General features: G+C 69.2%; 51 protein-coding genes, 1 tRNA gene and 1 pseudogene. 32 read left to right on the forward strand and 21 right to left on the reverse strand.

Going from position 1 to position 47,375, the window contains the following annotated elements; genetic code table 11:
• Nucleotides 1–58 precede the first annotated feature (58 nt).
• Together ACWFRB_RS18140 and ACWFRB_RS18145 are read right to left on the reverse strand one after the other, a co-directional pair.
• Nucleotides 59–1,084, reverse strand: a complete 1,026-nt coding sequence (locus tag ACWFRB_RS18140; RefSeq protein WP_452642499.1) for an alpha/beta fold hydrolase — start codon at nt 1,082–1,084, stop codon at nt 59–61.
• Nucleotides 1,085–1,264: 180 nt separating this feature from the next.
• Complete coding sequence (locus ACWFRB_RS18145) at nt 1,265–2,467, reverse strand: lipase family protein (protein ID WP_452642500.1); 1,203 nt, start codon at nt 2,465–2,467, stop codon at nt 1,265–1,267.
• A 201-nt stretch (nt 2,468–2,668) separates the two neighbouring features.
• On the opposite strand from ACWFRB_RS18145, the gene ACWFRB_RS18150 reads away from it, so the two are divergent.
• The 7 genes and pseudogenes from ACWFRB_RS18150 to ACWFRB_RS18180 all read left to right on the forward strand — a co-directional run.
• Nucleotides 2,669–3,304, forward strand: a complete 636-nt coding sequence (locus tag ACWFRB_RS18150; RefSeq protein WP_452642502.1) for an LON peptidase substrate-binding domain-containing protein — start codon at nt 2,669–2,671, stop codon at nt 3,302–3,304.
• 9 nt (nt 3,305–3,313) lie between these two features.
• The gene (crcB, locus tag ACWFRB_RS18155) at nt 3,314–3,718 is read left to right on the forward strand and encodes a fluoride efflux transporter CrcB (protein ID WP_452642504.1); all 405 of its coding nucleotides are present in this window, start codon (nt 3,314–3,316) and stop codon (nt 3,716–3,718) included.
• A gap of 1 nt (nt 3,719) precedes the next feature.
• Nucleotides 3,720–4,058 carry a DUF190 domain-containing protein gene (locus ACWFRB_RS18160; protein ID WP_452642505.1) on the forward strand — a complete coding sequence of 113 codons (339 nt, stop codon included), beginning with the start codon at nt 3,720–3,722 and terminating at the stop codon, nt 4,056–4,058.
• Complete coding sequence (gene crcB / locus ACWFRB_RS18165; RefSeq protein ID WP_452642506.1) at nt 4,055–4,429, forward strand: fluoride efflux transporter CrcB; 375 nt, start codon at nt 4,055–4,057, stop codon at nt 4,427–4,429. Before ACWFRB_RS18160 ends, crcB (ACWFRB_RS18165) begins: the two co-directional genes overlap by 4 nt.
• A gap of 12 nt (nt 4,430–4,441) precedes the next feature.
• Nucleotides 4,442–4,729: a hypothetical protein gene (locus ACWFRB_RS18170; RefSeq protein ID WP_452642508.1), complete on the forward strand. Its 288-nt coding sequence runs from the start codon at nt 4,442–4,444 to the stop codon at nt 4,727–4,729.
• A 43-nt stretch (nt 4,730–4,772) separates the two neighbouring features.
• Nucleotides 4,773–6,416, forward strand: coding sequence for a phosphoglucomutase (alpha-D-glucose-1,6-bisphosphate-dependent) (gene pgm, locus ACWFRB_RS18175; RefSeq protein ID WP_452642510.1), 1,644 nt, complete (start codon nt 4,773–4,775; stop codon nt 6,414–6,416).
• A 33-nt stretch (nt 6,417–6,449) separates the two neighbouring features.
• A pseudogene (locus ACWFRB_RS18180) lies at nt 6,450–7,634 on the forward strand (MFS transporter); the annotation flags it as partial.
• Here the strand turns inward: ACWFRB_RS18180 and ACWFRB_RS18185 are convergent.
• The gene (locus ACWFRB_RS18185; RefSeq protein WP_452642512.1) at nt 7,632–8,375 is read right to left on the reverse strand and encodes a VIT1/CCC1 transporter family protein; all 744 of its coding nucleotides are present in this window, start codon (nt 8,373–8,375) and stop codon (nt 7,632–7,634) included. The pseudogene ACWFRB_RS18180 and the gene ACWFRB_RS18185 sit on opposite strands and share 3 nt — an antisense overlap.
• A gap of 36 nt (nt 8,376–8,411) precedes the next feature.
• On the opposite strand from ACWFRB_RS18185, the gene ACWFRB_RS18190 reads away from it, so the two are divergent.
• The 3 genes from ACWFRB_RS18190 to ACWFRB_RS18200 all read left to right on the forward strand — a co-directional run bounded on the left by ACWFRB_RS18190 (nt 8,412) and on the right by ACWFRB_RS18200 (nt 9,908).
• The gene (locus ACWFRB_RS18190) at nt 8,412–8,900 is read left to right on the forward strand and encodes a MauE/DoxX family redox-associated membrane protein (protein WP_452642513.1); all 489 of its coding nucleotides are present in this window, start codon (nt 8,412–8,414) and stop codon (nt 8,898–8,900) included.
• Nucleotides 8,901–8,936: 36 nt separating this feature from the next.
• A complete protein-coding gene (locus ACWFRB_RS18195; protein ID WP_452642514.1) occupies nt 8,937–9,677 on the forward strand; it encodes a DsbA family protein in 741 nt (246 codons plus the stop codon).
• A 158-nt stretch (nt 9,678–9,835) separates the two neighbouring features.
• A tRNA-Ala gene (locus ACWFRB_RS18200) sits at nt 9,836–9,908 on the forward strand.
• A gap of 54 nt (nt 9,909–9,962) precedes the next feature.
• Here the strand turns inward: ACWFRB_RS18200 and murJ are convergent.
• Nucleotides 9,963–11,549 (reverse strand): murein biosynthesis integral membrane protein MurJ, encoded by a 1,587-nt coding sequence (murJ, locus tag ACWFRB_RS18205; protein WP_452642516.1) that lies wholly within the window; start codon nt 11,547–11,549, stop codon nt 9,963–9,965.
• A gap of 203 nt (nt 11,550–11,752) precedes the next feature.
• On the opposite strand from murJ, the gene ACWFRB_RS18210 reads away from it, so the two are divergent.
• Nucleotides 11,753–12,880 carry an N-acetylmuramoyl-L-alanine amidase gene (locus ACWFRB_RS18210; RefSeq protein ID WP_452642562.1) on the forward strand — a complete coding sequence of 376 codons (1,128 nt, stop codon included), beginning with the start codon at nt 11,753–11,755 and terminating at the stop codon, nt 12,878–12,880.
• Between the two features lie 73 nt (nt 12,881–12,953).
• Nucleotides 12,954–13,985, forward strand: a complete 1,032-nt coding sequence (locus ACWFRB_RS18215) for a CobW family GTP-binding protein (protein WP_452642517.1) — start codon at nt 12,954–12,956, stop codon at nt 13,983–13,985.
• Between the two features lie 3 nt (nt 13,986–13,988).
• Here the strand turns inward: ACWFRB_RS18215 and ACWFRB_RS18220 are convergent, their stop codons facing one another.
• The 4 genes from ACWFRB_RS18220 to ACWFRB_RS18235 form a co-directional block, all read right to left on the reverse strand.
• On the reverse strand, nt 13,989–15,530 hold the full coding sequence (locus ACWFRB_RS18220; protein ID WP_452642519.1) for a DEAD/DEAH box helicase: 1,542 nt from the start codon (nt 15,528–15,530) through the stop codon (nt 13,989–13,991).
• A gap of 302 nt (nt 15,531–15,832) precedes the next feature.
• Nucleotides 15,833–16,246 (reverse strand): molybdenum cofactor biosynthesis protein MoaE, encoded by a 414-nt coding sequence (locus ACWFRB_RS18225; RefSeq protein ID WP_452642521.1) that lies wholly within the window; start codon nt 16,244–16,246, stop codon nt 15,833–15,835.
• Nucleotides 16,239–17,246: a bifunctional molybdenum cofactor biosynthesis protein MoaC/MoaB gene (gene moaCB, locus ACWFRB_RS18230; protein WP_452642563.1), complete on the reverse strand. Its 1,008-nt coding sequence runs from the start codon at nt 17,244–17,246 to the stop codon at nt 16,239–16,241. Before moaCB ends, ACWFRB_RS18225 begins: the two co-directional genes overlap by 8 nt.
• Entirely contained in the window at nt 17,243–18,427 is a 1,185-nt protein-coding gene (locus ACWFRB_RS18235) for a molybdopterin molybdotransferase MoeA (RefSeq protein ID WP_452642522.1), read from the reverse strand. The genes moaCB and ACWFRB_RS18235 overlap by 4 nt, the downstream gene beginning before the upstream one ends.
• Before the next feature lie 100 nt (nt 18,428–18,527).
• On the opposite strand from ACWFRB_RS18235, the gene moaA reads away from it, so the two are divergent.
• Together moaA and ACWFRB_RS18245 are read left to right on the forward strand one after the other, a co-directional pair.
• Complete coding sequence (gene moaA, locus ACWFRB_RS18240) at nt 18,528–19,601, forward strand: GTP 3',8-cyclase MoaA (RefSeq protein ID WP_452642523.1); 1,074 nt, start codon at nt 18,528–18,530, stop codon at nt 19,599–19,601.
• Nucleotides 19,594–19,848 carry a MoaD/ThiS family protein gene (locus tag ACWFRB_RS18245; RefSeq protein ID WP_452642525.1) on the forward strand — a complete coding sequence of 85 codons (255 nt, stop codon included), beginning with the start codon at nt 19,594–19,596 and terminating at the stop codon, nt 19,846–19,848. The genes moaA and ACWFRB_RS18245 overlap by 8 nt, the downstream gene beginning before the upstream one ends.
• A gap of 14 nt (nt 19,849–19,862) precedes the next feature.
• On the opposite strand, the gene ACWFRB_RS18250 is transcribed toward ACWFRB_RS18245, so the two are convergent.
• Nucleotides 19,863–20,645 carry an SDR family oxidoreductase gene (locus tag ACWFRB_RS18250; RefSeq protein ID WP_452642526.1) on the reverse strand — a complete coding sequence of 261 codons (783 nt, stop codon included), beginning with the start codon at nt 20,643–20,645 and terminating at the stop codon, nt 19,863–19,865.
• 4 nt (nt 20,646–20,649) lie between these two features.
• The gene (gene nadE, locus ACWFRB_RS18255) at nt 20,650–21,489 is read right to left on the reverse strand and encodes an ammonia-dependent NAD(+) synthetase (protein WP_452642527.1); all 840 of its coding nucleotides are present in this window, start codon (nt 21,487–21,489) and stop codon (nt 20,650–20,652) included.
• Between the two features lie 100 nt (nt 21,490–21,589).
• On the opposite strand from nadE, the gene ACWFRB_RS18260 reads away from it, so the two are divergent.
• A complete protein-coding gene (locus ACWFRB_RS18260; RefSeq protein WP_452642564.1) occupies nt 21,590–22,144 on the forward strand; it encodes a nucleosidase in 555 nt (184 codons plus the stop codon).
• Nucleotides 22,145–22,154: 10 nt separating this feature from the next.
• Here the strand turns inward: ACWFRB_RS18260 and ACWFRB_RS18265 are convergent, their stop codons facing one another.
• Nucleotides 22,155–22,934, reverse strand: coding sequence for an META domain-containing protein (locus ACWFRB_RS18265; protein ID WP_452642528.1), 780 nt, complete (start codon nt 22,932–22,934; stop codon nt 22,155–22,157).
• 9 nt (nt 22,935–22,943) lie between these two features.
• Nucleotides 22,944–23,534 carry a TetR/AcrR family transcriptional regulator gene (locus ACWFRB_RS18270; protein ID WP_452642565.1) on the reverse strand — a complete coding sequence of 197 codons (591 nt, stop codon included), beginning with the start codon at nt 23,532–23,534 and terminating at the stop codon, nt 22,944–22,946.
• 121 nt (nt 23,535–23,655) lie between these two features.
• On the opposite strand from ACWFRB_RS18270, the gene ACWFRB_RS18275 reads away from it, so the two are divergent.
• Nucleotides 23,656–24,219 carry an NAD(P)H-dependent oxidoreductase gene (locus tag ACWFRB_RS18275; RefSeq protein WP_452642530.1) on the forward strand — a complete coding sequence of 188 codons (564 nt, stop codon included), beginning with the start codon at nt 23,656–23,658 and terminating at the stop codon, nt 24,217–24,219.
• A gap of 81 nt (nt 24,220–24,300) precedes the next feature.
• On the opposite strand, the gene ACWFRB_RS18280 is transcribed toward ACWFRB_RS18275, so the two are convergent.
• The gene (locus ACWFRB_RS18280) at nt 24,301–24,588 is read right to left on the reverse strand and encodes a hypothetical protein (protein ID WP_452642531.1); all 288 of its coding nucleotides are present in this window, start codon (nt 24,586–24,588) and stop codon (nt 24,301–24,303) included.
• Between the two features lie 19 nt (nt 24,589–24,607).
• On the reverse strand, nt 24,608–25,429 hold the full coding sequence (locus tag ACWFRB_RS18285) for a siderophore-interacting protein (protein WP_452642532.1): 822 nt from the start codon (nt 25,427–25,429) through the stop codon (nt 24,608–24,610).
• Between the two features lie 329 nt (nt 25,430–25,758).
• Here ACWFRB_RS18285 and nrdH point away from each other — a divergent pair, with 329 nt between their 5' ends.
• The 5 genes from nrdH to ACWFRB_RS18310 all read left to right on the forward strand — a co-directional run bounded on the left by nrdH (nt 25,759) and on the right by ACWFRB_RS18310 (nt 30,134).
• The gene (gene nrdH, locus ACWFRB_RS18290; protein ID WP_077041114.1) at nt 25,759–25,992 is read left to right on the forward strand and encodes a glutaredoxin-like protein NrdH; all 234 of its coding nucleotides are present in this window, start codon (nt 25,759–25,761) and stop codon (nt 25,990–25,992) included.
• Nucleotides 25,993–26,015: 23 nt separating this feature from the next.
• Nucleotides 26,016–26,474: a class Ib ribonucleoside-diphosphate reductase assembly flavoprotein NrdI gene (gene nrdI, locus ACWFRB_RS18295; protein WP_452642533.1), complete on the forward strand. Its 459-nt coding sequence runs from the start codon at nt 26,016–26,018 to the stop codon at nt 26,472–26,474.
• Nucleotides 26,432–28,618 carry a class 1b ribonucleoside-diphosphate reductase subunit alpha gene (nrdE, locus tag ACWFRB_RS18300; RefSeq protein ID WP_452642535.1) on the forward strand — a complete coding sequence of 729 codons (2,187 nt, stop codon included), beginning with the start codon at nt 26,432–26,434 and terminating at the stop codon, nt 28,616–28,618. The genes nrdI and nrdE overlap by 43 nt, the downstream gene beginning before the upstream one ends.
• A 34-nt stretch (nt 28,619–28,652) precedes the next feature.
• Nucleotides 28,653–29,627: a class 1b ribonucleoside-diphosphate reductase subunit beta gene (nrdF, locus tag ACWFRB_RS18305; RefSeq protein WP_452642536.1), complete on the forward strand. Its 975-nt coding sequence runs from the start codon at nt 28,653–28,655 to the stop codon at nt 29,625–29,627.
• A gap of 123 nt (nt 29,628–29,750) precedes the next feature.
• Nucleotides 29,751–30,134 (forward strand): VOC family protein, encoded by a 384-nt coding sequence (locus tag ACWFRB_RS18310; protein ID WP_452642538.1) that lies wholly within the window; start codon nt 29,751–29,753, stop codon nt 30,132–30,134.
• Here ACWFRB_RS18310 and ACWFRB_RS18315 read toward each other — a convergent pair.
• Genes ACWFRB_RS18315 through ACWFRB_RS18330 form a run of 4 tightly spaced genes read right to left on the reverse strand, consistent with a single transcriptional unit; the run spans nt 30,106 to nt 33,793 of the window.
• Nucleotides 30,106–30,597, reverse strand: a complete 492-nt coding sequence (locus ACWFRB_RS18315; protein ID WP_452642540.1) for an NUDIX hydrolase — start codon at nt 30,595–30,597, stop codon at nt 30,106–30,108. The genes ACWFRB_RS18310 and ACWFRB_RS18315 overlap by 29 nt on opposite strands.
• Nucleotides 30,598–30,600: 3 nt before the next feature.
• Nucleotides 30,601–31,695: an HtaA domain-containing protein gene (locus ACWFRB_RS18320; protein ID WP_452642541.1), complete on the reverse strand. Its 1,095-nt coding sequence runs from the start codon at nt 31,693–31,695 to the stop codon at nt 30,601–30,603.
• The gene (locus ACWFRB_RS18325) at nt 31,679–32,755 is read right to left on the reverse strand and encodes an ABC transporter substrate-binding protein (protein ID WP_452642542.1); all 1,077 of its coding nucleotides are present in this window, start codon (nt 32,753–32,755) and stop codon (nt 31,679–31,681) included. Before ACWFRB_RS18325 ends, ACWFRB_RS18320 begins: the two co-directional genes overlap by 17 nt.
• 36 nt (nt 32,756–32,791) lie before the next feature.
• Nucleotides 32,792–33,793, reverse strand: coding sequence for an ABC transporter substrate-binding protein (locus tag ACWFRB_RS18330; protein ID WP_452642543.1), 1,002 nt, complete (start codon nt 33,791–33,793; stop codon nt 32,792–32,794).
• 104 nt (nt 33,794–33,897) lie between these two features.
• Here ACWFRB_RS18330 and ACWFRB_RS18335 point away from each other — a divergent pair, with 104 nt between their 5' ends.
• From ACWFRB_RS18335 to ACWFRB_RS18350, 4 genes are all read left to right on the forward strand, one after another.
• Nucleotides 33,898–34,734: a DUF427 domain-containing protein gene (locus ACWFRB_RS18335; protein ID WP_452642545.1), complete on the forward strand. Its 837-nt coding sequence runs from the start codon at nt 33,898–33,900 to the stop codon at nt 34,732–34,734.
• Between the two features lie 171 nt (nt 34,735–34,905).
• The gene (gene ctaD, locus ACWFRB_RS18340; RefSeq protein WP_077041122.1) at nt 34,906–36,639 is read left to right on the forward strand and encodes an aa3-type cytochrome oxidase subunit I; all 1,734 of its coding nucleotides are present in this window, start codon (nt 34,906–34,908) and stop codon (nt 36,637–36,639) included.
• A 108-nt stretch (nt 36,640–36,747) separates the two neighbouring features.
• On the forward strand, nt 36,748–37,968 hold the full coding sequence (serB, locus tag ACWFRB_RS18345; protein ID WP_452642547.1) for a phosphoserine phosphatase SerB: 1,221 nt from the start codon (nt 36,748–36,750) through the stop codon (nt 37,966–37,968).
• Nucleotides 37,968–38,717 carry an aminoacyl-tRNA hydrolase gene (locus ACWFRB_RS18350; RefSeq protein WP_452642549.1) on the forward strand — a complete coding sequence of 250 codons (750 nt, stop codon included), beginning with the start codon at nt 37,968–37,970 and terminating at the stop codon, nt 38,715–38,717. Before serB ends, ACWFRB_RS18350 begins: the two co-directional genes overlap by 1 nt.
• A 15-nt stretch (nt 38,718–38,732) precedes the next feature.
• On the opposite strand, the gene ACWFRB_RS18355 is transcribed toward ACWFRB_RS18350, so the two are convergent.
• From ACWFRB_RS18355 to ACWFRB_RS18365, 3 genes are read right to left on the reverse strand one after another with little or no spacing between them, the layout of a single operon-like run.
• Nucleotides 38,733–39,728, reverse strand: a complete 996-nt coding sequence (locus ACWFRB_RS18355; protein ID WP_452642551.1) for an ABC transporter substrate-binding protein — start codon at nt 39,726–39,728, stop codon at nt 38,733–38,735.
• Nucleotides 39,729–39,785: 57 nt separating this feature from the next.
• Nucleotides 39,786–40,514, reverse strand: a complete 729-nt coding sequence (locus tag ACWFRB_RS18360; protein ID WP_452642553.1) for an ABC transporter ATP-binding protein — start codon at nt 40,512–40,514, stop codon at nt 39,786–39,788.
• Between the two features lie 26 nt (nt 40,515–40,540).
• Nucleotides 40,541–41,362, reverse strand: coding sequence for an ABC transporter permease (locus ACWFRB_RS18365; protein WP_452642554.1), 822 nt, complete (start codon nt 41,360–41,362; stop codon nt 40,541–40,543).
• A 175-nt stretch (nt 41,363–41,537) separates the two neighbouring features.
• Here ACWFRB_RS18365 and ACWFRB_RS18370 point away from each other — a divergent pair, with 175 nt between their 5' ends.
• From ACWFRB_RS18370 to ACWFRB_RS18400, 7 genes are all read left to right on the forward strand, one after another.
• On the forward strand, nt 41,538–42,353 hold the full coding sequence (locus ACWFRB_RS18370) for a MerR family transcriptional regulator (protein ID WP_452642555.1): 816 nt from the start codon (nt 41,538–41,540) through the stop codon (nt 42,351–42,353).
• Nucleotides 42,354–42,385: 32 nt separating this feature from the next.
• Nucleotides 42,386–42,892 carry a hypothetical protein gene (locus ACWFRB_RS18375; protein WP_452642556.1) on the forward strand — a complete coding sequence of 169 codons (507 nt, stop codon included), beginning with the start codon at nt 42,386–42,388 and terminating at the stop codon, nt 42,890–42,892.
• Between the two features lie 92 nt (nt 42,893–42,984).
• The gene (gene yczE / locus ACWFRB_RS18380) at nt 42,985–43,647 is read left to right on the forward strand and encodes a membrane protein YczE (protein ID WP_452642557.1); all 663 of its coding nucleotides are present in this window, start codon (nt 42,985–42,987) and stop codon (nt 43,645–43,647) included.
• Nucleotides 43,648–43,718: 71 nt separating this feature from the next.
• Nucleotides 43,719–44,549, forward strand: coding sequence for an ABC transporter ATP-binding protein (locus ACWFRB_RS18385; RefSeq protein ID WP_027499165.1), 831 nt, complete (start codon nt 43,719–43,721; stop codon nt 44,547–44,549).
• Nucleotides 44,550–44,621: 72 nt separating this feature from the next.
• Nucleotides 44,622–45,434, forward strand: coding sequence for an NUDIX hydrolase (locus ACWFRB_RS18390; protein WP_452642559.1), 813 nt, complete (start codon nt 44,622–44,624; stop codon nt 45,432–45,434).
• Nucleotides 45,435–45,444: 10 nt separating this feature from the next.
• Entirely contained in the window at nt 45,445–46,224 is a 780-nt protein-coding gene (locus ACWFRB_RS18395; RefSeq protein WP_077041129.1) for an enoyl-CoA hydratase/isomerase family protein, read from the forward strand.
• 66 nt (nt 46,225–46,290) lie between these two features.
• On the forward strand, nt 46,291–47,271 hold the full coding sequence (locus tag ACWFRB_RS18400; protein WP_452642561.1) for a class I SAM-dependent methyltransferase: 981 nt from the start codon (nt 46,291–46,293) through the stop codon (nt 47,269–47,271).
• The last annotated feature ends 104 nt before the right edge of the window (nt 47,272–47,375 follow it).

Here is a 47,375-nt window from a genome sequence, read left to right on the forward strand (position 1 = left end):
GTCGAAATCGACTGCGGGGCCTTGCCCTGTTCGGTGCCCTCGTCGATCCCGGCCGGGGTCAGCGCGGTGGCGGGAGCAGGGCCGTGAGAAAGCCGGTCGCGTCCCGGTCCGCGGCGGGGACGACGCTCCGGTGGTCCGTGCCGGGATAGACCTTGAACTGGAAGTCGGCCCCGCCCGCTGCGAGTTGCAGTTGCAGGGCGACGCTCACCGGGATGGGGACCGTCAGGTCGTCGGTTCCGTGCACGATCATGATCGGCCGCTCCCAGCCGGTGGTGGGCACGGCCATGTAGTCCTGAAGTGCGTTGACGACGGCCGGATCGAGCAACGGCCTGGCGAACAGCGCGCCCACCGATCTTCCCCTCAGCATGCCGAGGTCGTCGCCGCATCCGAGCTCAGCCGATGCCATCGCGCGCGCCCCGAACTCGCTGAGGTAGCCGGGTATCCCGAGGTCCGGACGGGCGGAGTTCAGGCCCGCGAGGATGTACACGAGGTAGGTGCTCGCGCCCTGCAGGACGTCGAGGGCCGGAACGTAGGGTCCGGCCACGGCCAGCAGGTTCTCCACGTTCGATTCGGGTGCGTAGGACAGGGTTCCGCGGAGATCGAGCTCCGGGGCGTACTCGCCTGCCATGTGTCCCGCGAAGAGCGCGGCCTGCCCTCCCTGGGAGTGCCCGACGGACACCCAGGACGTCGAGAGGTCGGGCCGAAGGTTGCGCCCGGCGCGAACGACGTCGATCGCGGCCTGCCCCTCGGCGCGACCGGCCAGGTACTGGTGGAGGCCGGGTGAGCCGAGGCCGATGTAGTCGGTGGCGACCACGGCGTATCCCCGGCGAAGGTAGTCGAGCAGCAGCTGCGTCGTGGTGAGGCTCCCGGTCACGCTCGGCGCGCACTGGTCGCCGATCCCGGTGGTGCCGTGCGACCAGGACACGACGGGCCAGCCGCCCTCGGGCGCGGTGCCCTGGGGGACGAAGACCTGCCCGGTGCTGACGGTGGGCCTGCCGTCCTGCCCGGTCGTGTTGTAGGTCACCAGGTATCCCTCGGCCGCGCCGTCGATCAGGTCGCCGCTCGGAAGGGCGGACGAGCTCACGATCGTTCCTGGAGCGGACGGGGGAGCCGTGGCGCGAGCCGTGGGGACGCAGGCGCCGACCGCGATGAGTCCGGATGCGATGACCGATATCGACCGACCGAAGTGCATTGGCCGGACGCTATCAGCGCCGAGTCGTCAACGGGGGAGCCACGAATCGCACCTGATCGCTGGTCGCCGACCTCAGCAGTTGCTCGGCGCGGGCTGACCGGCGAACCTGCCGTCGAGCCAACCGAGGACGCCGGGTAGCCCCTCGAGGCTGGCCGGGCCGTGGTCTGCTGGGAACACGGTGAACTGGACCGGCACCCCGGCCGCGCAGTACCGGCCGACGGTCGCCGCGATCGAATCCAGCGGGGCCAGCTGATCGCCGTTGCCGTGCCAGACGAACACCGGGGCACGGGGGACTCCTGGGTACATCATCAGACTGTTCTGGTCGAAGATCGCCCGCACCATCGGTGCGTTGATTCGGGCCGGATCGGCGGACACCTCCGCCGCGCTGTGGTTTGCCCCGGCGTCGATGATCTCCTGAGAGCAGGCGTTGGCGATCCGGTCGCGCAGCGCCAGGCCCGCGCCGGTGAGGCCGCTCGCCAACGGGATCGAGGACGGGTACTCGCGTTCGAGGCCGAGCGTGGCGGCGAAGCCGAGGCCGAACAGTGGGTGCGGCGCGGTCCCGAGCCCGTTCGCGAGCTCGCTGAGGTTCGCAGGGACGCCGCCTGCCGCGACGCCGACGATGGGGAGCTCGGGGGCGTAGGTCGGTGCGAGCGCGCCGGCCCAGCCGCTGGTCATCCCGCCGCCCGAGTAGCCGGCGAGTCCGACGGGGCTGTGCCCGAGCCTCGCCTCGGGCAGGTGCTGCACCGCCCGGATCCCGTCGAGGACGATCTGGCCTCCCAGCCTGGCGGCGCCGTACGCACTGGTCGGGCCGAGGTGATCGGGCAGCGCGATCGCCCATCCCCGCATCAGCGCGAGGTTCACCACCGGGGCCTCCTGGAGCTGCCCGTTGAACAGAGTGTGCGACGGTCCGCACCGGGTCCCGAGCGCATTGATGATCGCCTGGTAGGACAGCAGCGGCCGATCCACCCCGCCGCGCGGGACGAGGACGGTCGTGACGGCCGCAACCGGGTGGCCGGACGAGTTCGTGGAGCGGTAGGTGATCTGCCATCCGTCCGCGTTCCCGAACCGGGAGACGTCGACCGGTCTACTGCGGAGGATGTCGCCGTTCACCCTGGCGGCGAGGTCCGGTGGCGCCCAGTAGAACGGGTCGGGGTCGGGCGCGGGCATCATCGGCGGGGCCTGTGCGGCCGCATGCGGAGCGGTGATCGCAGGCGACAGGGCCAGCGCGAGCGCCGCCAGGAAGGCAGTAGCGGAATCTCTGAGTGTGACTCTCATCGAAACCTCCGACGAAGGGTGGGAGAAACCGAAGTCGCGGCCCAGGGCGCGGCCCCGTGCCAGAGTGATGCACTCCGCAGCATGTGGCTCACCGCCGTTCGTCAAGTACCCCCGCACTATGACGTAGCTCACACTAGCGAAGATCGGCGCGGTCTTTCGCGGTTATCGGCGCGACACCCGGATCGAGGGCATGCTGTGACGGTGGATGCTCTGCCGATGTTCCCGCTCGGGTCCGTGTTGCTACCCGGTGAACTGCTGCCGTTGCAGGTGTTCGAGCCGCGCTACCTCGAGATGGTCGAAGACCTGACCTCGTCCCCGGACCTGCGGCGATTCGGCGTGGTCCTCATCAGTCGCGGCCACGAGGTGGGTGGCGGCGACGAGCGCACCGACATCGGGACCGTGGCGCGGATCGTCGACTACGAGCGGGTGCAGGGCGGTCGACTGTTGCTCGGGTGCGTCGGCGAAAGCCGGATCCGGGTGCGCCGCTGGCTGCCGGACAACCCCTACCCGCGGGCGGACGTGGAACCGTGGCCCGACGAGGGCACGGACTACGGGTCGGACTCGATCGACGAGGTCGGCGCACTGGTGGACGAGCTCGGTGGGCTGCTGAGCCGGTCCCCGGCGGTGCGCGGCATCCCCGTGCCGGGGTTTCCCCGTTTGGACGAGTTGCCGGGTGAGATGGGCGACCGCGTCTACGCCCTCGCGGCCAGTCTCCCGCTCGTCGCGGTGGATCGGCTGAGGTTGCTGTCGGCGCCAGGGCCGAGCGAACGCCTGGCGGTCCTGGCCGAGGCCCTCGGCGACGTGATCGCCGCGGTGCGGTTCAGGCTGTCGGAGTAGATGATTCACATGCGAGGTGAAGGATCGCTTCTCGCGGTGGTCGCGCTCGGCGGCGGGATCGGTGCGCTCGCGAGATATGGCATCGCGCACGCGATGCCGACCAAGGAGATCCCGTGGGCGACGCTGATCACCAACGTGATCGGCTGCCTGCTGATCGGCATCCTGATGGTGCTCATCACCGAGGTCTGGACCGCGCACCGGCTGCTTCGGCCATTTCTCGGGGTCGGGGTGCTCGGCGGCTTCACCACCTTCTCGACCTATGCGGTCGAGGTGCGGGGCCTGCTCGCGTCCGGCAACTATCCGATCGCGTTCGGCTACCTCTTCGGGACGGTGATCGCGGCGCTCGCCGCCGTCCTGGTTGGGGTGTGGGGCGCACGGCTCGTCACCGGTGCCTTCGCCGGGAAAGGAAGCTGACATGTCTTACTCGCGCACGGAGATGCGGCTGTCGATCATCCTCGGGCAGGACGACCTCTGGCACCACAAGCCGAAGTATCAGGAGATCGTCAAGCGGGCCCGTGCCGCCGGGCTGGGCGGTGCCAGCGTGTGGCGGGGTGTCGAGGGATATGGCGCATCCGCGCACATCCACACCACGCGGCTGCTCGACCTGGCCGACGGGCTGCCGTTGCTGGTGGTCGCGGTCGACACCGAGGAGCGGATCCGCGGGTTCCTGGACGGCATCGGCGAACTGCTCACCGAGGCCACAGTGACCCTGGAAGGCGTCGAGCGGGTGCACTTCACCGAGGAACGACCGTGACGGTGGTGCTGGTCATCCTCGGCGGCATGGTCGGGGCGCCCGCCCGCTTCCTGCTCGACCGCGCCGTCGGTTCCCGCACCGACAGCGAGTTCCCGTGGGGCACCCTCACAGTGAACGTGATCGGGTCGCTGATCCTCGGCGCGCTGGTCGGCGCCGGCGCCGCGGCCGGTCATGGCAGTCCCGTGATGGCCCTGGTCGGCACCGGATTCTGTGGTGCCCTGACGACGTACAGCACCTTCGGCTACGAGACGGTCCGGCTCGTCGAAGACGGGGTGCGGCTGTACGCGCTCGCCAACGTCGTGGTCAGCGTCGTGGCGGGAATCGCGGCGGCGGCGCTCGGATTCGCGGGGGCACACGCGCTGTTCACGTGATCGAATGGCGCAGTGCCGTACTCGGAGACCGACATCAGGATGCCGATGACCCGCAGGCTCGTCGCGGGCGTGGGCTCCGCCGTCGCCACCACCGGCGGGCGGCGATCGTGGTGGCTGCTCGCGGCAGGCGCGGCCTTCCTGTGCTTTCCCGCGATCGGGGTCGCGAGTGAGGAAGTCGGGTACCTGGGTGATCTGAGCACGGTCCGATTGCTTGCGGTCAGCGTGTTCGGGGCTGCGGTGTTCGCGACGCTCGCGCTTCTTCCCGTACTGACACTGCGATTGGTCAAGCGTTCGACGTGATCCAATGGCGCTGACCGACAATCACCGACCGAGGAGGCGCGTCGTGGCGCACGATCGAGCAGGCACGCCCGCCCAGCCGCAGGATCTCGAGGACCTCGCGCAGCTGGTGACGGCCTATTACAGCCGCATTCCTGACCCGGAGAACCCTGACGAACGGGTCGCGTTCGGCACCTCGGGGCACCGCGGATCCAGCCTGGACGGCGCCTTCAACGAGGCACACATCCTCGCCACCACGCAGGCCATCGCCGAGTACCGGGCAAGTCAGTCGATCACCGGACCGCTGTTCCTCGGCCGCGACACCCACGCGCTCTCCGAGCCCGCCTGGACCAGCGCGCTCGAGGTCCTCGCGGCCAATGACGTTGTGGTGCTGATCGATTCCGGCGGACGCTACACGCCGACCCCCGCGGTCAGTCACGCGATCCTGCGGCACAACGCCTCCGGTCCGGCCGCACGGGCCGACGGCATCGTGGTGACGCCCTCGCACAACCCGCCACGCGACGGCGGCTTCAAGTACAACCCGCCGCACGGCGGGCCCGCAGACACCGCGGCCACCTCGGCGATCGAGGCGCGCGCGAACGAGCTGATCGCGGCAGGCCTCGCGGGGGTCAAGCGGGTCCCGCTGGCCGCGGCGCTCGCTGGCACGGCCCGCCCCTACGACTTCCTCGCCACGTACCTCGACGACCTGCCGAACGTGGTCGACCTCGACGCGGTCCGCGACGCAGGCATCCGGATCGGCGCCGATCCGCTCGGCGGTGCCAGCGTCGACTACTGGGGTGCGATCGCCGAGCGGCACCGCCTCGATCTGACTGTGGTGAACCCACTGGTGGACGCGACGTGGCGGTTCATGACCCTCGACACCGACGGCAAGATCCGGATGGACTGTTCGTCCCCGGACGCGATGGCCTCGCTGATCGGCGCGCGGAACCGGTTCGACATCGCCACCGGAAACGACGCGGACGCCGACCGGCACGGGATCGTCACCCCGGACGGCGGGTTGATGAACCCGAACCACTATCTCGCGGTGGCCATCGACTACCTGTACGCGAACCGGCCCGGCTGGGCGCCGGGCACCAAGGTCGGCAAGACCTTGGTGAGCTCGTCGATGATCGATCGGGTGGTGGCGGGTCTCGGCCGGGAGTTGGTGGAGGTGCCCGTCGGGTTCAAGTGGTTCGTGCCTGGCCTGCTGACGGGGGAGCTGGGCTTCGGCGGCGAGGAGAGCGCGGGGGCGTCGTTCCTGCGCACCGATGGCCGGGTGTGGACGACGGACAAGGACGGCATCATCATGGCGCTGCTGGCGTCCGAGATCACCGCCGTCACCGGGCGCTCGCCCGCGGCCAGGTACGCCGAGCTCGCGCAGCGGTACGGCAGCCCCGAGTACGCGCGGGTCGACGCGCCCGCCACCCGCGAGCAGAAGGCGGCGCTGGCGGCGTTGTCCTCGGAGCAGGTCACCGCGACCGAGCTGGCGGGCGAGTCGATCACCGCGACGCTCACCGCGGCGCCCGGCAACGGTGCGGCGCTCGGCGGGCTGAAGGTCTGCACGGAGAACGCCTGGTTCGCCGCGCGGCCGTCGGGCACCGAGGACAAGTACAAGATCTATGCCGAATCGTTCAGGGGCAGGGAGCATCTCGCGCAGGTGCAGGACGAGGCGCGGGAGCTGGTGTCCCGGGCGCTGGGCGCAGACGCCTGAGCTTTTCGCCGCTGGCTAGGATCGGTGGCAATCATGCACACCACCGCAAATAAGCTGCCACGCGAGATCTGGGTCCTGGTCTCGGCCAGCTTCGTCATCGCCCTCGGGTTCGGCATCGTCGCTCCTGCGCTGCCACAGTTTGCCCGCAGCTTCGACGTCGGGGTCACCGCGGCGACCGCCGTCATCAGCGTGTTCGCCCTCATGCGACTGCTGTTCGCGCCGCTCAGCGGGGCGCTGGTGCAGCGGCTGGGGGAGCGCCCGACGTACCTCACCGGGCTGTTGATCGTCGCCGTCTCGTCCGGTGCGGTGGCCTTCGCGCAGGGTTACTGGCAGCTGCTGCTGTTCCGGGCGATCGGCGGCATCGGGTCGACCATGTTCACCGTGTCCGCGCTGGGTCTGCTGATCCGGATCACGCCGCCGGGCATCCGCGGGCGGGTGTCGGGCCTCTATGCGACGTCCTTCCTGTTCGGCACCATCGGCGGGCCGCTGGTCGGCGGCGCACTCGCCGGCTTCGGGCTGCGCGCTCCGTTCCTGATCTACGCCGTCGCGCTGCTGATCGCGGCGGCGGTGGTGTACCTGAGTCTGCGCGAGTCCGCGCTGGCTGCACCGGATTCGGGCGGCCACGTCGTCACGATGACGCTGCGCGAGGCGCTGGCCTCGGCGACCTACCGCGCATCCCTTGTGTCGAACTTCGCCAACGGCTGGGTGTCATTCGGGGTACGGGTCGCGATGGTGCCCCTGTTCGTGGTCGAGGCGCTGGGGGAGGGCACCGCGCTGGCGGGCGTGGCGCTGACCGTGTATGCGATCGGCAACGCGCTGGTGCAGATCCCGGCGGGACGCCTGTCGGATCTGCGCGGCCGACGGCCGTTCGTGCTGGCCGGACTGGCGGTTGCCGGCGGGGCGACGATGTTCCTCGGGTACAGCGAGAATCTGCTGGTGTTCCTCGCGCTGTCGCTCGTCGCGGGCGTGGGGTCCGGGCTGATGAACCCGGCCCAGCAGGCCGCGGTCGCGGACGTGATCGGCTCGAAGGCCAGGGGCGGTCCGGTGTTGGCGACCTTCCAGATGGCCTCCGACGTCGGGGTGGTGGCCGGTCCGCTGGTCGCCGGGGTGTTGGCCCAGTACCTGTCCTACGGGGTGGCCTTCGCGGTCACCGGCGCGTTGATGCTGCTCCCGATCGCGTTCTGGCTGGTCGCGCCGCAAACCATCCCGCAGGCGTCAACCGGGGATGCCGACCCCGATCAGCGTGCCGACCAGGTAGGTGGCGGCGACGGCGATCACGCCGAAGGCGAGCTGTCGGAGCGCACCGCGGACCTTCGACTTCGCGGTGAAGCTCGCCGCGATCGCGCCGACGATCAGTAGGCCGATCCCGCCGACGGCCAGCCCGGCGACGAGTGACTCGAATCCGAGCAGGTACGGGATCAGCGGGATGATCGCGCCGACACAGAACATCAGGAACGAGGAACCGGCGGCCACCAGCGGTGAGGGCTTCTCGCTCGGGTTGACGCCGAGCTCGTGGGTGAGGTGGATGTTCACCGCGCGTGCGGAGTCGTTGTGTACCTCGGCGGCCGCGGTCTCAGCGGTCGCCTCGCTCATGCCCATCGCGGTGAAGGTCTCGACCAGTTCGGCCTGTTCGGCCTCGGGGTAGCGGGCCTGCGCGCGGGTCTCGACCTTCACCTCCGCCTCGATCTGTTCGTTCGCGGTGGAGACCGAGGCGAACTCGCCGAGGGCCATGGAGAAGGCGCCTGCCACCAGGCCTGCGACGCCGCTGAGGATAACGGTGTGCGCGTCGACCCCAGCGCCGCCGACGCCCGCGATCAGCGACGTGTTGGTGACCAGGCCGTCCATCGCGCCGAACGTCGCCGCCCGGAGCCAGCCGCCGGACACGTTCGAATGGGTGTGATCGAACTCATGGGGCAGCGCGTTCTCGATGGCGTCGGGGCCGGGCTGCGGCTCGCTCATATCGGTGAATCTACGCCGATCGGTACCGTGGGCCGGGTGTGGATTCGTATCGTCAGCTTGTTTGCCAGGATCGGGCTCGCCGCCGTCTGGTTGATCTCGGGAGTGCTCAAGGCCTCGGACCCGGCGGGGACGGTGATCGCCGTGCGCGCCTACCAGTTGCTGCCGGAGTCGCTGGTGCGGCCGATGGCGAACACGCTGCCGTTCCTGGAGATCGCGCTCGGACTGCTGCTGTTGATCGGCCTTGGGGTCCGGCTCGCGGCGATCGCGTCGGCGCTGCTGCTGGTGGTGCTGATCGGGGTGATCATCTCGGTGTGGGCCCGCGGGCTGTCCATCGACTGCGGTTGCTTCGGCGGCGGCGGGGCCGCGGATGTGGACGGCTGGGACTACGCCCTCGAGATCGCCCGCGACGTCGGGTTCCTTGCGCTGGCCGGTTGGCTTACCGTGTTCCCCCGCAGCCCGTTCGCGCTCGGGCCCGGATCGAGGCCCGCACTCTCAGTACGCGCTCAGCATGAGATGGCAGAGTAAAGCCACATTTGAATCTCGGAGCGAAGGACTGCATCTGTGAATGCGAAGAACAAGCCCGTCACCTCTCTGCAGCCGACGTCGAGTCGGTCGACGTACATCCTCGGTGGGTTGGCGGTCCTGGTGATCGCCGCGGTCGTGATCGGCGGGGTGATCTGGCAGAGCAACCGCAGCAAGCCGCGCAACGAGGGCTACGGGGCCGTGTCGAACTCGGCCGTCCAGGTGGCGGTGGTGGAGAACGGCGCCGTGCGGATCGGTCAGCCGGAGGCGACCACCACGATCGACGTCTTCGAGGATCCGATGTGCCCGTACTGCGCCGAGTTGGAGAACACGAACGGCCAGGAGCTCGCGCAGAAGGTCGACGAGGGCAAGGTCGCGGTGCGGTACCACATCCTCGACTTCCTCAACCGGCTCTCGGCCAGCGGTGACTACTCGACCCGCGCAGTGGCCGCGTCGATGTGCGTGGCGGAGAGCGGCGACGCGGTCGCGTACTCCAAGTTCCACGCGGCGCTGTTCTCGCCCGAGAACCAGCCCGCGGAGAACGGCTCCTCGGACCACTCCAACGCAGACCTGGCCAAGATCGCCAAGGACTCCGGCGCCAACGACGCCGCGGTGGCGTGCATCTCGGACGGCGCCAAGGTGAACGAGGCCGCCGCGGCGGCGCAGAAGGGCCGTGAGGCGCTCGCGGCCAGCGGTGCGGCAGGCACGCCGACGGTGATCGCGAACGGCACCATGATCGATGCCCTCGGCAATCCGAACTGGGTCGCCGAGCTGAACTGACACGGGTCGCGATCGGGTGGGCGGCGAGAGTGAGTCGCCCACCCCTCGCTTCTCCGAGTAGGCTTTGACCAGGCAATTTGTTGGCCGGAGTGGCAATGGTGTAACTTTCTTCGAGCACGGAGGAGCACGCACTCCGGTGCGGAGAAACAACCGAATACGGGGCTATGGCGCAGCTGGTAGCGCACCACACTGGCAGTGTGGGGGTCAGGGGTTCGAGTCCCCTTAGCTCCACCCATGACAAAACCCTCACCTCGCAACTTTGCGAGGTGAGGGTTTTGTCGTTGTTCAGCCGATCAGGAGCGACCTGGCGTGGCGCACCTCCGGTACTCCGATCGCTCTGGCGGCGAGCAGGAAGGCAGGCACGGCGAGGGCCGTGGCGGCCAGCAGTGTGATCGCCGCGGCCCCGCGGGGGTTGTCGATGAACCGATGGGACAGCCCGACGGACGCGACGCAGAACAGGCCGGCGACGACCGATGCCCACAGCACCCGGGTGAACGTCTCGAGCACGGCGTGGAAGCCGAGCAGGCCGTAGCGGCGTCGCAGTGCCCAGTGTCCGCACACGGCGCCGACGAGGTATGACAGGGAACTCGCGACAGGCAGCGTCACCACGACCACCTGACTCGGGAGGCTGGCCGCGCTCAACGCGACGACGGCGATCTTTGTCGCCACTATCGCGAGGTTGATCAGCGCCGGTGTCCGCATGTCGTTGCCCGCGTAGAAGACACGGAGCTGAAGCATGACAAGTGCGAACGGCGCGAGTCCGAACGCCGACAGCGCCAGCGAGATGCCGATGAGCCGCGCGGCGTCGACGTCGACCCGACCGATGAACATCACCGAGGTCAGCATCGGTCCCAGCAGGGTCATCGCGACGGCGGCCGGGACCAGTGCGACCACCGAGTACCTGGCGGCGCGCCCCATGTCGGTGATCAGTGCGCTGCGGTCGTCGTGGGCGACCGCCCTGGCGATGCGCGGGGTGAGCACGGTCAGCAGGGACACCCCGAGGATTCCGTACGGGACCTGGAACAACAGGTCTGCGCAGGTATAGGTCGAGAAGCCGCCGCGGCCGATGGCCACCCACAGCACGAACGTCACACCGACCTGGCTGATCGCGACGTAGGCCACGATCCAGCCGAGCAGGCCGGCCCCCACCCGCACCGGACGCCACGTGTAGGGCAGGGGCCGCACCCGCCAACTCCAACGGAATCCGGTCCGGTGCAGTGCCACCACCATCCACGCGGCCTGCCCGACGATCCCGGCTGTGGTGCCGATGCCCAGGACGAGCACCTGGGCGGTGGTCATCGAGGACGGCGTCAACGTCACCGGGCCGGGCACCATCACGAAGACGCCGACCGTGACGAGGACCATCACGTTGTTGACGACCGGCGCCCAGGCCGCGGGCGCGTAGCTGTCGCGGACGTTCAGGACCGCGGTCACCGTTGCCGCGAGGGCGTAGAAGAAGATCTCCGGGAGCAGCAGATACGCCAGCACGGTCGTCAACCGGGATTGGTCCGAATCCGACACCAGCGGCGCGACCAGCAGCGGGGCGCACAGCACCGCGACCACCGTCGCCGCGGCGGCGCCGATGAGGGTGGCCAGCAGCAGGCGCTGGGTGAACACGCGCGAATGGGCGCGCCCGCGCAACCGGGCCCGCGCGAGTACCGGCACGAACACGCTGCTCATCACCCCGCCGAGCAGAAGCTCGTAGACCATGTTCGGCAGGCTGTTCGCCCCGTTGTACGCATCGCCGACCATCGCGGTGCCCAGCACGGCTGCCAGCGCCAGGGTGCGGATGAAGCCCGTCGTGCGGCTTGCCACGGTCGCGGTGGCGACGGCACCGGTCGAGCGCGCCAGTGTGCTCTGAATATCCCCCATGCGACCATGGTGCCCCACCGCACGGCCCGTGCCCGGGGATCCCGGGCGCCAGGTCACGGAAACCCAACGGTTGTCCCGGATCCTCGCCCTCAGGCGCGACATCTGTTTCACTTGGTGCCGAATGTGACCTGAGTGACTGGTGTTACCTGTGTGGAAGGAGAGCGGTGCCGGCGGATCACCCGCAGCCGGCGCCCATCCCGAAGATGAAGATGACCACGATGATGGCCGGGCTGGCCGCCGCGACCCTGACCGCGATGGTGCTGCCCGCGGCGGCGCTGGCCGAACCAGCGGCCGACACCGCAGCCGAGACCCCGCTGACCGGCAGGACGGTCTTCCTCGATCCCGGCCACCAGGGCACGGCCCACACCGAGAACCTCTCCAGGCAGGTCGACGACGGCCGCGGGGGCAAGAAGGACTGCCAGACCACCGGCATGACCAGCCAGGGTGGTCTCGCCGAGCACACGATCAACTGGGACGTCTCGCAGCTGGTGAAGACCAGCCTGGAGACCCTTGGCGCCAAGGTCGTGCTCAGCCGTCAGGACGACTCCGGCTGGGGCGGGTGCGTGGACGATCGCGCCAGGGCGGCGAACGACTCGGGCGCGGACCTGGCGATCAGCATTCACGCGGACTCCACCACCGCGGAGGCGGACGCGAGCAGGCACGGGTTCCACATGATCATCCCGGAGCTGCCGGTGCCGGACCCGGCCGTCGACAAGGCGCAGTCCGGCAAGGGCCTCGAGGCCTCCCGCGCGATGCGCGACGTCTACGTCAAGAACGGCTTCACGCCCGCGAACTACGCCGGGGTCGTCGAGGGGTTGCAGACCCGCGGCGATGTGGCCGGTCCCGCGCTCACCACCGTCCCGCTGGTCTTCGTCGAGATGGGCAACGGATCCAACCCCGAGGACTCGGCCGTCCTCGACAGCCTCGACGGCCGACTCAAGCACGCGATCGCGATCACCACGGGCGCGGTCAACTTCCTGATGGAAGGCGGGACGGTCGCCTCGACGCCCGCCACGGGAACCGACGCAACCACGACCACCACCACGACCACGACGGCTGCGCCCACGACGACCGCGACGGCCGTCGCGCCGGCCGCGCCGTCCACGAAGACCACCACGAAGCCCGCACCCCCGAGCGCGACGACGACAACCGAGAAGGCGGCCCCGGCGGACGCAGGGATCAGCCAGGTGCTCGTGTTGCTGCAGCCACTGCTCGAACAGCTGGGCCTCGGCGGCTTCACCGGGCTGGCCACCGGTGAGAACCTGGGGCTGGTCTCGAATCTGCTGAGCGGGCTGCTCGAGGCGTTGACGGCGCAGGGCGCTCAGGGCTGAGCCCCCGAGAGGGGCGCACTCGACCCCGTTTCGACCGACCTAAGATGGGTGGCCGGTCGAGACGGGAGGTCGTGTGGCGAAGCGATTGATACCGGTGGTCCTGGTTGCGGGATTCCTCGGTGCAGGCAAGACCACCATGCTCAACCACCTGTTGCGCAACAACCGCGGCGTGCGGATCGGCGTCATCGTCAACGATTTCGGCGCCGTCAACATCGACTCGATGATGGTGGCCGGACAGGTCGATTCGATGGTCTCGCTGAGCAACGGCTGCCTGTGCTGCGCGGTGGACGTGAGCGAGATGGACTCGATGCTCGACCGGCTGGCCCATCCCCGCTCGGACATCGACGTGATCGTCGTCGAGGCCAGCGGGCTGGCGGAGCCGCGGAACATGGTCCGCCTCGTGCTCGGCAGTGAGAATCCACGCATCGTCTACGGCGGCCTGGTGGTGCTCGTCGACGCCGTGGAGTTCGAGGACACCAGGGTGGCCAACCCCGAACTGGATCTGCATCTGCGGATGGCGGACCTGTTGGTGCTCAACAAGACCGACCGGATCTCCGCACCCGACCTGGAATCGGTGCTCGCCCGCGTCGAGGACCTGGGTGGCCGGTCGCCGGTGCTGCCAACCGCGCACGGCCGCATCGATCCGAGGTTGCTGTTCGACGAGGTGGCCCGGGTCGACGACGGCCCGCGTCAGCTCGGTCTCGACGAACTGCTCGCCGATCCGCACGACCACGACTGTGACGGTCACGATCATCTGCACGACCGCTACGAGGCCGTGACGTTCACCAGCGACCGGCCGATGGATCCACGGGCCCTGACCCGGCTGCTCGAGGATCCGCCACCCGGCCTGTATCGCGTCAAAGGCTTTGTGTATTTCGGCATTCCGGGACACACCCAGCGGTACACGCTGCAGACCGTCGGCAGGCACATCCGGTTCGAGACGGGCCCATGGGGCAGGGGAGCGGCGCGCGTCACCGAGCTGGTGCTGATCGGTTCCGGCATCGACGCGGACGTGCTGCGCCGGCGCATCGACGATTGTGTCCGGGTACACGAAAGCGGTGCAGAGGCCATGACCGGCGTGCACCGCTACGTGGTGGAGAACTAGGACCTAGGGGCGCGTGGCGCGCCTGCGCCGCTGATTGCTGCCGCCGCCCTGCGAGCCACCGGATCCCGGCGTCTCGCTGCTGTACATCACGGTGGGCGTCCCGGAACCCTGGCCGCGCCCGCGGCCACCCGAGCCCCGACCGCCGCCGGTGGCAGCACCCTCGCCGCCGCGGCCCGTCCCGGAACCGGACTGCCCGCGGCCACGGCCGCCGCCCTGCGCTCCGCCGCCACGGGTGCCGCCCTGGCCGCCGCCGCTGCGAGCGCCGCCCTGAGCGCCGCCACGACGCTGACCGGCACCGGCTGCGCCGCCACGGCGACCGCCGCCGCCCTGGCCCTGCGGCTGGGTGGCGGGCTTGGGTGCCGGGATGACGTGCGGCGCGATCTCGCCGACCAGCGCGTTGACCGGATCGGAGTCCGCCGTCACCTGCTGCGGGGTCACCTTGATGGCGGCCTTGCGCATGAGGATGGCGAGGTCCTTGCGCTGCTCGGGCAGCACGACCGTCACGACGTCGCCTGCGCTGCCCGCGCGCGCGGTGCGGCCGGAGCGGTGCAGGTACGCCTTGTGCTCGGCGGGCGGGTCCACGTGCACGACCAGCTCCACGTCGTCGACGTGCACGCCGCGCGCCGCGACGTCGGTCGCGACCAGGACGCGGGCCTCGCCTGCGGAGAAGGCGGCCAGGTTGCGGTCGCGCGCGGCCTGCGACAGGTTGCCGTGCAGGTCCACCGAGGGGATACCGGCCTCGGTGAGCTGGCGGGCCAGCTTGCGGGCCTGGTGCTTGGTGCGCATGAACAGGATCCGGCGGCCGGTGCCCGACGCCAGCTTGTGCACGAGGTCCTTCTTGGCGTCGACGCCGTGCACGTCGAACACGTGATGCGTCATCGCCGCGACGGGCGAGTTGGCCTCGTCCACCGAGTGCAGCACCTCGTTGTGCAGGAAGCGCTTGACCAGCTTGTCCACGCCGTTGTCGAGGGTCGCGGAGAACAGCAGCCGCTGTCCCTGTGTCGGGGTGGCCGCGAGGATCCGCGTCACCACGGGCAGGAAGCCGAGGTCGGCCATGTGATCGGCCTCGTCGAGGACGGTGATCTCCACGGCGTCGAGGGAGACGAACTTCTGCTTCATCAGGTCCTCGAGGCGGCCGGGGCAGGCCACGACGATGTCGACGCCCGCCTTGAGGGCCTGCACCTGACGGTGCTGCGAGACGCCGCCGAAGATGGTGGTGACGCGCAGGTCGTAGGCGTTGGCGAGGGGCTCGAGCGTCGCGGTGATCTGGGTGGCGAGCTCGCGGGTCGGGGCCAGGACGAGGCCGAGCGGGCGGCCAGGGCGACGCTTGCCGCCCGCCAGGTCACCGGCCAGGCGGGCCACCATCGGGATGGAGAACGCGAGCGTCTTACCGCTGCCGGTCTTGCCTCGTCCGAGCACGTCGCGGCCGGCAAGGGTGTCCGGGAGGGTATCGACCTGGATCGGGAAGGGAGAGGTGATGCCGCCGTCGGCGAGCGCCCTCACGAGGGGTTCGCGCACGCCGAGGTCAGCAAAGGATTTCGTCATGTGGGTCGAGTGCCTTTCAGGCATCGGGTTGCACTGTTCGACGCACGGGGAATCGAAAGGATCCACACGCCTGTCAGCACAAGATGGCGAGATTGCCGGTGGGCAAAATCGATCGCCGTAAGAAGAGCTCGTGCTGGTTGCACCGATCAACGAGTTCGTTGAGGAAGCGTTCCACGACGTTTGGCGCGCGTACAGCCGCGCCAGGTGACACCAAGGATAGCCGACGATCGGACCGTTCCGACCGTCGGCTGCGTCACACCCGTCCCGCTAGAGCCCCACCCGCTGTGTGGTTTCCCACCCAGCTAAAGCCCCACCCATTCTGTGACGCCGTCCGCGAAGTGCTGCCGCTTCCAGATCGGCACCTCGGCCTTGATGCGTTCGACCAGCACCGAGCACGCCGCGAAGGCCTCCGCGCGGTGCGGCGCCGCGACCGCGGCGACCAGCGCCAGGTCCCCGACGACCAGGGGGCCGACCCGGTGCACGGCCGCGACCGGGAGCCCGGTCTCGGCGGACACCTGCTCGCAGCACTCGCGCAGGAAGCGCTGGGCGTCCGGGTGCGCCTGATACTCCAGCGCCGAGACCGACTGTCCGCCATCGTGGTTGCGCACCACGCCGCTGAACAGCACCACCGCGCCGTGCTCGGGTCCCGCGACCGCCGCGTCCACCGCGGCCTGATCGATGGGGTCGGTCGAGATCAAAGCGAGAAGCTCACGCATCGTGCATACCTCCACCCGCAACCTGCGCCAGCAGGTGTTCCAGGATCGGTTCGAGTACCGACATGCCGTCGCGGACACCGCCAGGTGAGCCCGGCAGGTTGACCACCACGGTGCGGCCGGACAACCCGGCCAGCCCGCGGCTGAGCGAGGCATAGGGGGTCTTCTCGGACCCCTTGCGGCGCATGGCCTCCGCGAGTCCTGGCAGCTCCCGGTCCAGCACGGCGCGAGTGGCCTCCGGGGTCTGGTCGGTGGGGGACGTGCCCGTTCCGCCGGTGGTCACCACGAGCGCTGGTGCACCGGTGAGCGCGTCGGCCAGCCCGGCGGCGATGTCGGCGTCGGCGTAAACCAGCGGGCCGCGCACCGAGAGGTCCTGCGCGGTCAGCCATTCCGCGAGCACCGGTCCGGTGGTGTCCTCCCGGGTTCCGCGGGCGCCCCCGGTGGAGGCGACCAGGACCACGGCGGATCGAGGTCCGGCCGTGGGGGTTTCGGTCTGGGGCTCGTCATCGGCTTCGGCGGCACCGGGGCGAACCCAGTGCCCGTGCTTGCCGCCCTCCTTGGTCAGCAAGCGCACACCGTTCATGGTGGCGGCGGGATCGACGGCCTTGACCATGTCGTGCAGCGTCAGCCCGGCCACGGCGACGGCGGTCAGTGCCTCCATCTCGACGCCGGTCTGTCCGGTGGTCTTGGCGGTGGCCTCGACCGTGATGGTGGTCTCGGTGAACCCGAACTCGATCTTCACCGAGGACAGCGAGAGTTGATGGCACAGCGGGATCAGCTCGGAGGTGCGTTTGGCACCCGCGATGCCCGCGATCCGGGCGGTCGAGAGCACGTCCGCCTTGGGCATGCCGTCGGCGCGGACAAGCGCGATCACCTCGGCGGTCGTCTGGAGTTCGCCGCCCGCTACCGCGATCCGGGTGGTGGTTGCCTTCGCGCTGACGTCGACCATGCGCGCGCGGCCCTCGCCGTCGAGGTGAGTCAGCTCGTTCGGTTCGTCATTCACAGTGGCCACACCCGCACGTTGTCTCCCGCCTTCATTGTCGTCACATTCTCGGGGATGTCGATCAGGACATCCGCGCGGGCCAGCGCCCCGACCAGGTGTGAGCCCGGCCCGGACTCGAGGGCGACGCCCCCGGCGACCCGTCGGCCGCGCAGGAACTGGCGTCGGCCGGGGATCGAGGTGATCGGCTCGGTCAGCACGAGTTCCTCCAGGGCGACGGCGGGTAGGCCCGCGGCCTTGCGCAGCAGCGGCTTCACGAACACCTCGAAGGAGACCATCGTGCTCACCGGGTTTCCCGGGAAGTTCAGCACCGGGACGCCGTCGATCTCGGCCAGGCCCTGCGGCCCGCCCGGCTGCATGGTGGTGTGCCCGAACCAGCCGCCCAGCGGCGTGAGCACCTCGCGCACCACCTCGAAGTCGCCCATCGACACCCCTCCCGAGGTGATCACCAGATCCGCGGAAGCGGTTGCGCGGCGCAGGATCTCACCGAACACGGCGAGATCGTCATCGCTGCGGTCCACGAACACCACGTCCGCGCCATTCGCCGTCAGGCTCGCGGCAAGGGCCACCGAGTTGGATTCGTAGATCTGGCCGGGCCGCAGCGGCTCGCCTGCGCGGACCAATTCGGCGCCGGTCGCGATGACCGCCGCCCGAGGGCGGCGGAGGACAGGGACGGTGGCGAGGCCGACCGCCGCGAACAGCGACAGGTGCCGTGCGCCGAGCGCGGTGCCCGCCGCGAGCAGCAGGTCGCCGGTCCCGACATCGGTGCCCGCCTCCCGGACGTACTCGCCTGCCCGGCGCGGCACCCGGATCGTCACCGTGTCTGCGGTGGCGTCGGTGTCCTCGACCGGGACGACGGCGTCCGCGCCCGCCGGGATCACGGCCCCGGTCATGATCCGGACCGCGCTGCCAGGGGCGAGCGGGGCAGGCTCGGCGGGACCCGCCGCGATGGTCCCGGTGACAGGCAGGGTCACCGGCACCCCGGTCAGCGAGGCGGCGGCGACCGCGAACCCGTCCATCTGGGAGTTGCGGAAGAGGGGGAGATCCAGCGGCGAGCGCACGTCGGCGCCCAGCACCCGTCCGAGTGCCTCGGTGACGGCGACGTCCTCGACGGTCGGCGCCAGCAGCGGTGCGAGGAGGCGCTGCACCTCGGCGGAGTGCTCCTCGACAGATCTGCTGGTCATGGCGTTTCCTGCGGCATGGGGCCAATCCTAGGCAGGCGCTCGGCGCGACGAGCAACCCGTGTTGGCCGCATACTGGTGTGGTGGCAGAGCTGATGACGCGATGACTGCGACCGTCAGGCCGGTCCAGATGGGGCTGCCGCGCGTCCGCAACAGCCACCCGTCGATTGCCGATCGCCCAGACGTCCCCGAGTTGGTCGACCGGTTCGGCCGGGTGGCCAGGGACCTGCGCGTGTCGATCACCGAGAAGTGCTCGCTGCGCTGCACCTACTGCATGCCCGCCGAGGGTCTGCCCGCGATCCCGCGCGAGCGGTTGCTGACCGCGGCGGAGATCGTCCGGCTGGTCCGGATCGCCGTCGAGGAGCTCGGTGTCCGGGAGGTCCGGTTCACCGGCGGGGAGCCGCTGATGCGCCCCGACCTCGAGGAGATGATCGCCGGCTGCGCCGCTGCGGTGCCGGGCATCCCGCTGTCGATGACCACCAACGCGGTCGGCCTCGAGCACCGCGCCGAAGCGCTGGCCGCCGCCGGTCTGACGCGGGTGAACGTATCCCTCGACTCGATCGACCGGGAACACTTCGCCGAACTCACCCGTCGCGACCGCCTGCCCTCGGTGCTGGCGGGTATCCGCGCGGCGGCCGCGGCGGGCCTGGCGCCGATGAAGATCAATGCCGTGCTGATGCCGGAGACCCTCGGCGGCGCAGCCGATCTGCTGGAGTGGTGCCTCTCGGAGGGCTGTCAGCTCCGGTTCATCGAGGAGATGCCGCTCGACGCGGACCACGCCTGGGCCCGCGATTCCATGATCGCCGCGACCCGGCTGCTCGAGGTGCTGGGCGAGCGCTTCGAGCTGACCGCGGCGGGACGTCCTGACGATCCCTCCGCCCCGGCGGAGGAATGGCTGGTGGACGGCGGCCCGGCCACGGTCGGCATCATCGCCTCGGTCACCAGGAACTTCTGCGGCGACTGCGACCGGACCAGGCTCACCGCGGAGGGCACCGTCCGGTCATGCCTGTTCAGCGATGACGAGATCGACCTCCGCGCCGGGCTGCGCTCGGGCGCGAGTGACGACGACCTCGCGCAGTTGTGGCGGGGCGCGATGTGGAACAAGTGGGCAGGCCACGGGATCAACGCGGAGGGTTTCGAACCGCCGCAACGCAGCATGGGGGCGATCGGTGGCTGAACAGGCGATTCTGGTGCGTTACTTCGCGGCGGCGGCGGAAGCCGCCGGGTGCACCGAGGAATCCGTGCGGATCGGCGCGGGTGCCGACCTCGGGGCGCTGAGGTCCGTGCTCGTCGAGCGGCACGGACCCAGGATGGAGCGGGTGCTGACGGTTGCTGCGTTCCTGCAGGACGACGAGTTGACCCGCGACCTCGGCCTGGTGGCCGCGTCGCGGGTCGACGTGCTGCCCCCGTTCGCGGGCGGCTGATCAGCCCTCGCCTGTCATTCACTCGTCGAAGGTGCCTCGGTGGCCAGCCACTCGTCGAATGTGACAGCGCCGTAGCGGTTTTCCGTCGTCAGGTTCAGGCCTGCGCGCAGGAACCGGCCGGGTGCACCGGGGACCGGGACCGGGAGGACAAGGGCCCGGCTGCCGGTCGCGCGCTTCCATGACTCGGCCAGCTCACGCATCGTCCGGACCTCGGGACCGCCGACCTCGATCCTGCCGTCGTCGGTGGACTCGGTCAGCGCGGCATCCGCGAGGGCGCGGGCCAGATCCGTCGGGGCGATCGGCTGGAAGCGGGCGCCACGGACCGCGGGGATCACCCCGAACCGCGCGGTCGTGGCGAAGATGGACCGCAGCAGCTGATGGAACTGGGTGGATCGCACGATCCGGACGTCAAGGCCGGATGCGGAGTAGATGCCCTCCTGCTCGGTCAGTGCCTCGTAGTAGGAGAACCGCAGCTGGTCGACACCGACGATCGACAGCAGTACCGCTCGCCGCACACCCGCCGCCTCGGCAGCGCGCACCAGGTTCGTGGCGCCGGTGGTGAACACCGGCCTGGTCTGTCGGGTCTGGCCGTTCACCGCGGAGATCACCGTGTCGACGCCGTCCAGCGCCGCGGCAAGGCCCTCGCCGGTGAGCAGGTCCGCCGTGACGTGGTCGGCGGCGGGGCCCTCGGGGGAGTGTCTGCTCAGGGTCAGCACCCGATGCCCCCGCGCCCGCAGTTCGGCGACCGCGGCCGCGCCCGCGGTGCCGGTACCGCCTGCGATGAGAACGGTGCTCATCGCGTCACTTCCACCACTCGTCGAGCGGAGACACGGGCACCGCGCGCTTGTGCCGGGTGCCCAGGTACATGGACTCGAGCTTCTCGGCCACCGCCGCGGTCACCTCCTTGCCCTCGAGGTAGTCGTCGATCTCGCTGTAGCGCAGGCCGAGTGCCTCCTCGTCGGGAAGCGCGGGCCTGTTGTCCTCGAGATCGGCGGTGGGGACCTTGGCCCAGGTGCTGGCGGGGGCACCGAGGTGCTGCAACAGCGCGGCGCCCTGTCGCTTGCTCAGGCCGGTCAGCGGCGTGAGGTCGACGCCGCCGTCGCCGTACTTCGTGAAGAACCCGGTGATCGCCTCCGCGGCATGGTCGGTGCCGATGACCAGGTGGCCGAGCTGTCCGGCGATGGCGTACTGGATCACCATCCGCTCACGGGCCTTGATGTTGCCGCGCACGAAGTCCCGCAGCTCGCCGTCGTGCCCGATGATCTCGGCGAGACCCCCGGCGCTCTCGGCCGCCGCTGCGTCCGTGCTCGGCTTGATGTTCACGGTCACCGAGCGGTCCGGCTTGATGAACTCGAGCGAGATCTGCGCGTCGTGCTCATCGGCCTGTACGCCGTACGGCAGTCGGACCGCGACGAACTCGACGTCGTGCCCCTCCTCGCGCAGCTCGGCGGCCGCCAGTTGCGCCAGTCGACCGGCCAGCGTGCTGTCCTGGCCGCCGCTGATCCCGAGCACGAATCCCTTGGCGGGAGTGGAGCGCAGGTAGCCCTTGAGGAAGTCGACGCGCGCCCGCACCTCGCCCTCGGCGTCGATCGTCGGCTTCGCGCCGAGTTCTTGCAGGATTTCCGCACGCAGATTCGCCATGCGCGTCACTCTAGCGACGGTCGGCGGTGTGCGCGCGGGTGCGCGCGGGGACCGGTCGGCGGCCCATCCGGCGGGCGATACAGTGCCACGCGTGCCCAACGTGACTGCGCCCAGGTTCCTCGTCGTGTCCGCAACCGAGGGGGAGGCCGCATACGTGCCAGACGGATTCGAGGTGGTCGTCACCGGGATCGGGAAGGTCGCCGCGGCGGTCGCTGTCACGGAGGCGCTCGCGCGGTACCGACCCGAGGATCGCCCGTCGGTGGTCAACATCGGCACCGCGGGGGCGCTGCACGAGCACCATGCCGGTCTGTTCGTACCGTCCGCCGTGCTCAATCACGACATCAGCGCGGAGGTGTTGCGCTCGCTCGGGCACCCGGTGACGGACCGGATCACGCTTCCCGGCGGCGACGATTCGGTGCTCGCGACCGGCGACGTGTTCATCTCCGATGCGGTGGTCCGGGACGCGCTCGCGACCAGGGCCGACCTCGTCGACATGGAGGGCTTCGCGGTGGCTGCGGCCTGCGCGCGGATGGGTGTCGGATGCCGAATCGTCAAGCACGTCAGCGATCGTGCCGACGAATCGGCCATGGACTGGCCGGCCCAGGTGGACGCGAGCGCCCGGATCCTCGCGACCTGGTTGACCGAGAACCTGTAGCGCCGTCCCGCTATTGGGCGCGCAGGCCCAGTCCGTCGCCGTCCGCCTGCATCACGCGGGCCCGGTCCGCGTCGACGGTGAAGGTGGTCTCGCCGTTGAGCACGTTCAGCACCGCCCGCTCGACCTCGGCGACGTCGGGCTCGCAGGCCATCATGGTGGTCGCGAGCGGGCCGAAGGTGACCTTGTCTCCCGCGACCTGGGCGGTGCCGGTCATCCGGTTGCACCCGGTGGATCCGCTGACCGAGCCGTCGTCGCCGATCAGCAGGGTGGGGGCGGCGGTCTCGAGGGCGACCGAGGTGGTGACCGCGCTCGGGCTGATCAGCTGGTCGACGACCCAGGTGGTCCCGGTGATCGAACGGTCGGGGGTGGCGACCTTCTTGTCCACGAGGGTGACCGAGGCGTCGCTCGTGGTCAGCGTGAGGGTGTCGCCGTCGAGGGTCCAGGCCGGACCGGCCTCGAACAGCGAGGTCATCCACTCGTCGGCGCCTGCGGTGTCGCCGACGCAGGCCATCATGGTGGTCGCGATGGGTCCGGTGACCACCTTGCCGTCGGACAGGTCGACGGTGCTGTTGCCGCGGTTGCAGCCTGCGGTCATGGAGATCCGGTCCGGCGCCGCGAATTCCACGGTGAGTGGCCCGCCGCCGGGGATCGGGGTGCCCTCGACCTCGGTGGAGAGGAAGGTGCGCCCCTGCAGGTCCTCGCCGCTCGGCGTCGATGTGCCCTCCGCGCTGCAGGCGGTGAGGAAGGCGGCGGCGAGCAGGGCGAGTCCGGCTACACGGCGAAGGCGCATGCCCGGATCCTAGTGACCCGCCGGGCTTCCGGTGACCCGCCGGACCAGATCCTCCCAGGCGTCGGCGATCCGCTCGATCGGCATGTGCAGGGTGCGGATCTGGTGCATGACGAGCGAGGCCTCGAGGGGGGCGAGCAGGCTGTGGGCCAGCAGTGGGATGTCGCCCTCGGTGCCCGCCGTGCGCAGCAGCATCGCCACGTGGGTGAGGCTGACCTGGCGCGGGGCGCTGCCGAAGCGGAGTTCGTCGGAGTCCTCCACCGCGCGGAGGGTGTCGCCGCTGAGGTCGACGAGCGAGATGCGGGCCCGACCGAAGGCGACGAGGCGGTCGATGGGGTCGGCGCCGGGACCGAGGGGCGGTGGTCCGTACATGAAGGCGTGCTGCAGTTCCTGCTCGGTGTGGTCGAGGAGGGCCTGCATCAGGCCTGACCGGCTGCCGAACCGCCGGAACACTGTGCCCTTGCCCACACCGGCCTTCGCGGCGACCGCGTCCATCGTCACCGCGTCCGCGCCCCGCTCGGCGACCAGCGCGGCGGCGGCGTCCAGCAGCAACGCGCGGTTGCGCACGGCGTCGCACCGTTCGGCCTCGGGCTGGTCCGCCATCTGGATCGGGGTGGTCTGCACGAGGCGATCGTACCCTCTCCGGAATATAAGTGGACCGTAGTCCGGTTAGCTGATATACCTAGATCGGCAAGCGCCCCCCGGATCATCGAAGGAAGTTCTCATGTCTAACGCCAACGTTCTCGTCCTGGTCGGCAGCCTGCGCGCCGCCTCCGTCAACCGTCAGCTCGCCGAGACCGCGGTCGCCGTCGCGCCGGAGGGTGCGAACGTCACCGTGTACGAGGGCCTCGCCGACGTGCCCTTCTACAACGAGGACATCGACGTGGCGGGCACCATCGACAGCGTCGAGGCGCTGCGCGCGGCCGCCGGTGCCGCCGACGCCCTCCTGCTGGTGACGCCCGAGTACAACGGCACCATTCCCGCCGTCCTCAAGAACGCCATCGACTGGATCTCCCGGCCCTACGGTTCCGGTGCCGTCGCAGGCAAGCCGGTCGCCGTGATCAGCGCCTCCCCGAGCCCCAACGGCGCGAAGTGGGCCCACGAGGACACCACCAAGGCCGTCGGGATCGCGGGCGGCAAGGTGGTCGAGGACACCGCGCTCGTCATCGGCGGCGCGTTCGAGAAGTTCGGTGACAAGCACGCCAGCGAGAACGCCGAGGTCTCGGCACAGCTCGCCAAGGTCGTCGCCGACCTGGTGAACGCGACCAAGGTGCTCGTCGACGCCTGACACATCTTTCCTGCTCGTGCCCGGGCGGTGCATCACGCACCGCCCGGGCACGGGTTCATCCGGGGGCGGCGCGGTGGCCGGTCAGTCGAGCGTGACCCGCATCATCTCGGTGCGTGCGACAACCCGGTCGCGTTCGTCGGCGAGGGCGAGCCGGCGCTCGTCCTGCATGTACCCGTCCAGCGCCGACTGGGATTCGAACGTGAACAGCTGGATCTCCAGGGGCTCATCCCCGGTGCCGTCGGTGCGGGCCCGCTGCAGCACCCGGCCGCCGTGCTCGGTCACGAGCTCGAGGACCCGATCCTCGTACCTGACGAGGCCTTCCTCTTCGCCGGGATGGGCCCACAGCAGGACGCACAGTGAGATGTTCACGGCGGCAGCGTAACCGGGATCACAGCCCTGCCTGCTCGAGGGCGTCGTCGACGGCATCGCGCACCTCGTCGATGCTGCGCCCGGCCGACAGCTCGCTCATGGTGAGCGCCTCGATCTGCGGCTCGACCTCCGCGTACCGGGCCAGCCAGCGTTCCTTGTCCGCCTGCCAGTAGCCCATGATGTCGAATCGTTCCGCCGCCCAGCCCAACTCGCGGCGGACGTGCCTGCGGATCTGCCGCGAGGCGCCCGTCTCGCCCGCCGACCAGATGTAGCCGGGGCCGTCCTGGAGCCGGTGGCCGCGCAGCCACCCGGGCAGCGCGCTCGGGGTGCGGCCGTTGCCGGTGTCGTGTAGCCACGTCACCGTCAGCTCCGCGTCGGTGGCCCAGTCCTGCTCGTCGGCCGGCTCCGGGACCTCGGCGACCAGGTGTACGCCGGTGCCGGGCGGTAGGTTCTCGATGATGCGCGCGGCGGCCGGCAGCGCGCTGAGGTCCGCGAGGAGCAGTTGCCAGCGCGCGTCCGCCGGCGGCCGGTACCAGCCCTTCGGGTGGGACAGTCGCACGGGCTCGCCGGGTTCGGCCGCCCGCGCCCACTCGGCGGCCCGCCCGCCGGCATGGACCGCGAAGTCGATGTCGACGTCGCCGGTGTCCGCGTCCCAGCGGCGCACCGTGTAACTGCGCCGGTGGTCGTCGCCGAACTCGACGAGCAGTCGCTCGTCGGGGTCGCCGCTCGAGGTGAACGCGGCGGGGTCCGCGAGCGTGAATCGGATCCGGCGCAGGCTGGGGGACAGGTGGGTGGTCGACACCACCGCGGCGTGGAACTGGGGATCCTCGGCGGTCGGCACCGCCTCACCCTAGGCCGGTCCTCGGCCGCGGCATGCATATCGGGGAAGTGCCGCGCACGACACTGTGAAAATGTGACCTGCGACACGCCGAGAGGGCCTGTTTCCGGCGGGGGCGGATACCTTACGACCTGGGAATTTCATGGTTGTGGTTCACAACATCTCGCGTTCTATGGATATGTCGGACACTAGGTGTAGTGTCTAGAACACCGAGAGGGCATAGCCGGAACGGTCGAGAAACACAGGCCGGAGCGCTGTCCAGTAGGTGGGATCCACATGATCTTCCGCGTCACTGACCATCAGTTCCGTAAGCCAGAGAAAGAGGGACTTACATGAGCATCACCGTCTACACCAAGCCGGCGTGCGTTCAGTGCAATGCGACCTACCGCGCGTTCGACAAGGCCGGTATCGAGTACTCCGTCATCGACATCACCGAGGACTCGGAGGCCCGCGACTACGTGATGGCCCTGGGTTACCTGCAGGCCCCCGTCGTGGTGGCAGGCGAGGATCACTGGTCGGGTTTCCGTCCGGACCGGATCAAGTCGCTCGTCGCGGCTGCCGCCTGAAGACCAAGCGGAGATGATCGGCTGTGACATCGCTGGTCTACTTCTCCAGCGCGTCGGAGAACACCCACCGCTTCGTGAAGAAGTTGGGTGTCCCGGCCACGCGCATTCCCCTGCATGACCGCACCGGCACCTTCGAGGTCGATGAGCCGTACGTCCTGATCCTGCCGACCTACGGGGGCGGGATCACCGCGACCGGCCGCGACACGAGTTACGTGCCCAAGCAGGTCATCAGATTCCTCAACAACAAGCACAATCGCTCCCTCATCCGCGGAGTGATCGCTGCCGGCAATACGAACTTCGGCGAGTCGTACTGCTATGCCGGAAACGTGATTTCGCAGAAGTGCAAGGTTCCGTACCTGTACCGCTTCGAACTCATGGGAACCGCCGACGACGTAGTGGCCGTCCGCGACGGGCTCGAACAATTCATGGAGAGTGAACAGTGGCACCGACAATCACAGACACAGCCCCGGCTGGGAGTGTAGAACGCGCTGTGGCACGACCCGACGTCTCCTCGGGAGAACTCGACTATCACGCGTTGAACGCGATGTTGAACCTGTACGGCCCCAACGGCGAGATCCAGTTCGAGAAGGACCGCGAGGCCGCGAACCAGTACTTCCTCCAGCACGTCAACCAGAACACAGTCTTCTTCCACAACCAGGACGAGAAGCTGGACTACCTGGTCAAGGAGAACTACTACGAGCGTGAGGTTCTCGACCAGTACACCCGCAACTTCGTCAAGTCGCTGATCGACCACGCGTACTCGAAGAAGTTCCGGTTCCCCACGTTCCTCGGCGCGTTCAAGTACTACACCTCGTACACGCTCAAGACGTTCGACGGTAAGCGGTACCTGGAGCGATTCGAGGACCGTGTCTGCATGGTCGCCCTGACGCTGGCCGCGGGCGACGAGGAGCTGGCCACCAAGCTGGTCGACGAGATCATCGCAGGCCGCTTCCAGCCCGCCACCCCCACCTTCCTCAACTCGGGCAAGAAGCAGCGCGGCGAGCCCGTGTCCTGCTTCCTGCTCCGCATCGAGGACAACATGGAGTCGATCGGTCGCTCCATCAACTCCGCCCTGCAGCTGTCCAAGCGCGGCGGCGGAGTCGCGTTGCTGCTCAGCAACGTTCGTGAGCACGGCGCCCCGATCAAGAAGATCGAGAACCAGAGCTCGGGTGTCATCCCGATCATGAAGCTGCTCGAGGACTCGTTCTCGTACGCCAATCAGCTCGGCGCGCGTCAGGGCGCGGGCGCGGTGTACCTGCACGCGCACCACCCGGACATCTACCGCTTCCTCGACACCAAGCGGGAGAACGCGGACGAGAAGATCCGCATCAAGACCCTCTCGCTCGGCGTGGTCATCCCGGACATCACCTTCGAGCTGGCGAAGAAGAACGAGGACATGTACCTCTTCTCGCCGTACGACGTGGAGCGGATCTACGGGGTGCCCTTCGCGGACATCAACGTCACCGAGAAGTACTACGAGATGGTCGACGACAAGCGGATCCGCAAGTCGAAGATCAAGGCGCGCGAGTTCTTCCAGACCGTCGCCGAGCTGCAGTTCGAGTCCGGGTACCCGTACATCATGTACGAGGACACCGTGAACCGCGCGAACCCGATCGCAGGCAAGGTCACCCACTCGAACCTGTGCTCGGAGATCCTGCAGGTCTCCACGCCGTCGACCTTCAACGACGACCTGTCCTACAGCCACATCGGCAAGGACATCTCCTGCAACCTCGGTTCGCTGAACATCGCCAAGGCGATGGACTCGCCGGACTTCGCGCAGACCATCGAGACCTCGATCCGCGCGCTGACCGCCGTCGCCGATCAGACCGCCATCGACTCCGTCCCGTCGATCAAGAAGGCGAACGACGAGGGACACGCCATCGGTCTCGGGCAGATGAACCTGCACGGATACCTGGCGCGCGAGCGGATCCACTACGGCTCCGACGAGGGCATCGATTTCACGAACATCTACTTCTACACCGTGGTGTTCCACGCGATCCGGGCGTCCAACGAGATCGCCAAGGAGCGCGGCACGTACTTCGCCGGCTTCCCGGAGTCCAAGTACGCCTCGGGTGAGTTCTTCGACAAGTACACCGACCGTGTGTGGGAGCCGGAGACCGAGCGGGTGCGGCAGCTGTTCGCCGATGCGGGCCTGCACATCCCGACCCAGGACGACTGGCGTGAGCTGAAGGCGTCCGTGCAGAAGCACGGCATCTACAACCAGAACCTGCAGGCGGTGCCGCCGACCGGGTCGATCTCGTACATCAACAACTCCACCAGCTCCATCCACCCGGTGGCGTCGAAGATCGAGATCCGCAAGGAAGGCAAGATCGGTCGCGTCTACTACCCGGCGCCCTACCTGACGAACGACAACCTGGAGTACTACCAGGATGCCTACGAGATCGGGTACGAGAAGATCATCGACACCTACGCCGCGGCCACCCAGCACGTGGACCAGGGACTGTCGCTGACGCTGTTCTTCAAGGACACCGCCACCACCCGGGACATCAACAAGGCCCAGATCTACGCGTGGCGCAAGGGAATCAAGACGCTGTACTACATCCGGTTGCGTCAGATGGCCCTCGAGGGCACCGAGGTCGAGGGTTGCGTCTCGTGCATGTTGTGAGTGTGGCGTACGGCTCGAATGGAGTGAGGGAATCGTGAGCGAGAAGATCAAGCTGATCGACCGGGTGTCGGCGATCAACTGGAACCGCGTCCCCGACGAGAAGGACGCCGAGGTGTGGGATCGCCTCACCGGTAACTTCTGGCTGCCGGAGAAGGTCCCGGTGTCCAACGACATCCCGTCGTGGAACACCCTGACCGCGAACGAGAAGCAGCTGACCATGCGGGTCTTCACCGGCCTGACGCTGCTGGACACGATCCAGGGCACCGTCGGTGCCGTCAGCCTGATCCCGGATGCGATCACCCCGCACGAGGAGGCGGTGTACACCAACATCGCGTTCATGGAGTCGGTGCACGCGAAGAGCTACAGCTCGATCTTCTCGACGCTGTGCTCGACCCGTGACATCGACGACGCCTTCCGCTGGTCGGAGGAGAACCCGAACCTGCAGCGCAAGGCGCAGATCGTCATGGACTACTACCGTGGCGACGATCCGCTCAAGCGCAAGGTCGCCTCGACGCTGCTCGAGTCGTTCCTGTTCTACTCGGGCTTCTACCTGCCGATGTACTGGTCCTCGCGGGCCAAGCTCACCAACACCGCCGACCTGATCCGGCTGATCATCCGCGATGAGGCCGTGCACGGGTACTACATCGGCTACAAGTACCAGAAGGGCCTCGAGCAGCTCACCCAGGCCGAGCGCGAGGACCTGAAGGACTACACGTTCGAGCTGCTCTTCGAGCTCTACGACAACGAGGTCGAGTACACCCAGGACCTCTACGACGAGGTCGGTCTCACCGAGGACGTCAAGAAGTTCCTCCGCTACAACGCCAATAAGGCGCTGATGAACCTCGGCTACGAGGGGCTGTTCCCGAAGGACGAGACCGACGTGAACCCGGCGATCCTGTCGGCGCTGTCCCCGAACGCGGACGAGAACCACGACTTCTTCTCCGGGTCGGGCAGCTCCTACGTGATCGGCAAGGCCGTCAACACCGAAGACGAGGACTGGGACTTCTAGATCGTCTCCCGGTCAGCACACGACGATGAAGGGCCCCTGCACGCGTGCAGGGGCCCTTCACGTGTGCAGGGGATCGGGCTAGCGTCGGCATCGTCGGATGTTCACTTCAGGTGAGGAGAGACGATGAGCGGCAAGGTTGTGCACTTCGAGGTCCCGTTCGATGACGGGGACCGGGCGAGGAACTTCTACCGGCAGGCGTTCGGATGGAATGCCACCGAGATGCCCGAGATGAGTTACACGATCGCGGGCACCGGGCCGGTGAGCGAGCAGGGCATGCCGACCGAGCCGGGATACATCAACGGCGGCATGTTCGAGCGCGTCCCGGAGTATCCGAAGGGGCCGGTGATCACCATCGACGTGCCGAGCATCGACGACGCCCTGGCGAAGATCGGAGAGCTGGGCGGCTCGACGGTGGGGGAGAAGCAGGCGGTCGGGGAGATGGGTTTTGCGGCCTACTTCAAGGACACCGAGGGCAACATCATGGGTCTGTGGGAGAACGGCGGCTGAACCACGCCTCGGGCGCGCCGAGGAGCGCCTTCTCGATGCGCCGCGTCGAGCTCTCGGTGAGGTCCTCGGGCAGCGCGTCCGGCGCGAACCACGCGACCTCGAGGTTCTCCTCGTCGGCCGGGCGGGCCTCACCCGCCGTGTGCCGCGCCAGGAAGCAGACATCGAGATAGCTCGCGACGTCCCCGTTCGGGTAGGTGATCGGACCGGCGGTGTCGACACTGGTGATGCGCACCAGCGCCGCCTCGACGCCGGTCTCCTCGAGGATCTCGCGCAGCGCGGCCGGGCCGGGTTCCTCGCCGGGTTCGAGGATGCCGGAGACCACCGCCCACATCCCGTTGTCGGCCCTGCGAGTCAACAGGATTCGGCCGCCGTCGTCGACGACGACCGCGCTCACGCCGGACAGCCACAACGGGGCGTGTCCGACGTGAGCGCGGAGGTCGCTGACGAACCGGGGGATCGGCACCGGCTAGTACCGGAAGGTGACCGGGGCGGCCTGCCCGCCGGAGTACGGCAGAAGGATGCTCGGCTGCAGCGGTGCCGTGAACCGGGCGGGGACGTCGGTGAACTCGGATGCGCCGGCCTTGGCCGGAGTGTCCAACTGCGCGAACCGGATCCGGCTCATGGCGTCGGTGCCGACCATGTTGCCGTCCGAGGTCTCCGCGGACAGGAACGTGCCCTCGGGCGTGAACTCGATCCACGGATCGGCCAGGGCGATCTCCGCGAGGTGGAAGCGGGTGAAGGAGACCACGGTGCCCCGATAGCGGACGGTGCCGAGGCCGGTCGACGGATCGACGTCGGCTGAGTCGAGCTCGAACGCGAGGCGGCCGTCCTTGCGGACCGTCCCGCCGTCGCTGCCCACGACAGATCCCTGGGTGCCGCGCTGCACCAGTTCGGTGTAGCCGGGGGCGAGGGCCCACAGCAGGTCCTGCGCGGGCGGTGTGGGCGCGTTCGGTCCCGGTGCCGGGTCGAAGTTCACCGGGACGGACAGCTCCTCCGCGGCGTTGACGGCGTCCGCGGCGGCGTAGGTGTACACCCCGTAGACCGCGTCGGGTGCCGCGGTCGCCGGCTTCTTCACCGTGAGGGTGGCGGTGAAGGAACCGTCGACTGCGAGGGGGACCCACTGCTGACGAATGGTGCGACGAAAATCGAAGGGTGCGTCCGGAACCCGGTTCAGCGCGTCCTCGGACATCACCCACGCGGTGGCCGAGCGTTGCTGCCCGACCCTGGCCTGCGCCGGTGCGTCCTCGGAGGGACGCCACTGCGGGGCGAACGCGCCGAACGCGACGAACGTGCCGTGCGGGACGCCGGGCGGCACCGGCACCGGCAGTCCGCCGGTATTGGCCTGCGGATCGAAACCGGTGCCGCGCACCACGATCCGGTCACCCTCGTGCACGGCGGTGTCGCCGAGCGCGGTGGTGCCGTCGGCGGTGAACAGCTCGATCCGGGCGTGCCCAGCCGGTTCGGCAGGCGCGGCCGCGGCCGGGGCCGCCAACGCCAGCGACCCGATCAGCGCGGCCGCGAGCGAGGCGAGGGCGCCGCGGCGCCTAGTTGACGTAGCCATTGAGCGAGGCCTCCAGGTCGGTGAGGATGCCGCGGGCGGCGATGACGCCGATGCCGGTCATCCAGATCTCGTCGTTCACGGTGAAGACGCGCTTGTCCTTGACGGCGCCCAGTCCCTGCCACAGGCCGCCGTTCATGATCTTGACGCCCTGGCCCCTGGCCTCGTCGCCGTAGAAGCTCACGTAGATGACGTCGCCCTCGGCATTGCTCAGCGTTTCCTCGCTGAGCTCAGCGAACCGCTTGTCCTTGGCGTCCTCGAGGCGCTGGAAGGTCGGGCGCTGGACGCCCGCGTCGGTGAGGACCTGGCCGGAGAAGCTGTCCGGGCCGTAGATCCGGATGGCGCCGGGCATGAAGCGGACCACGGAGGCCTGCGTCTGGGAGGAGTCGAGGGTGTTGCCCGTCGCGGTCGCGGCGCCCTGGTAGTCGTCGAGGGCCTGGCGCGCGGCCGCGCCCCGGCCGAGCGCGGCGCCGTCGAGGAGCAGGTTGTCCTTCCACGTCGTGCCGACCTTCTCGGTGAACGTGGTGGGGGCGACCGCGCTGAGCTGCTGGTAGAGCTCCGGGGTGCGGAACTTCGAGCCCAGGATGAGATCCGGCTTGAGGGTGGCGATCTTCTCGATGTCCGGTTCCTGCAACGTCCCGACCGGTTCGACGCCCGCGATCGTCGGCCCGAGGTACTCGGGCTGGGACCCGACCGCTCCTGTCACCGCGGCGCCGACGAGCCGGTCCTGCAGTCCCAGCGCGCAGACGGTGTCGAGCTTGTCGGTGTCGAGCACCACGATCCGCTGCGGATCCGCCGGTACCTCGGTCTCGCCCGCCGCGTGCACGACCTTGCGGGTGGTGCCCGTGACGCCGGCGGGGTCCACGGGAGCCGTTGGGCCGCAGACGTTCTCGGTGTCGCGGTCGTTGCCGAGCACACCCGCGCCCGCGACGGTGGTGGTGCTGCGCACGATGCCGTCGGCGGCGTCGTCGGTGCTGGAGCCACCGCACGCGGCGAGCAGCACGGCCGACGCCGTGAGCAGGGCCGCGGGCACGACGCGGCGGACGAGATGAGGCTTACGCATGTGGGGGTCCTCCTGAGCTGACGGGCGGTGTCGAGACTAGCCGCGGCGCGGGTCGACGTCGTAGGCCGCGGCCAGGTCGTCGAGGATGCCGCCCGCGCCCTGCACGCTGACCGCGGACATCCAGACCGTGTCGTCGACGTCGATCTTGCGGCCGCGCAGGCCCGCCCAGAGCGGGTTGGCGAGGAACGGCTTGGCGTGGTCGGCCACCGCGGTGCTGCCGTCGGGGGCGTGGTAGGTCGAGACCAGGATCAGGTCGGCCTCGGCCTCGGTGATCAGCTCGGGGCTGATGTCGTTGGAAATGCTCGAGGGCTTCGCCGGGTCAGGAGCCGCGCTGGCGGGCCTGGCCAGCCCGGCGTCGGCGAGCACGATGCCGCTGAACGAGGTGCTCCGGTAGATCCGGGCCGTCGGCTCGCCCGCGAAGCGGACCACCGAGACGGTGGGGTTGTTCGCCTTGGCGTTGATCTCGGCGCCGACGGCCGCCGCGCGGTCCTCGTAGGCGCCGATCTTCTGCTCGGCGAGGCCCTCCTTGCCAAGGGCCTTGCCGAGCAGGCGGATGTTGTCCTTCCATGTCGGCCCCGTGGTCTCGGACATCACCGTGGGCGCGATCTTGGAGAGCTGCTCGTAGATGTCGCCGTGCCGGACCTTCGCGGACACGATCAGGTCGGGCTGCAGTTCGGCGATCTTCTCCAGGCTGGGCGTGGCCAGTGGGCCAACCGCGACGGCGTCCTTCGCGTACTCGGCGCGGGCGTCGCCGAGATAGTCCGGCAGAGTGTCGGTGCGGTAGGTGACGTATCCGACCAGGTCGGTCTCGAGCAGCAGGACGGCGTCGGAATAGCTGGTGTCGAGGGCGACGACCCGCTTCGGGGCGGCGGGGATCTCGGTCGATCCGAGCGCGTGCTCGACCGTGCGGGGGAAGTGCGCCTGTGCGGTCGGCTCCGGAGCCGCCTCGGTGTTCTCGGTCGAGCAGCCGGTCAGGCCGATGACTGCGGCGGCGGCTCCGGCGACGAGCGTGAACAGCGGATTCTTGCGGGCCTTCACAGAGAACTCCTGTCAGATCGTTAGGTAAGCGAAACCTTAGCAAGGCTGACCTTTGTTCTGTGATGCCCCCGCCTGGACGGCCGTGTGGGGGCACGATGGAGGGCATGGCCGTCTCGATGCACAAGAGGTTGTTGCAGGAGCTCGGCGAGCTTCGGTATCTGCCCACCGGCAAGCGGATCCGCGCCCGCAGCGGTGACCGGGTGGTGGCCGACTCTCTCGATGCGGTGCTCGTGTGGGAGCCCCGCCGGGTGGTCCCGGTCTACGCGGTGCCGATCCGCGACGTGCAGGGCACGCTGTCACCTGCCGCGGGTGCTGAGGGCACGCAGATGCCGGTCTTCCTGGACGAGCAGACCGGCCCGGCGCTCGGGCCTGAGGTCGGTTTCGCCGCGCACACATGCCACGGGACCGCGCTCGACATCGTCACCGACGACGGGGTGTACCCGGCCGCCGCATTCCGGCCCGCGGATCAGGTGCTGTCCAAGCTGGTGCTACTGGACTTCGAGGCTTTCGGCTGGTGGGAGGAGGACGAGCAGATCCTCGGTCATCCGCGTGATCCCTTCCATCGGGTCGACGTCCGTCGCAGCTCGAGGAGGGTTCGGCTGGAGCTCGACGGCGTTCTGATCGCCGAATCCGATCGGTCGATGATGCTCTTCGAGACCATGCTGCCCGTGACGCGCTTCTATCTGCCGCGCGAGGATGTCCGCGTCGCCCTGGCGCCGACGGCGACCAAGACGTGGTGCCCCTACAAGGGGGAGGCGTCGTACTTCAGCGTGGAGCAGGCGGGCGAGCGCGGAGTCGACGTCGCGTGGAGCTACGAGCGCCCGCTGCCGGACTGCCCGCAGATCGCCGGACTGGTCGCCTTCTATCAGGAGCGGCTCGACGTCATCGTCGACGGAGTGCCGGTCGTCCGGCCGCGTACGCCCTGGTCGGAGCCCGCGTGACGGCTGTACGCGACACGAAGTACGACGATGGGTAGGACCGGCTCCGCGGATCGTGGAGGGACGGTCTACGATTCGTCAGAGCGCAAGCAAGAGGACGTTCGCCTCGCAGCCCGGGGCCGGACGTCCTGAGCGGAGCCTGCGGAGCGACCAAGGGCACATTCAGGAGGATCAGTGACTGCCGTAGCGCCCCAGCCAGTCCCCGAGATAAACGCCGCCAGGCCCTACCCGGCGCGATTGGGACCCAAGGGCTCATACATCTACAAGATGATCACCACCACTGACCCCAAGGTTCTTGGGATCATGTACATGGTGACGTCGTTCGCATTCTTCCTCGTCGGCGGCCTGATGGCCCTGCTGATGCGAACAGAACTCGCGGTTCCGGGGATGCAGTTCCTGTCGAACGAGCAGTTCAACCAGCTCTTCACCATGCACGGCACGATCATGCTGCTGCTGTACGCGACCCCGATCGTGTTCGGATTCGCGAACTACATCCTGCCGCTGCAGATCGGCGCCCCCGACGTGGCGTTCCCGCGTCTGAACGCGTTCAGCTACTGGCTGTACCTGTTCGGCGCGCTCATCGCCACCGCCGGCTTCATCACCCCCGGTGGTGCCGCCGACTTCGGTTGGACCGCCTACAGCCCGCTGACCAGCGCCCTGCATTCGCCCGGCGTCGGCGCGGACCTGTGGATCCTGGGCCTCGCGGTCGGTGGTCTCGGCACCATCCTCGGTGGCGTCAACATGATCACCACGGTGATCTGTCTGCGCGCCCCCGGCATGACCATGTTCCGCATGCCGATCTTCACCTGGAACATCCTGGTGACGAGCGTCCTGATCCTCCTGGCCTTCCCGCTGCTGACCGCGGCGCTGCTCGGTGTGTTCGTGGACCGGCACTTTGGGGCACACATCTTCGACCCGGCCAACGGCGGCGTCCTGCTCTGGCAGCACCTGTTCTGGTTCTTCGGTCACCCCGAGGTCTACATCATCGCGCTGCCGTTCTTCGGCATCGTCTCGGAGATCTTCCCGGTGTTCAGCCGTAAGCCGCTCTTCGGCTACAGCGGCCTGGTTTACGCCACGCTGGGTATCGCGGCCCTCTCCATCGCGGTGTGGGCGCACCACATGTACGCCACCGGCGCCGTGCTGCTGCCGTTCTTCTCCTTCATGACGTTCCTCATCGCGGTCCCGACCGGCGTGAAGTTCTTCAACTGGATCGGCACGATGTGGAAGGGCCAGGTGACCTTCGAGTCGCCGATGCTGTTCTCCGTCGGCTTCCTGGTGACGTTCCTCTTCGGTGGTCTGTCCGGCGTGCTGCTCGCCAGCCCGCCGCTCGACTTCCACGTCACCGACTCGTACTTCGTGGTCGCGCACTTCCACTACGTGCTCTTCGGCACCATCGTGTTCGCCACCTACGCGGGCATCTACTTCTGGTTCCCGAAGATGACGGGTCGCCTGCTCGACGAGCGTCTCGGCAAGTGGCACTTCTGGACGACCTTCATCGGCTTCCACACCACGTTCCTGGTGCAGCACTGGCTGGGCAACGAGGGCATGCCCCGTCGTTACGCGGACTACCTGCCCAGCGACGGATTCACCACGCTGAACACGATCTCCACGATCGGCGCGTTCGTCCTCGGTGCCTCCACGCTGCCGTTCATCTGGAACGTCTTCAAGAGCTACCGCTACGGCGAGATCGTCACGGTCGACGACCCGTGGGGCTACGGCAACTCCCTGGAGTGGGCGACGTCGTGCCCGCCGCCGCGGCACAACTTCACCGAGCTGCCCCGGATCCGTTCGGAGCGTCCGGCGTTCGAGTTGCACTACCCGCACATGGTCGAGCGGATGCGTGCCGAGGCGCACGTCGGGCCCGGCCACGGCAGCAAGGCCACCGCGGTCCTCGAGGACGCGCACTAGCCGCAATGAACAACTCTCAAGGCCCCGCCCGAGCTTCGGGCGGGGCCTTGTGATTGGCACAATGGGTTCGAATCCGCGGTCTGTGCCGCGGGATGGAGGGAGTTCTCGGTGGGTTCAGACACCACGGTGTTGGTCACGGTCACCGGACCGGACCGCCCCGGCGTCACGTCGGTGCTGCTCGCGGCGCTCTCGCGTCACCGCGTGAGCCTGCTGGACGTGGAGCAGGTGGTCATCCGGGGGCGCCTGACGCTGGGCGTCCTGGTGTCCTACCCCAACGACGCCGAGGCGCTGCAGGACGAACTCGAGGGGGCGATGGCCACCGTCGGCATGCAGGTCGACGTGGAGTCGGGCTCGTTCGCCGCGGCCAGGCCCGCGCCGTCCACCCACGCGGTGGTGGTGCTCGGCAGCCCGGTCACCGCCCGCTCGTTCAGCACGATCGCCCGTGAACTCGCCAAGCAGGGCGCGAACATCGACTCCATCCGCGGTATCGCCGACTACCCGGTGACCGGTCTCGAGCTGATGGTGACCGCCGCCAACACGGGCGCCGAGGCGGACGCCGCCCTGCGCACCGGACTGGCCGAGGTGGCCGTCGGGGAGGCCGTCGACGTCGCCGTGGAGCGGGCCGGGCTGGCCCGACGCGCGAAGCGGCTCATCGTCTTCGACGTGGACTCCACCCTGGTGCAGGGCGAGGTCATCGAGATGCTCGCCGCCCGCGCAGGCAAGGAGGAGGAGGTCCGCGCCGTCACGGAGGCCGCGATGCGCGGCGAGATCGACTTCACCGAGTCATTGCACCAGCGGGTCGCGGTCCTGGCCGGGCTCGACGCCTCGGTCATCGACGAGGTGGGCGAGTCGCTCGAGCTGACCCCGGGCGCCCGCACCACCATCCGGACCCTGCGCAGGCTCGGGTTCCACTGCGGTGTCGTCTCCGGCGGCTTCCGCCAGGTGATCGAGGGCCTCGCGCACGAGCTGGAGCTGGACTTCGTCGAGGCGAACACCCTCGAGATCGTGGACGGCAAGCTGACCGGCCGGGTGATCGGCGATGTCGTCGACCGGGCCGCGAAGGCCGTCGCGCTGCGAAAGTTCGCCGCCCAGTCCGGCGTCGCGATGGAGCAGACCGTCGCCGTGGGGGACGGCGCGAATGACATCGACATGCTCAACGCCGCGGGCCTCGGGGTCGCGTTCAACGCCAAGCCGGCACTGCGGGAGGTGGCGGACGCGGCGCTCTCGCATCCGTTCCTCGATGCGGTGCTGTTCATCCTCGGGGTGACCCGCCACGAGGTGGAGGCGGCCGACGCCGAGGACGGGCTGGTGCGCCGGGTGCCGCTCTGATGGACGAGCGCCTCCCCGCCGCCTTCCTCGACCGGCACGCGGTGCTCGCGGCGGGCTACGGTGGCCGCGCGGACCCGGAGGATCCCGCCCAGGTGCTGGCGATGCCGATGGTCCTGCACATCACCAAGGTGCATCCGCCCGCGCGCAGTGCACTGCTGGCGGCCGCGGCCGCGGCGACGGTGGCGCTGTGCCTCGACGAGCGGGCGGGCACGACCGAAGACGGCGAACCGGGCCCGTGGCGGCGGCCCCTGCTCGACTGGACCGGCTCGCGGATCCGGAAGGTCGCGCGCCGGGCCAGGGGGTCGCAGTGGGTCGCCGCGCAGCAGGTGGACGGTGTCACGGTCGAGGTCGAAGGGGCGCAGGCCCGGGCCATCGTGCCGGGCCCGGTCGGCGAGGTCGATCAGCGCGTCCGCAAACTGCAGATCGGCGGGACCGACCTCGAGCACGACGAGCCGGGCCTACCGGTGGCCGGCCTGCCGGTGCTGTGGGTGAACCGTTCGCTCGAGATGACCGTCGGCAAGGCCGCGGCACAGGTCGGGCACGCGTCGATGCTGTTGGCGGGTGCGATGGCGCCCGAGCGCGCATGGGAATGGTCGCGCGACGGCTTCCGCTGCAGCGTGCGGGACGCCGATCCGGCGCAGTGGGCGGCGCTCGGCGAGCTGGTGGCGCAGGGGCGGGCGATCGCCGTGCGCGATGCGGGGTACACCGAGGTGGCCCCGGGCTCGATGACGGTGATCGCCCACCCCTGACCCGTCAGGTGGGCGTCAGTCGAACCGGTTGTCCACGGCCGCAGCGAAATCCACCGTGCCGGGGATGTCACCCGCTGCGGTGAACGCGTCGGCGATCTCCTGTTCGGACGCGATCACTCTGTCTGTCAACGGGATCGGCTGCTTGATCGACCGGGTCCAGGTGGTGCGGGATGCATCAGGGCTGATCGAGGTGAGCTCCGCGTACTTCGTCGACCATTCGTCGAGGTTCGCCTGTGACCAGGTTGTGGCCGCGGCGTAGCGGGTGAAGAAGTCCTCGATGGCGGCGGCCTTGCCGGTGTCGGCGAGCGCGTCGGATGAGGCCGCCCAGAAGTTGTACCCGTTGGCGGCCTGATCGGCAGTGGCGATCACCCTTGCACCCGAGTCCTTCTCGGCGATCGCGGTGTATGGATCCCAGGTCGCCCACGCGTCCACATCGCCCTTGGTCAGCGAGGCGTACCCGTCCGCGGGGGTGAGGAACACGACCTCGATGTCCCGTGTCGACAGGCCCGACTTCTTCAGTTGCAGTAGCAGGTTCGCGTGGGCGGAGCTGCCCTTGAAGACCGCGACCTTCTTGCCCTTGAGGTCGGCGACCGACCGCGTCGCGGAGTCCTTCCCGACCAGGATGGCGTCGCCCCTGCCGGTTGCCTCGAGGGCGCCGACGATCTTGATGTTCGCCTTCGATGCGGCACCGAAGATCACCGGGGTGTTGCCGGTCTGGGCCAGATCGATGCCGCCCGCACTGGCGGCCTCCACGAGTGGAAGGCCGGCGGTGAAGGTGGAGAACTCGAGTTTGTAGGGCAGGTTGTCCAGCTGTCCGGCGGCGCGGAGCAGTACCTCGATGGAAATGGCCTTCTGGTCGCCGACCTTGAGGGTCACCGCCGACAAGTCCACGGGACCAGTCTGCGGGGCCTCCGCCGTGGTGTCGCCGCCGCTGCAGGCGCCGAGGAGCAGGGAGGTCGCGGCGATCAGGGCGACGCCGGTGAGGCGCAGGCGGGAGGAGCGGAAGTTCACGGTGCTGCCTTCTTCTTCGTTGTCGATTCGGGTAGATGGGTGACTGCGGGCGTGACGTCAGGCATCGACCCCCAGAAGGGTGAGCAGGTGTCCCGCGTACACCGCGGCCTCCGTGGCGGCGCGCGGTCGCGGGCGGGGCAGGTTGATCCGCACCTCGTGCGCGATGCGTCCGCCGTCGAGCACCAGCACGCGGTCGGCCAGTGCGACCGCCTCCGCGACATCGTGGGTGACCAGCAGCACGCCGAGGTCGTGCTCGTCGAACAGGCGCAGCAGTAGATCGTGCATGGACAGCTTGGTGAGGGCGTCGAGCGCGCCGAACGGCTCGTCGAGCAGAAGCAGGGTGGGCTCGGCCACGAGGGCGCGTGCCAGTGCGGCCCGCTGCGCCTCGCCGCCGGACAGGGTGAGCGGCCACGCGTCGAGGCGATGCCCGAGGCCGACTTCCTCGAGCACCCGCCTGGCCTTCGTGCGCCGGCCGGGGGCGCGGCGCCTGTCGCGTAGTCCGAGCTCGACGTTCCTGCTCACCCTGAGCCAGGGCACCAGCCTCGGTTCCTGGAAGGCGACCGACGGTGGCCCGTCCACCGCCACGGTTCCCTCGTGGTCGTCGGACAGCCCGGCGATCGCGCGCAGCAGTGTCGACTTACCGGAACCGCTGGTGCCGAGCAGCGCGACGATCTCGCCGCGGGCGACATCGAGGTCGACGCCGTCGAGGACCGCCCGGCCGTCGAAACTCTTGCGGAGGCCGGACACGTGTGCGGCCGTCGCGGGGGGACTGAGGACGTCTGTCATGAATCCGGCTCCTTGGTCGTGGCGGGTCAACGGGGCTGGTTCGGTTGCCAGCGCAACGCCCGCAGCTCGAGCGAACGCACTATCGCGTCGGTGATCAGCCCGAGCACGCCGTAGACGAGCAACCCGAAGATGACGATGTCGGTGCGGAGGAACTCCCTGGCGTTGTTGACGATGTAGCCGAGGCCCTCACTCGCGTTGATCTGCTCCGCGACGATGAGCGAAAGCCAGGCGATGCCGAGGCTCTGCCGCAGGCCGACGAGGATCTGGGGGAGCGCGCCGGGGATGACGAGCGTGCGCAGACGCTGGGCGCTGCTGAGACCGAGCACCCGGCTCAGCTCGAGGAGCTTGGGGTCCAGGTGGCGGATACCGGAAAAGGTGTTGAGGTACAGCGGGAACGCGACGCCGAGTGCGATGAGGTACACCTTCGGCGTCTCCCCGATGCCGAACCAGATGATGAAGAGCGGGATCAAGCCGAACAGGGGCACCGTGCGGAGCATCTGCAGCGGTGGGTCGATCACGTACTCGCCGAGCCGTCCCAGACCCGCGACGATCCCGAGGCCGACGCCGAGGACCGCGCCGAGGACGAAGCCGAGCAGCACCCGCTGCCCGGAGACGAGCAGCGCGTCGCCGAGGGCGCCGGACCGGTACACCTCGAGTCCCGCGGCGACGATGACGGACGGTGCCGGCAGTGTGCGCTCGGAGAACAGACCGCTCAGGCTGCCGATCTGCCATGCGATCAGCAGGGACAGTGGGGCCAGCGCCCGGAGGAATCCGGGCCTGCGCCACACCGGAGTGCGAGCGGGTTCCCGCGCGGCGGGGGCCGGGTCCAGGCCGGTCTCGACGAGCATCGCACCTCCAGACGGTCGCGGTGGCCCGCAGCGGTGGCGGGGGCCGGTGACGAATCCTGGGCGAACGTCTCGCCCGCGGGAAGGGTTGAAATCAGCGAGACCGAATCTGTCGTGGGACGGGCCCGGTGCGGGTATGTCTTGACCATGACGCAGCGTCATGGTTGATGCTGGGTCCATGCGAATCGGCGACCTGGCGCAGACTGCCGGAATCACTCCGCGGACCATCCGGCATTACCACCGACTGGGGGTTCTCGAGGAGCCGAGACGGCTCTCCAATGGGTACCGCGTCTACGAGTTGCCGGACCTGATCAGGCTGCTCCGTATTCGGTGGCTGGCCACCGCGGGGATCCCGCTCGGTTCGATCGCCACGATCATGGATTCGGCTCGTGCAGAGTGCGATACGGACGATCTCGGCGATGACCTGACGGCGCTCATCGACGGTATCGATGCCGAGCTCGATCGTCTGGGCGGCCAGCGGCGGCGGTTGCAGGAGATGCTCGACGCCCACCGCGAGGGTCGGCCCGTTTCTCCCCTGCCTGCCGAACTGGCCGTGGCCTTCTCCGAATTGATCTCGGCGGAAGGCGATCCAAGAACACGCCGTGAGTTCGAACGCGAGCGGGACGCCTGGGAATTGCTCGCCGTCTCCGGCACGGGACCCTCCGCGCTGTTCGACGCCGCTACGCGGGTGCTCTCGGATCCGGGCTCGCGCGCGGAGATAGTCGGGATGTATCGGCGGTTCGCGGCACTGGTCGGGGTCGATCCAGCTATGGCGGAGCCGGAGATCGACTCTCTCGCCGAGGGATTCGCATCCGTGATCGTTCGCGAGTACGGCGGAACCGGCTTGATGGATGACGGCGCGGGGCCCGCGACGCCGATGGCGCGGCCGATGATGACCGTCGCCGAGCTGGTACCTGACCCGGCGCAGTGCGAGGTCGTCATGCGGGTCCTCGCACGGCTCGAGTCGGGGCTGGACGCCGAGGCCACCCAGTGATCACCGCGGTGTGGATGTGGAGCCGTGGTGAGGTGGACGATCGACACGGTCAGGCGGCCGCGTTCGGCTACAGCAAGGGCACCTTCGTGTTCCCGATCGCGTTCATGGTCGCCGGGCTGATCGAGGCGGTGGCGATCCATTTGCTGGTGCCCTGGCAGTGGCTGCGCGTGACGCTGCTGATCGCGACGGTTGTCTCCCTCGTCGCGGTCGTCGGCTGGCTCGCCGGGCGGGTGGTGCACCCGCACCTGGTCACCGAGAACGAACTCGTCCTCCGATCGGGGGCGGCGGTCGTGGTGACCGTCGGTCTCGCCGAGATCGGTGCCGCGAGGCTGATCAGGCGGTTCGACCGCACCGACGAGGAAGTGCGCGACGGCCGCCTGTATCTGCCGGGACCGGACGGCACGGTCCTCGACATCGACTTTCGAAGTGGTGTCCCGATCACCTTCCGCCGTGACGAACCGACCGTGATCACTGGCGTGAGCCTGCAGGTGGATGACCCGAGTGCGATGCTCGATCGGCTCGGCGCCGTGGCGACCTGACCCGTCGGCGTACCAAGGAATGTCACTCGTGCAGTCCAGCGATGGCGAACTGGCTCTTTATTGCGGGTCCAGTTGTCGGGAGACTGGCCACCATGCTCACCCGCCTACCCACCCGCCTCGTCGCGCTCTTCGCCGGTCTGTGGCTCTACGGTTTCTCGATGGCGCTGATGGTCGTTGCCGGCCTCGGGCTCGACCCCTGGGACGTGTTTCACCAGGGTGTGGCGCAGCGCACGTCGCTGAGCTTCGGCACCGTCACCGCGCTGACCGGTGCCGCCGTGCTGCTGCTGTGGATCCCGATCCGCCAGCGCCCCGGCTTCGGCACGATCGCGAACGTCGTGGTGATCGCGGTGTCGGTGGATACCTCACTGGCCCTGCTGCCCGAGCTGGACGCGATGACCGTCCGGGTCCCGATGATGCTGTTCGCGGTCGTCCTCAATGCCTTCGCGGCGGCGCTCTACATCGGTGCCGGGCTCGGCCCAGGGCCGCGGGACGGGTTGATGACCGGCCTGGTCGCGCGCACCGGGCTGTCGGTGCGGCTGGTCCGGACCGGGATCGAGATCGCAGTGCTGGCGACCGGTTGGCTGCTCGGCGGCACCGTCGGGGTTGGCACCGTCGTCTACGCGCTCGGCATAGGGCCCCTGATCCAGCTGATGATGGGCCTCCTGAACCGGCTCGGTCAGCACTGGCGCGGCGACGGTGCGACACCGGCGATGTCGGTGCCCGCGGTCGCGCACGAGGAGTGCCCGGCCCGGTGACCTGCGCGGCGACCGGGCCCGGCGACACGCAACCCGGTCCTGACGCGTGCGCCGGGAGCGGGTAGGTCAAGATGGGCGTCGTGTCCGAACTTGATCCCGATCTGCTCATCGATTTCGACGACGTACTCATCCGTCGTGGCGGCGTGACCCTGGTCGGTCCCGTGACGTGGAAGGTGGAGCTCGACGAGAAGTGGGTTGTGCTCGGGCCCAACGGCGCGGGCAAGACCTCGCTGCTGCGGATCGCGGCCGCCGAGGTGCACCCGACGTCGGGGAAGGCGCACCTGCTCGGGGAGGTCCTCGGCCGCGTCGACGTCACAGAGCTGCGCCCGCGGATCGGGCTCTCGTCCTCCTCGCTCGCGCACCGGGTGCCCGCCGACGAGGTGGTGCGCGACCTGGTGGTCTCGGCCGGCTACGCCGTGCTCGGCCGGTGGCGGGAACGCTACGAGGAGATGGACACCACCCGCGCGGTGGAGATGCTCGAGAGCCTGGGCGCCGAGCACCTGGCGAACCGGACCTACGGCACGTTGTCGGAGGGCGAGCGCAAGCGCGTGCTGATCGCGCGGGCCCTGATGACCGATCCGGAGCTTCTGCTGCTCGACGAGCCTGCGGCGGGGCTGGACCTGGGTGGGCGCGAGGAGCTCGTCGCGCGGCTCTCGGACCTGGCCGCCGACCCGGACGCGCCCGCGACCGTGCTCATCACCCACCACGTCGAGGAGATCCCCCCCGGCTTCACGCACGCCCTGCTGCTCAAGGAGGGTGAGGTCGTTTCGCAGGGGCTGATCGACGACGTGATCACGGCGGAGAACCTGACGCACGCGTTCAGCCAGGCGATCAGCCTGGACAAGGTGGACGGCCGGTTCTTCGCCAGGCGCACCCGGCTGCCGGGCCAACACCGCCGCTGAGGCACCCCTCGGGAGGTCACTTTCCTGAGCCGCGCGAACTAAGGGGCGCGGTGGCGTTGTAACGTCCGACACATGGCCACTTTTGAAGCACACCCCGAAGTTCCCCCGAAGGATGCCTCGACCGTCATCCTGGTGCGCGACTCCGCGTCCGGCCCCGAGGTGTTCCTGCTCCGGCGGGTGGGCGGGATGGCCTTCGCGGGTGGCATGACCGTGTTCCCCGGCGGCGGCGTCGACCCGCAGGACGCCGACGCGGACGTGGCCTGGGCCGGCCCCCCGGTCTCCTGGTGGGCCGAGCGGTTCGGCGTCGAGGAGGGCAGGGCGAAGGCGCTGGTGTGCGCGGCGGTGCGGGAGACCTTCGAGGAGTGCGGCGTGCTGCTGGCCGGGCCGACCGCGGACACCGTCGTCGCGGACACCGCCGGCTACGCGCAGGCGCGGAAGCAGTTGGAGGCCCGCGAATTCTCGTTCAGCGAGTTCCTCGCGCGCGAGAACCTGATCCTGCGCGCGGATCTGCTTCGGCCGTGGGCGAATTGGATCACCCCGGTCGGCGAGGGCAGGCGCTACGACACCCGCTTCTTCGTGGCCGCGGCGCCAACCGGTCAGATCGCGGACGGCGAGACGTCGGAGGCCGCCGAGGTCACCTGGCAGACCCCGGAGCAGGCCATCACGGACTGGATCGAGGGCCGCACCATGCTGCTCCCGCCGACCTGGAGCCAGCTGAGTGCGATCGGCGAATACGGCACGGTCGCAGACGTTCTCGCCGCCGAGCCGGAGATCCCGGTGATCCTGCCGACGCTGTACCAGGAGGAGGACGGCTCGTGGCGGGTGCGATTCCCCGGTCAGGATCCGTACTACGCCGCCGGGGCGCACCCGTGGGGCGAAAGGTAGCCTTCGCTTCATGGCTGAGTTTGTGACTCTCGAGGTATCCGACGGCATCGGCACCATCCGGCTCGCGCGCCCCCCGATGAACGCGCTGAACCGTCAGTTGCAGGAGGAGCTCCGGGCCGCGGCCCGCGAGGCCACCGTCAACGCCGACGTCAAGGCGGTCATCGTGTACGGCGGCGAGAAGGTGTTCGCGGCGGGCGCGGACATCAAGGAGATGGCGGAGATGTCCTTCGCCGAGATGAGCCCGGTCGCGGGCGACCTGCAGTCGGCGCTCGGCTGCATCTCCGAGATCCCGAAGCCGACCGTCGCCGCGATCACCGGCTACGCCCTCGGTGGCGGCCTGGAGATCGCGCTCGGCGCGGATCGCCGGATCGCGGGCGACAACGCCAAGGTCGGCGTCCCCGAGGTGCTGCTCGGCGTGATCCCCGGTGGCGGCGGCACCCAGCGCCTGGCCCGCCTCATCGGCCCGAGCAAGGCCAAGGACCTGGTGTTCACCGGACGGTTCGTCGGCGCCGAGGAGGCCCTCGCGATCGGCCTGATCGACGAGATGGTCGCCCCCGACGAGGTCTACAACGCGGCCAGGAAGTGGGCCTCGCAGTTCGTCGGAGCCGCGAGCCGCGCCCTTGCCGCGGCCAAGGCGTCCATCGATCAGGGCCTCGACACGGACCTGAACACCGGGCTCAAGATCGAGGCGCAGCAGTTCGCGCAGCTCTTCGCGACCGAGGACCGGACGATCGGCATGGAGTCCTTCGTGGCGAACGGCCCGGGTAAGGCGCAGTTCACGGGCAAGTAGCGGCCCGGATCTCACCGCAAAACTAGAACCTGTTCACACTCCTTACTACCCGGTAGGCTCTCACCCATGACTGCAAGCCCGAAGGACGGGATCGATCCCGCGCCGAACCCGCACGCCACGGCCGAAGAGGTCGAAGCCGCGCTCAAGGACACCAAGCTCGCCCAGGTCCTGTACCACGACTGGGAGGCCGAGACGTACGACGACAAGTGGTCGATCTCGTACGACGAGCGCTGCATCGACTACGCCCGCGGCCGGTTCGACGCGGTTGCAGGCGACCAGCCCCTGCCGTACGAGCGCGCGCTCGAACTCGGCTGTGGCACCGGCTTCTTCCTGCTCAACCTGATGCAGGGTGGGGTCGCCAAGACCGGATCGGTGACCGACCTGTCGCCGGGCATGGTGAAGGTGGCGCTGCGCAACGCCGAGGGCCTCGGCCTGCCGGTCGACGGCCGGGTCGCCGACGCCGAGACCATCCCGTACGAGGACAACACCTTCGATCTCGTCGTCGGTCACGCCGTGCTGCACCACATCCCCGATGTGGAGCAGTCGCTGCGCGAGGTGCTGCGGGTGCTCAAGCCGGGCGGCCGCTTCGTCTTCGCAGGCGAGCCCACCACCATCGGCAACTTCTACGCCCGCTGGCTCGGTCGCGCGACGTGGGAAGCAACCACCCGGGTCACCAAGCTGCCGTTCCTGGCCGACTGGCGTCGCCCGCAGGCCGAGCTCGACGAGTCCTCCCGCGCCGCGGCGCTCGAGGCCGTCGTCGACCTGCACACCTTCGATCCCACCGATCTGGAGAACATGGCCAAGTCGGCAGGCGCCACCCAGGTGCACGCCGCGACCGAGGAGTTCGCCGCGGCGCTGCTCGGCTGGCCGGTCCGGACCTTCGAGGCCGCCGTGCCGCCGGAGAAGCTGGGCTGGGGCTGGGGCCGGTTCGCCTTCGGCGGCTGGAAGACGCTCAGCTGGGTGGACGAGAAGGTCCTCAAGCACGTCGTGCCGCGGGGCTTCTTCTACAACGTGATGATCACCGGCGTGAAGCCCGAACCGAAGTAGTGGGATACGAGTTCACCCGGGAGGACGTGCACTACCTGACGTCCGAGGACGGCATCGCCGCCCTCACCGAGGTGGATCGGCTCGAACTCTCGACGCGCACGCAC

The organism is Rhodococcus sp. NPDC055112, from assembly GCF_053607505.1.

Coding starts and splice junctions, on each gene's coding strand:
- ACWFRB_RS18145 (WP_452642500.1), bottom strand. CDS start 2,467: ATGAGAGTCACACTCAGAGATTCCGCTACTGCCTTCCTGGCGGCGCTC.
- crcB (WP_452642504.1), top strand. CDS start 3,314: ATGCGAGGTGAAGGATCGCTTCTCGCGGTGGTCGCGCTCGGCGGCGGG.
- ACWFRB_RS18160 (WP_452642505.1), top strand. CDS start 3,720: ATGTCTTACTCGCGCACGGAGATGCGGCTGTCGATCATCCTCGGGCAG.
- ACWFRB_RS18185 (WP_452642512.1), bottom strand. CDS start 8,375: ATGAGCGAGCCGCAGCCCGGCCCCGACGCCATCGAGAACGCGCTGCCC.
- murJ (WP_452642516.1), bottom strand. CDS start 11,549: ATGGGGGATATTCAGAGCACACTGGCGCGCTCGACCGGTGCCGTCGCC.
- ACWFRB_RS18210 (WP_452642562.1), top strand. CDS start 11,753: ATGAAGATGACCACGATGATGGCCGGGCTGGCCGCCGCGACCCTGACC.
- ACWFRB_RS18220 (WP_452642519.1), bottom strand. CDS start 15,530: ATGACGAAATCCTTTGCTGACCTCGGCGTGCGCGAACCCCTCGTGAGG.
- ACWFRB_RS18225 (WP_452642521.1), bottom strand. CDS start 16,246: ATGCGTGAGCTTCTCGCTTTGATCTCGACCGACCCCATCGATCAGGCC.
- ACWFRB_RS18235 (WP_452642522.1), bottom strand. CDS start 18,427: ATGACCAGCAGATCTGTCGAGGAGCACTCCGCCGAGGTGCAGCGCCTC.
- moaA (WP_452642523.1), top strand. CDS start 18,528: ATGACTGCGACCGTCAGGCCGGTCCAGATGGGGCTGCCGCGCGTCCGC.
- ACWFRB_RS18250 (WP_452642526.1), bottom strand. CDS start 20,645: ATGAGCACCGTTCTCATCGCAGGCGGTACCGGCACCGCGGGCGCGGCC.
- nadE (WP_452642527.1), bottom strand. CDS start 21,489: ATGGCGAATCTGCGTGCGGAAATCCTGCAAGAACTCGGCGCGAAGCCG.
- ACWFRB_RS18265 (WP_452642528.1), bottom strand. CDS start 22,934: ATGCGCCTTCGCCGTGTAGCCGGACTCGCCCTGCTCGCCGCCGCCTTC.
- ACWFRB_RS18270 (WP_452642565.1), bottom strand. CDS start 23,534: ATGGCGGACCAGCCCGAGGCCGAACGGTGCGACGCCGTGCGCAACCGC.
- ACWFRB_RS18275 (WP_452642530.1), top strand. CDS start 23,656: ATGTCTAACGCCAACGTTCTCGTCCTGGTCGGCAGCCTGCGCGCCGCC.
- nrdH (WP_077041114.1), top strand. CDS start 25,759: ATGAGCATCACCGTCTACACCAAGCCGGCGTGCGTTCAGTGCAATGCG.
- ACWFRB_RS18310 (WP_452642538.1), top strand. CDS start 29,751: ATGAGCGGCAAGGTTGTGCACTTCGAGGTCCCGTTCGATGACGGGGAC.
- ACWFRB_RS18320 (WP_452642541.1), bottom strand. CDS start 31,695: ATGGCTACGTCAACTAGGCGCCGCGGCGCCCTCGCCTCGCTCGCGGCC.
- ACWFRB_RS18325 (WP_452642542.1), bottom strand. CDS start 32,755: ATGCGTAAGCCTCATCTCGTCCGCCGCGTCGTGCCCGCGGCCCTGCTC.
- ACWFRB_RS18335 (WP_452642545.1), top strand. CDS start 33,898: ATGGCCGTCTCGATGCACAAGAGGTTGTTGCAGGAGCTCGGCGAGCTT.
- ACWFRB_RS18350 (WP_452642549.1), top strand. CDS start 37,968: ATGGACGAGCGCCTCCCCGCCGCCTTCCTCGACCGGCACGCGGTGCTC.
- ACWFRB_RS18360 (WP_452642553.1), bottom strand. CDS start 40,514: ATGACAGACGTCCTCAGTCCCCCCGCGACGGCCGCACACGTGTCCGGC.
- ACWFRB_RS18365 (WP_452642554.1), bottom strand. CDS start 41,362: ATGCTCGTCGAGACCGGCCTGGACCCGGCCCCCGCCGCGCGGGAACCC.
- ACWFRB_RS18370 (WP_452642555.1), top strand. CDS start 41,538: ATGCGAATCGGCGACCTGGCGCAGACTGCCGGAATCACTCCGCGGACC.
- yczE (WP_452642557.1), top strand. CDS start 42,985: ATGCTCACCCGCCTACCCACCCGCCTCGTCGCGCTCTTCGCCGGTCTG.
- ACWFRB_RS18385 (WP_027499165.1), top strand. CDS start 43,719: ATGGGCGTCGTGTCCGAACTTGATCCCGATCTGCTCATCGATTTCGAC.
- ACWFRB_RS18390 (WP_452642559.1), top strand. CDS start 44,622: ATGGCCACTTTTGAAGCACACCCCGAAGTTCCCCCGAAGGATGCCTCG.
- ACWFRB_RS18395 (WP_077041129.1), top strand. CDS start 45,445: ATGGCTGAGTTTGTGACTCTCGAGGTATCCGACGGCATCGGCACCATC.
- ACWFRB_RS18400 (WP_452642561.1), top strand. CDS start 46,291: ATGACTGCAAGCCCGAAGGACGGGATCGATCCCGCGCCGAACCCGCAC.